General features: G+C 64.0%; 56 protein-coding genes and 1 tRNA gene (2 of these 57 cut by a window edge). 25 read left to right on the top strand and 32 right to left on the bottom strand.

From position 1 onward, the window contains the following. From FOY53_RS09365 to FOY53_RS09355, 3 genes are all read left to right on the top strand, one after another. A protein-coding gene (locus FOY53_RS09365) for a ferritin-like domain-containing protein (RefSeq protein WP_146588064.1) crosses the window boundary here: on the top strand, nt 1-735 show its 3' portion. 99 nt of this gene lie to the left of the window's left edge; 735 of the gene's 834 nt are visible here — the last part of the coding sequence; its start codon lies beyond the left edge, outside the window; its stop codon occupies nt 733-735. A gap of 266 nt (nt 736-1001) precedes the next feature. After that, the gene (locus FOY53_RS09360; RefSeq protein WP_146588062.1) at nt 1002-2309 is read left to right on the top strand and encodes a M23 family metallopeptidase; all 1308 of its coding nucleotides are present in this window, start codon (nt 1002-1004) and stop codon (nt 2307-2309) included. After that, nucleotides 2299-2808 (top strand): bactofilin family protein, encoded by a 510-nt coding sequence (locus tag FOY53_RS09355; protein WP_146588060.1) that lies wholly within the window; start codon nt 2299-2301, stop codon nt 2806-2808. The genes FOY53_RS09360 and FOY53_RS09355 overlap by 11 nt, the downstream gene beginning before the upstream one ends. Before the next feature lie 262 nt (nt 2809-3070). On the opposite strand, the gene FOY53_RS09350 is transcribed toward FOY53_RS09355, so the two are convergent. Then, nucleotides 3071-3655, bottom strand: coding sequence for an HNH endonuclease (locus FOY53_RS09350; protein WP_146588058.1), 585 nt, complete (start codon nt 3653-3655; stop codon nt 3071-3073). A 705-nt stretch (nt 3656-4360) separates the two neighbouring features. Between FOY53_RS09350 and FOY53_RS09345 the strand changes: the two genes are divergently transcribed. Further along, nucleotides 4361-6313: a calcium-binding protein gene (locus FOY53_RS09345; protein ID WP_222435235.1), complete on the top strand. Its 1953-nt coding sequence runs from the start codon at nt 4361-4363 to the stop codon at nt 6311-6313. Between the two features lie 56 nt (nt 6314-6369). Here the strand turns inward: FOY53_RS09345 and FOY53_RS09340 are convergent, their stop codons facing one another. Genes FOY53_RS09340 through FOY53_RS09330 form a run of 3 tightly spaced genes read right to left on the bottom strand, consistent with a single transcriptional unit; the run spans nt 6370 to nt 8425 of the window. After that, a complete protein-coding gene (locus FOY53_RS09340) occupies nt 6370-7035 on the bottom strand; it encodes an alpha/beta hydrolase (RefSeq protein WP_146588054.1) in 666 nt (221 codons plus the stop codon). Continuing rightward, entirely contained in the window at nt 7032-7679 is a 648-nt protein-coding gene (locus FOY53_RS09335) for a DNA-3-methyladenine glycosylase family protein (protein WP_146588052.1), read from the bottom strand. Before FOY53_RS09335 ends, FOY53_RS09340 begins: the two co-directional genes overlap by 4 nt. Continuing rightward, nucleotides 7646-8425 (bottom strand): precorrin-6A/cobalt-precorrin-6A reductase, encoded by a 780-nt coding sequence (locus FOY53_RS09330; RefSeq protein ID WP_146588050.1) that lies wholly within the window; start codon nt 8423-8425, stop codon nt 7646-7648. Before FOY53_RS09330 ends, FOY53_RS09335 begins: the two co-directional genes overlap by 34 nt. Nucleotides 8426-8579: 154 nt before the next feature. Between FOY53_RS09330 and FOY53_RS09325 the strand changes: the two genes are divergently transcribed. Beyond that, the gene (locus FOY53_RS09325) at nt 8580-9791 is read left to right on the top strand and encodes an MFS transporter (RefSeq protein WP_146588048.1); all 1212 of its coding nucleotides are present in this window, start codon (nt 8580-8582) and stop codon (nt 9789-9791) included. A 45-nt stretch (nt 9792-9836) separates the two neighbouring features. Here the strand turns inward: FOY53_RS09325 and FOY53_RS09320 are convergent, their stop codons facing one another. The 4 genes from FOY53_RS09320 to FOY53_RS09305 all read right to left on the bottom strand — a co-directional run bounded on the left by FOY53_RS09320 (nt 9837) and on the right by FOY53_RS09305 (nt 14418). Next, nucleotides 9837-10604 carry a squalene/phytoene synthase family protein gene (locus tag FOY53_RS09320; RefSeq protein WP_146588047.1) on the bottom strand — a complete coding sequence of 256 codons (768 nt, stop codon included), beginning with the start codon at nt 10602-10604 and terminating at the stop codon, nt 9837-9839. A gap of 108 nt (nt 10605-10712) precedes the next feature. Beyond that, complete coding sequence (cimA, locus tag FOY53_RS09315; RefSeq protein WP_146588045.1) at nt 10713-12356, bottom strand: citramalate synthase; 1644 nt, start codon at nt 12354-12356, stop codon at nt 10713-10715. A 115-nt stretch (nt 12357-12471) separates the two neighbouring features. After that, a complete protein-coding gene (gene cysS / locus FOY53_RS09310; RefSeq protein ID WP_146588043.1) occupies nt 12472-13842 on the bottom strand; it encodes a cysteine--tRNA ligase in 1371 nt (456 codons plus the stop codon). A 195-nt stretch (nt 13843-14037) separates the two neighbouring features. Continuing rightward, entirely contained in the window at nt 14038-14418 is a 381-nt protein-coding gene (locus tag FOY53_RS09305) for a VOC family protein (RefSeq protein WP_146588041.1), read from the bottom strand. A gap of 184 nt (nt 14419-14602) precedes the next feature. On the opposite strand from FOY53_RS09305, the gene FOY53_RS09300 reads away from it, so the two are divergent. The 4 genes from FOY53_RS09300 to FOY53_RS09285 all read left to right on the top strand — a co-directional run bounded on the left by FOY53_RS09300 (nt 14603) and on the right by FOY53_RS09285 (nt 16833). Next, nucleotides 14603-15790 (top strand): pyridoxal phosphate-dependent aminotransferase, encoded by a 1188-nt coding sequence (locus FOY53_RS09300; protein WP_146588039.1) that lies wholly within the window; start codon nt 14603-14605, stop codon nt 15788-15790. A gap of 81 nt (nt 15791-15871) precedes the next feature. Further along, on the top strand, nt 15872-16219 hold the full coding sequence (locus tag FOY53_RS09295) for a TfoX/Sxy family protein (RefSeq protein WP_146588037.1): 348 nt from the start codon (nt 15872-15874) through the stop codon (nt 16217-16219). A 66-nt stretch (nt 16220-16285) separates the two neighbouring features. Next, nucleotides 16286-16459 carry a YqaE/Pmp3 family membrane protein gene (locus FOY53_RS09290; RefSeq protein ID WP_146588035.1) on the top strand — a complete coding sequence of 58 codons (174 nt, stop codon included), beginning with the start codon at nt 16286-16288 and terminating at the stop codon, nt 16457-16459. Next, nucleotides 16456-16833 carry a DUF4112 domain-containing protein gene (locus tag FOY53_RS09285; RefSeq protein WP_146588033.1) on the top strand — a complete coding sequence of 126 codons (378 nt, stop codon included), beginning with the start codon at nt 16456-16458 and terminating at the stop codon, nt 16831-16833. The genes FOY53_RS09290 and FOY53_RS09285 overlap by 4 nt, the downstream gene beginning before the upstream one ends. A gap of 80 nt (nt 16834-16913) precedes the next feature. Here FOY53_RS09285 and ndk read toward each other — a convergent pair whose 3' ends face one another. Further along, entirely contained in the window at nt 16914-17336 is a 423-nt protein-coding gene (ndk, locus tag FOY53_RS09280) for a nucleoside-diphosphate kinase (protein ID WP_146588031.1), read from the bottom strand. A 288-nt stretch (nt 17337-17624) separates the two neighbouring features. Here ndk and FOY53_RS09275 point away from each other — a divergent pair, with 288 nt between their 5' ends. The 3 genes from FOY53_RS09275 to FOY53_RS09265 all read left to right on the top strand — a co-directional run bounded on the left by FOY53_RS09275 (nt 17625) and on the right by FOY53_RS09265 (nt 20956). Continuing rightward, complete coding sequence (locus FOY53_RS09275; RefSeq protein ID WP_146588029.1) at nt 17625-19478, top strand: ABC-F family ATP-binding cassette domain-containing protein; 1854 nt, start codon at nt 17625-17627, stop codon at nt 19476-19478. 213 nt (nt 19479-19691) lie between these two features. Then, nucleotides 19692-20312 carry a MarC family protein gene (locus FOY53_RS09270; protein ID WP_146588027.1) on the top strand — a complete coding sequence of 207 codons (621 nt, stop codon included), beginning with the start codon at nt 19692-19694 and terminating at the stop codon, nt 20310-20312. Between the two features lie 62 nt (nt 20313-20374). Next, entirely contained in the window at nt 20375-20956 is a 582-nt protein-coding gene (locus FOY53_RS09265; protein ID WP_146588025.1) for a retropepsin-like aspartic protease family protein, read from the top strand. Between the two features lie 17 nt (nt 20957-20973). On the opposite strand, the gene FOY53_RS09260 is transcribed toward FOY53_RS09265, so the two are convergent. Together FOY53_RS09260 and FOY53_RS09255 are read right to left on the bottom strand one after the other, a co-directional pair. Beyond that, a complete protein-coding gene (locus FOY53_RS09260) occupies nt 20974-21432 on the bottom strand; it encodes a DNA polymerase III subunit chi (RefSeq protein WP_146588023.1) in 459 nt (152 codons plus the stop codon). 1 nt (nt 21433) lies between these two features. After that, entirely contained in the window at nt 21434-22906 is a 1473-nt protein-coding gene (locus FOY53_RS09255; protein ID WP_146588021.1) for a leucyl aminopeptidase, read from the bottom strand. A 125-nt stretch (nt 22907-23031) separates the two neighbouring features. Between FOY53_RS09255 and lptF the strand changes: the two genes are divergently transcribed. From lptF to rsmA, 6 genes are read left to right on the top strand one after another with little or no spacing between them, the layout of a single operon-like run. After that, entirely contained in the window at nt 23032-24171 is a 1140-nt protein-coding gene (lptF, locus tag FOY53_RS09250) for an LPS export ABC transporter permease LptF (protein ID WP_146588019.1), read from the top strand. After that, nucleotides 24168-25262, top strand: a complete 1095-nt coding sequence (gene lptG, locus FOY53_RS09245; protein WP_146588017.1) for an LPS export ABC transporter permease LptG — start codon at nt 24168-24170, stop codon at nt 25260-25262. Before lptF ends, lptG begins: the two co-directional genes overlap by 4 nt. After that, nucleotides 25262-27415: an LPS-assembly protein LptD gene (locus FOY53_RS09240; RefSeq protein WP_146588015.1), complete on the top strand. Its 2154-nt coding sequence runs from the start codon at nt 25262-25264 to the stop codon at nt 27413-27415. The genes lptG and FOY53_RS09240 overlap by 1 nt, the downstream gene beginning before the upstream one ends. Next, complete coding sequence (locus tag FOY53_RS09235; protein ID WP_146588013.1) at nt 27406-28656, top strand: peptidylprolyl isomerase; 1251 nt, start codon at nt 27406-27408, stop codon at nt 28654-28656. Before FOY53_RS09240 ends, FOY53_RS09235 begins: the two co-directional genes overlap by 10 nt. Next, nucleotides 28653-29627, top strand: a complete 975-nt coding sequence (gene pdxA / locus FOY53_RS09230) for a 4-hydroxythreonine-4-phosphate dehydrogenase PdxA (RefSeq protein WP_146588011.1) — start codon at nt 28653-28655, stop codon at nt 29625-29627. Before FOY53_RS09235 ends, pdxA begins: the two co-directional genes overlap by 4 nt. Continuing rightward, nucleotides 29624-30472, top strand: coding sequence for a 16S rRNA (adenine(1518)-N(6)/adenine(1519)-N(6))-dimethyltransferase RsmA (gene rsmA, locus FOY53_RS09225; RefSeq protein WP_146588009.1), 849 nt, complete (start codon nt 29624-29626; stop codon nt 30470-30472). Before pdxA ends, rsmA begins: the two co-directional genes overlap by 4 nt. A gap of 155 nt (nt 30473-30627) precedes the next feature. Here rsmA and FOY53_RS09220 read toward each other — a convergent pair whose 3' ends face one another. From FOY53_RS09220 to FOY53_RS09190, 7 genes are all read right to left on the bottom strand, one after another. Then, nucleotides 30628-31518, bottom strand: a complete 891-nt coding sequence (locus FOY53_RS09220) for a DUF4167 domain-containing protein (protein ID WP_146588007.1) — start codon at nt 31516-31518, stop codon at nt 30628-30630. 210 nt (nt 31519-31728) lie between these two features. Next, nucleotides 31729-32574 carry a peptide chain release factor N(5)-glutamine methyltransferase gene (gene prmC / locus FOY53_RS09215; protein WP_146588005.1) on the bottom strand — a complete coding sequence of 282 codons (846 nt, stop codon included), beginning with the start codon at nt 32572-32574 and terminating at the stop codon, nt 31729-31731. Then, nucleotides 32571-33620: a peptide chain release factor 1 gene (prfA, locus tag FOY53_RS09210; RefSeq protein ID WP_146588003.1), complete on the bottom strand. Its 1050-nt coding sequence runs from the start codon at nt 33618-33620 to the stop codon at nt 32571-32573. The genes prmC and prfA overlap by 4 nt, the downstream gene beginning before the upstream one ends. A gap of 91 nt (nt 33621-33711) precedes the next feature. Further along, nucleotides 33712-34122, bottom strand: coding sequence for a DUF1499 domain-containing protein (locus FOY53_RS09205; RefSeq protein WP_146588001.1), 411 nt, complete (start codon nt 34120-34122; stop codon nt 33712-33714). 89 nt (nt 34123-34211) lie between these two features. Further along, nucleotides 34212-35174 (bottom strand): agmatinase, encoded by a 963-nt coding sequence (gene speB, locus FOY53_RS09200; protein ID WP_146587999.1) that lies wholly within the window; start codon nt 35172-35174, stop codon nt 34212-34214. Between the two features lie 74 nt (nt 35175-35248). Beyond that, nucleotides 35249-36409, bottom strand: a complete 1161-nt coding sequence (locus FOY53_RS09195) for a M20 aminoacylase family protein (protein WP_146587997.1) — start codon at nt 36407-36409, stop codon at nt 35249-35251. Nucleotides 36410-36497: 88 nt separating this feature from the next. Further along, on the bottom strand, nt 36498-37655 hold the full coding sequence (locus FOY53_RS09190; RefSeq protein WP_146587995.1) for a M20 aminoacylase family protein: 1158 nt from the start codon (nt 37653-37655) through the stop codon (nt 36498-36500). Nucleotides 37656-37717: 62 nt separating this feature from the next. On the opposite strand from FOY53_RS09190, the gene mazG reads away from it, so the two are divergent. Both mazG and FOY53_RS09180 read left to right on the top strand, forming a co-directional pair. Beyond that, nucleotides 37718-38524: a nucleoside triphosphate pyrophosphohydrolase gene (gene mazG / locus FOY53_RS09185; RefSeq protein ID WP_146587994.1), complete on the top strand. Its 807-nt coding sequence runs from the start codon at nt 37718-37720 to the stop codon at nt 38522-38524. A 151-nt stretch (nt 38525-38675) separates the two neighbouring features. Beyond that, a complete protein-coding gene (locus FOY53_RS09180) occupies nt 38676-39677 on the top strand; it encodes a Fe(3+) ABC transporter substrate-binding protein (RefSeq protein WP_146587992.1) in 1002 nt (333 codons plus the stop codon). A gap of 188 nt (nt 39678-39865) precedes the next feature. Here FOY53_RS09180 and FOY53_RS09175 read toward each other — a convergent pair whose 3' ends face one another. The 3 genes from FOY53_RS09175 to fabD all read right to left on the bottom strand — a co-directional run bounded on the left by FOY53_RS09175 (nt 39866) and on the right by fabD (nt 42086). Next, nucleotides 39866-40099, bottom strand: a complete 234-nt coding sequence (locus FOY53_RS09175) for an acyl carrier protein (RefSeq protein WP_146587990.1) — start codon at nt 40097-40099, stop codon at nt 39866-39868. 212 nt (nt 40100-40311) lie between these two features. Further along, the gene (fabG, locus tag FOY53_RS09170; protein WP_146587989.1) at nt 40312-41049 is read right to left on the bottom strand and encodes a 3-oxoacyl-ACP reductase FabG; all 738 of its coding nucleotides are present in this window, start codon (nt 41047-41049) and stop codon (nt 40312-40314) included. 98 nt (nt 41050-41147) lie between these two features. Beyond that, nucleotides 41148-42086, bottom strand: a complete 939-nt coding sequence (fabD, locus tag FOY53_RS09165; RefSeq protein WP_146587987.1) for an ACP S-malonyltransferase — start codon at nt 42084-42086, stop codon at nt 41148-41150. Nucleotides 42087-42268: 182 nt separating this feature from the next. Here fabD and FOY53_RS09160 point away from each other — a divergent pair, with 182 nt between their 5' ends. Then, nucleotides 42269-43474 carry a cytochrome b/b6 domain-containing protein gene (locus tag FOY53_RS09160; protein WP_146587985.1) on the top strand — a complete coding sequence of 402 codons (1206 nt, stop codon included), beginning with the start codon at nt 42269-42271 and terminating at the stop codon, nt 43472-43474. An 84-nt stretch (nt 43475-43558) separates the two neighbouring features. Here FOY53_RS09160 and FOY53_RS09155 read toward each other — a convergent pair whose 3' ends face one another. The 3 genes from FOY53_RS09155 to FOY53_RS09145 all read right to left on the bottom strand — a co-directional run bounded on the left by FOY53_RS09155 (nt 43559) and on the right by FOY53_RS09145 (nt 45314). Continuing rightward, nucleotides 43559-44119 (bottom strand): VPLPA-CTERM sorting domain-containing protein, encoded by a 561-nt coding sequence (locus FOY53_RS09155; protein WP_146587983.1) that lies wholly within the window; start codon nt 44117-44119, stop codon nt 43559-43561. A gap of 253 nt (nt 44120-44372) precedes the next feature. Beyond that, nucleotides 44373-44945 (bottom strand): YceI family protein, encoded by a 573-nt coding sequence (locus FOY53_RS09150; RefSeq protein ID WP_146587981.1) that lies wholly within the window; start codon nt 44943-44945, stop codon nt 44373-44375. A 123-nt stretch (nt 44946-45068) separates the two neighbouring features. After that, nucleotides 45069-45314 (bottom strand): hypothetical protein, encoded by a 246-nt coding sequence (locus FOY53_RS09145; RefSeq protein ID WP_146587979.1) that lies wholly within the window; start codon nt 45312-45314, stop codon nt 45069-45071. Between the two features lie 233 nt (nt 45315-45547). On the opposite strand from FOY53_RS09145, the gene rpsF reads away from it, so the two are divergent. Genes rpsF through rplI form a run of 3 tightly spaced genes read left to right on the top strand, consistent with a single transcriptional unit; the run spans nt 45548 to nt 46870 of the window. Then, nucleotides 45548-45982: a 30S ribosomal protein S6 gene (gene rpsF, locus FOY53_RS09140; RefSeq protein ID WP_146588162.1), complete on the top strand. Its 435-nt coding sequence runs from the start codon at nt 45548-45550 to the stop codon at nt 45980-45982. A gap of 21 nt (nt 45983-46003) precedes the next feature. Next, nucleotides 46004-46231: a 30S ribosomal protein S18 gene (rpsR, locus tag FOY53_RS09135; RefSeq protein ID WP_073249614.1), complete on the top strand. Its 228-nt coding sequence runs from the start codon at nt 46004-46006 to the stop codon at nt 46229-46231. A 12-nt stretch (nt 46232-46243) separates the two neighbouring features. Next, nucleotides 46244-46870, top strand: coding sequence for a 50S ribosomal protein L9 (gene rplI, locus FOY53_RS09130; protein WP_146587977.1), 627 nt, complete (start codon nt 46244-46246; stop codon nt 46868-46870). 159 nt (nt 46871-47029) lie between these two features. Here rplI and FOY53_RS09125 read toward each other — a convergent pair whose 3' ends face one another. From FOY53_RS09125 to FOY53_RS09115, 3 genes are all read right to left on the bottom strand, one after another. Beyond that, nucleotides 47030-47785 carry a lysozyme family protein gene (locus FOY53_RS09125; RefSeq protein WP_146587975.1) on the bottom strand — a complete coding sequence of 252 codons (756 nt, stop codon included), beginning with the start codon at nt 47783-47785 and terminating at the stop codon, nt 47030-47032. A 152-nt stretch (nt 47786-47937) separates the two neighbouring features. After that, complete coding sequence (tig, locus tag FOY53_RS09120; RefSeq protein WP_146587973.1) at nt 47938-49272, bottom strand: trigger factor; 1335 nt, start codon at nt 49270-49272, stop codon at nt 47938-47940. A 566-nt stretch (nt 49273-49838) separates the two neighbouring features. Further along, a complete protein-coding gene (locus tag FOY53_RS09115; RefSeq protein ID WP_146587972.1) occupies nt 49839-50336 on the bottom strand; it encodes a Hint domain-containing protein in 498 nt (165 codons plus the stop codon). Nucleotides 50337-50489: 153 nt separating this feature from the next. Here FOY53_RS09115 and FOY53_RS09110 point away from each other — a divergent pair. Continuing rightward, nucleotides 50490-50573, top strand: a tRNA-Leu gene (locus tag FOY53_RS09110). A 690-nt stretch (nt 50574-51263) separates the two neighbouring features. Here FOY53_RS09110 and FOY53_RS09105 read toward each other — a convergent pair. The 5 genes from FOY53_RS09105 to FOY53_RS09085 all read right to left on the bottom strand — a co-directional run. Next, entirely contained in the window at nt 51264-51773 is a 510-nt protein-coding gene (locus tag FOY53_RS09105; RefSeq protein ID WP_146587970.1) for a CarD family transcriptional regulator, read from the bottom strand. 283 nt (nt 51774-52056) lie between these two features. Further along, nucleotides 52057-52395 carry a ferredoxin FdxA gene (gene fdxA, locus FOY53_RS09100; protein ID WP_146587968.1) on the bottom strand — a complete coding sequence of 113 codons (339 nt, stop codon included), beginning with the start codon at nt 52393-52395 and terminating at the stop codon, nt 52057-52059. A gap of 51 nt (nt 52396-52446) precedes the next feature. Beyond that, nucleotides 52447-52836 carry an RNA-binding S4 domain-containing protein gene (locus tag FOY53_RS09095; RefSeq protein WP_146587967.1) on the bottom strand — a complete coding sequence of 130 codons (390 nt, stop codon included), beginning with the start codon at nt 52834-52836 and terminating at the stop codon, nt 52447-52449. Further along, on the bottom strand, nt 52837-55851 hold the full coding sequence (locus FOY53_RS09090) for a helicase-related protein (RefSeq protein ID WP_146587965.1): 3015 nt from the start codon (nt 55849-55851) through the stop codon (nt 52837-52839). Nucleotides 55852-55883: 32 nt separating this feature from the next. After that, nucleotides 55884-56100: the final stretch of a tetratricopeptide repeat protein gene (locus FOY53_RS09085; RefSeq protein ID WP_246107339.1), read on the bottom strand. Its footprint extends 338 nt past the window's final position; only the last 217 of its 555 coding nucleotides appear in the window; the start codon falls outside the window, past its right edge; it ends in the stop codon at nt 55884-55886.

Below are 56100 nucleotides of genomic sequence, written 5' to 3'. Positions count from 1 at the left end.
GCGGCGGAGTGGTTTGCCGCCCGTGCCGACGGAACCCTGCCCGCCGTGGGCCACGGCGCGCCGCCTCTGCGCCCGGCGCGTCCGGATGCGCCGGAACTGCTTGATCCGCGCGCGATGCCCAAACGCAAACCCGGCAGTCCACAGGGGCGCATCGCGCTTTTGCACGCCGTGGCGCATATCGAACTGAACGCCGTCGATCTGCACTGGGACCTCATCGCCCGGTTTTCCCACGTCCCGATGCCGGCCGGTTTCTATGACGACTGGGTCAAGGCGGCGGACGACGAATCCAAGCATTTCCAACTGATGTGTGACTGCCTTGAAGAGGAAGGCAGCTTTTACGGTGCCTTGCCCGCCCATGCCGGGATGTGGCGCGCCGCCGAAGACACCGCCGAGGACCTGCTGGCCCGACTGGCCGTGGTGCCGATGGTGCTCGAGGCCCGGGGGCTGGATGTGACACCCGGCATGATCGCGCTGTTCCGCAAGGTGGGCGCGACCCGGGCTGTTGCCGCGCTCGAGACCATTTACGGCGAAGAGGTCGCGCATGTCGCCTATGGCTCCAAATGGTTTCATTTTCTGTGCGGCCGCGACAACACCGACCCCAAGCCAGTTTTTCACGCCCTGGTGCGCAAGCATTTCCACGGCCTGCTCAAGCCGCCCTTCAACGAGGAAAAGCGCGCCGACGCCGGTCTGCCGCCGGATTTCTACTGGCCGCTGACAGAGGACGTTGCTGACTGAACGCCGCGTGATTGTGCCGCATATTTAATCACTCCGAAGTTCGTGCCGCACTCTCGCTACACGTGCTGAACTCTGCCCAGCCTGCATGTTTTGCGGAAGCCATTGGAATAGGCGGATTTTTGCCGCTTTGGCGCTTTTGTGCCTGTCAGGCCGAATCATCCGGCCAAAAATGTTGCGAAAAAGTGAATGGACCGGTAAGCCCGACCGCAAGGCGCCGGACGGGGAACCGAGCGCTGGAGTTGGGACGGAATAAGGAACTGGACTGGATGAGAACGCGTCTCGCGATCAAGACACATGCGCTATTGCAGCGGTACTTTCCAGAACGGCGGCTTTTTCTGCGGTCAGATACCGACACCAGATTCATCCGTTTGAAATCCGAAACGCAGGCCATCGCCTTTGTGGGTGGCTCGCTGGTCGTCTCCTGGACGATCATCGCCACGGCGATCCTGCTGATGGACAGCATCGGCGCCGGGAACTTCCGCGAACAGGCCAAGCGGGATCAGCAGACCTATCAGCAACGCCTCAACGCGCTCAGCCGCGAACGCGACGAACGCTCGTCCGAGGCGCTGGCGGCTCAGGAACGTTTCAACACCGCGCTGGCTCAGGTTTCGATCATGCAGTCGCAACTGCTCGATTCCGAAACCCGCCGGAGCGAAATGGAAACCGGCATCGAAGTGGTGCAGGCGACCCTGCGCGAGACGATGAAGAAACGTGCGGAACTGACTGAAAAGATGGCCGCGCTTCAGGCCGGCGGCGCCAATGATCTGGCAAGCGCCGGACTGGCCCAGGCCGACAGCACGATGGATTTCCTGTCCGACGCACTGGCCCGCACCGCGGCGGAGCGCGATCAGGTTGTGGCCGACGCACAGGACGCCCTGATCCGCGCCGACGAGATGGCCGCCGAAATCCGCCAGATGGAAATTCAGAACGACACCATCTTCCGTCAACTGGAAGATGCCATGACCGTGTCGGTCAAGCCGCTGGACAAGATGTTCACCGCCGCCGGCATGGACCCCGACCGCATCATCGACAAGGTGCGCAGCGGGTATTCCGGCCAGGGCGGCCCGCTGATGCCGTTGTCGCTGTCCACCCGGGGTCAAGACCCGCGCGGCGACACCCAGCGGGCCAATCGTATTCTGGGTGAGATGGACCGCTTGAACCTGTACCGCATCGCTGCACAGAAAGCCCCCTTTGCTTCGCCGCTGAAGGATGCATTCCGCTTCACCTCGGGGTATGGGTATCGCTGGGGCCGCCTGCACGCAGGCACCGATTTCGCCGCCCCGCATGGCACGGCGATCTATGCCACCGCCGATGGTGTCGTGACACACGCGGGCTGGCAGTCGGGTTACGGGCGACTTGTCAAAATCCAGCACGAATTCGGAATCGAGACGCGGTACGCCCACCAGTCGAAAATCCGCGTGAAGGTCGGCCAAAGGGTCTCGCGCGGGGATCGTATCGGTGATATGGGAAACACAGGACGCTCCACCGGCACGCATTTGCACTATGAGGTGCGCGTCGGCGGTGAAGCCGTCAATCCCATGATCTATATCAAGGCTGCAAACGATGTTTTCTAAAAGCAAAATCAACGAGCCCGGCCACAAGGCCGATGAGAACGCCAAACCGGCAGCCCCCGAGATGCCCCGCCCCTCGCCCAACGAGTTCAAGGCTTCTGCGCCCAAGGCCAAGCCGCCGGCGTCGGTTTTGTCCAGCGACCTGCACATCACCGGCAATCTCAAGACCACCGGAGACATCCAGGTCGAGGGCACAGTCGAAGGTGACATTCGTGCCCATTTGCTGACCGTGGGCGAAACCGCGACGATCAAAGGCGAAGTGACCGCGGATGATGTTGTGGTCAATGGCCGCATCGTTGGTCGGGTGCGTGGCCTCAAGGTGCGTCTGACAGCCACAGCGCGGGTCGAGGGTGACATCATCCACAAGACCATCGCGATTGAATCCGGCGCGCATTTCGAGGGCTCGGTTCAGCGTCAGGACGATCCGCTGTCGGGCAAGGGTCGTGGCCCGGTACCGTCCGGCCAGCCGCAGCCCGCGGCGAAGGCCCAGCAGGACGGCTGAGGTTTCTCAGCCCCGGCAAGACCAAAGGCCGCCTTCGGGCGGCTTTTTTGTGCGCGCTGACATCGAGGCGGGCCTTGTGTGTCTCCGCCCGTCCGGCATTCGTCAGAACATTCCCGTGTCGTTGGCCGCGCCCTCGGTCACGACCGGAGCTTCGTTCTGGCACGGCACAATTGGCCCGCATTCGTCGAATCGGGAAATGTCGTAGCCGACCCGATCACCGCTGCCCGGCCGGCTCTGATGGCTCCGCACCTGTCTTGTCAGCTCACGCCTCCAGCTCGGCATCCCAGTAGAGAAAATCCATCCAGCTGTCGTGCAGGTGGTTGGGGGGAAACCGACGCCCCATGTTGCGCAGTTCTTCCGAGCGCGGCTGTCGCGGCGGCTTGCGCAGGCTCAGCCCGGCCTGACGCAGGCTCTTGGAACCCTTGCGCAGATTGCAGGGCGCACAGGCGGCAACGACGTTTTCCCAGCTGGTGATGCCGCCGCTGGCACGGGGCACCACGTGGTCAAAGGTCAGATCCCCCTTGCCGCCACAATACTGGCAGCGAAATTCGTCCCGCAGAAAAAGATTAAAGCGCGTGAAGGCCACGCGCTTTTGAGGTTTTACATAATCTTTCAGGACCACGACGCTGGGGATCCGCAGCGTCATCGAGGGGCTTCTGACCACCTCGTCATATTCGGCCACGATGTCGACCCGGTCGAGAAACGCCGCCTTGACCGCCTCCTGCCAGGGCCAGAGGCTGAGCGGATAGTATGACAACGGCCGGTAATCCGCGTTCAGCACGAGCGCCGGATTCTGCCTGAGAGCCCCCGGCTCCCGTACAAAAGCTGTTCTGAAATCGCCATCCATGGGGGACTCGTCTCCTGCACTGCCTGCCCGTTTCCGCGACACCAGAGCAGGACACCCCGCCCTAGCCTCAGATCACTATATATCGCGGAAGCCTTCTGGCAAGTCCCGCCATATGGAGTGTCCGCCCCAGGATACGGCAGGATCGGTAACGCCGGAATGACAGGCACATCCGCTGACGCGATCCAATCCAACCACCCGCCGACTCAGTTTTCGGACCCTGCTTTCAGACTGCCGAACAATGGCTTCCGCGGCCAGAACGGATCGTGTCACGACTGCGATACCTGGCGTGATCGGATGCACAGACGCCCGTTAAGGTCAGAGATCTATCCGGCTGGATATGCGTCTATTCGGCGTCGCAATTCGTTACCCGCCTGCCGGTCTATCGAATAATTCGGCAAAATCTCAATGTCTCTCTACGCCAATTGTGGAAATAGAGAGTACAAAATGCCCCGTCTTCGTTTATTCAGCCAGTCAGGTGAACGGGCGACCGATGCCCTATTTGGTGGCAATATACTTGCGCCGCGCGGTTATACGGAAGGAGAGGGTTCATATACCGAATTGGTCACCGATCTGGGTGTCACGTCATTGCGATATCCCGGCGGCTCACTGACAGAAGAGTATTTCGATATATCCAATCCGGACTCCCCGACTGTTACCGGCAATGAAAATGGCGTCACTCAGGATTTCATTCCCCTGTCCGATTTCATGTCCATGGCCGCGGACGTTGGCGCAACAGTGACCATCGTCGTGCCGACCCGCACCATGCTGTCCGAGGATGTGGATGCCAACGGCGACCGCGTGCCGGGGTTCGACGAAGTTGTCCTGCGCGAGTTTGTCCATGACGTGGTTACCGGTGTCTATGGCGACGCACCGATTGCGGCCTTCGAGATCGGCAACGAATACTGGGGATCGGGGCGCATGAACTCGATGGAGTATGGCCGTCTGTCTGCCGGGATGTCGCGGGTGATAGATGACGAACTGCGCCTGGTCGCCGAGGTATATGACACCGCCACCGGCGCGATTGATGTTGTTGTCCAGATGGGCACCGACTTTGGCTACGCATCGCTCAACCAACAGTATGAAAACTGGGACGCACAGGATGTGCTGGACGATCTGAATGGGCAATATGATCTGGATCTCGGCGATGACGTCATTCGCGGATCCGGGCGGCCGAACTGGACAGAAATCGCGAATGAAATCGTGATGAGCAATTTCGATGAATCCACCATCGAACAGGTCGATGGAATTGTGGCACATGTCTATTCCAAGGAACCTGCCATTCCGGATCAGCGCGGATATATGCTGGACGTGATAAACGGCACATGGGGCCAAGAATTCGAGGATCTGGATATATACCTGACCGAATGGAACCAGTCGGCATCGACATCCGCCTTTGAACGGCACGATGACTATGGTTTGTTTCAGGCGCATGAGATGCTCAATATGGTCGAGCAAATGTTGGAAAGTGGCGTTGATGCCGCTTATGCTTGGCCGCTCCTGCAGAATTCGGACAACGCCTTCAGCATGGGCCACAGCCACACTGCGTTGACCCCTTCCGGAGTGATGTTCCGCCTGATGAGCGACACGATCCCGGGAAAGACCGTGATCGACCTGGCGTCACACCCCGACCAGACCGAGGCCGCGTTGAACGCGCTGGACGTACATGCGTTTTACGGCGACGGCGAGTTGGTGTTCTTCCTGGCGTCGACGACTGACAGCACTGCGGAAACCGAGATCGACATTTCCGGCCTGATCACCGGATTTGAATCCCTGTCGGCACAGGTTCTTGGCGTTGCCGGTTCGGATGCGGTCGGAAGCAATGTGTCGACCGCCGAGTTGCGCGACCTGGACCCTGCCGAGGTGCATGAAGACGGCTTCCTGACCGTGCGGCTGGACGAGGGCGAGATCATGCAACTGCGTCTCACCGGCATCGACCCGACAGAGGCCTTTCGCACCTATGCCAACCTGCCCGACCCGCTGCCCGAGGCGGCCGCATCTGTCGATGCCCAGAGCAATGATAATGATCCTGTCGAACACTCTGCCGAAGGGCTGCATTCGCACGACTATCTGACCCTTCAGCACGGCCAGAACCTTCTCAAGGGGTATACCGGCAACGACACGCTGATCGGCGGACGCGGCGCGGACACGCTGAACGGCGGGCGCGACGAGGATTCGATCGTGGGGCGGGCCGGAGAGGATGTGCTCAGGGGGCGCGAGGGTGATGACTACCTCACCGGCGGCGCGGGTGATGACTGGATCACCGGCGAAAGCGGCGCGGACCTTCTGAAAGGCGGCAGAGGCGCGGATACGCTCAAGAGCGGCGGCGGCGACGACACCCTTTCGGGCGGCCCGAACAGCGACTGGCTCAACGCCGGCGCGGGCATCAACGAGGTGTCCGGCGGCTATGGCCGGGACACGTTCCATTTCGCGACGTCAAAACCGTTCGAGACGACCATCACCGATTTCACCCCCGGGCGGGACTTGATCACCCTTGACGGGCGTCACGATGCATCGCTCTCGGACATCACCGTCCGGCAGTCCGGCACGGGCGAGGATCTGATGACCACGCTGATGCTGAGCGACCACCGGATGATCCATTTGCAGGGCGACCTTGGCGAAGATGATGCTCAGCTCGACGACTGGGTCACGATTCTCTGACGCCGGGAGAGTACCCTGGCGCCCGGCCCTGATCCCGGATCAGACCCGGCCCCCGGTCACAACCCGCACTTGTCGCGCATGAAGGCCAGCGCCACCGAAAGCCCGTCCGGCGCGATGCCATGGCCGGTGCCCTTCATCACATGCGCAAAGACCTCTTTCCATCCCGCTTCCTGCAGCGCTTCGGCCGCCTGTGGCAGCGCTTGCGGCGGCACCACCTCGTCGGCATCCCCATGCACCAGCAGCACCGGCGGGCGGCATTGCGCCTCATCCGCCAACAACTCCGGCTGCAGCAACCGGCCGGAAAAGGCGACGATTCCCGCCACCGGATCTTCGCGGCGCGGCGCCACGTGCAGCGACATCATCGTGCCCTGGGAAAATCCGAACAGCACGACCTGCTCGGGCAGCAGATCCTCGTCCACCATAAGCGCATCCAGAAAGGCATTCAGATCCGCGGCGGCGGTGACCAGACCGGCCTCGGCCTCTTCTTCGCTGGAATTGTCGATCCAGGGAATGGGAAACCACTGAAACCCGAAGGGCGCCCCGGCACAGGCTTCGGGCGCATCGGGCGCCACGAAAAGCGTATCCGGCAGATGCTCGCCCAGCGGATCGGCAAGACCCAGCAGATCCGCGCCGTTGGCCCCATAGCCATGCAGGAAAACCACGCACGACCGCGTCTCTCCCGAAACCGGCTCGCGCCGTTCTGCCTGCAACACCCGCGTCATCGGATCCCCTCTCGCTGTTTGACCACATGGTAGTAGGCCCAGAGCGTGCGGGCCGCAACCGATCTCCACGGGCTCCAGGCCTCGGCCATCTGCCGCAGGGCACGGTCCGTGGGCCGCGCGGGCAGATCGAACAGCAAGCGCGCCCCTTCCTGCAACGCCAGATCCCCCGGCGCAAAGACATCCGCCCGGCCCAGGCTGAACATCGCATAGATTTCCGCCGTCCAGACACCGATGCCCTTCACCGCCGTCAGCGCCCGGATCACCTCTGCGGTCGGCGCCTGCCGCAAAGCGGCAAAGTCGAGCCGCGCCGCCGCCAGCGCATGGGCATAACACGCCTTCTGCCGACTGAGGCCAAGGCCGCGCAACTCTTCCTCGCTGAGCGACAGAACCGCCGTCTCCGTCACCATGCCCGCGGCCTCCAGCCTGCGCCACAGCGCGCGGGCACTGGCGACGCTGACCTGCTGGCTGACAATCGCCGACAGCAGTTGCGCGAATCCGTCCGCACGCAGCCGCAGCGGCAGCGGTCCGGTTTGCGCCAACGCCGCCGCAAAGCGCGGCTCGGCTTCGGCAAGCCAGGCCGCGCCCTCGGCGACACAGGCCTGCGAATGAATCACCCGTCCAACAGATGTCGGTGCGTCAACCACGCCAGCGCCTCCTCCACAGTCTGCACCCGGGGTCCGCCGGGCCGACGCGGCCGCGCCAGCATCGCCACCCGCAATCCCAACTGCCGCGCCGCCGCGAGTTTTGGCCAGCCGCCCGGCCCGCCCGCGTTGCGCAGCACCAACCAGTCAATCCGCAACCGGCGCAGCAGGGCCATTTCCCCGGCCACGGAAAACGGCCCCGCGCCCCGCACAAACCCGCCCCGCCGCAACGGAAACGCCTGCTCCCCGCGGTCGGTGCCGTCTCCGGTCACCCGGGACAGCACCACCCCCCGCACCGCCTTCAGGTCGGGCAAGGCGCCGCGCCCTATGGTGGCGAACAGCCGCGCCCCGGGCGGCACGACGGCGACCACCTGCCTCGCGTGTTGCAGCATCACCCAGCGATCCCGCGCCGTGGCGCGCCACGATGGCCGCACCAGCTGCAGATGTGCGATCCCTGCGCCCCGCGCCGCACGGGCCACGGTTTCGGCGATCGCCGCATCGCAGGGGTGCGCCGCCTCGATCACCGCCGCAATTCCTGCGCGCTGCAATCCCACGGGATCCAGGTCCACGCCCGCGCGGCCCGGTAACCAACCCTGCGCCACAACCCCGGCCTGCGGCAGCAGCATCAGCGCCGCCGGAAGGCGCGCCGCCAGTGCCCGCGCCTGCGCGGACCCGCCTACAATCAAGACTTTGCCCTGTATCCGATCCTTCATCCGTCCCTGATAGCCACCCCGCCAGACCGCGGCCACAGCTATCTCATCGGTGCATCTTCTTCTCTTTGCAAATACTCCGGGGGTGCGGGGGCTGGCCCCCGCGCCGGGCGCCGCAAACCGCGCAGGGTCCGGCGCCGGTCACCGCCTTATCCGGCTTGCGGCGCCCCGGCTTCCCGCCTACCCATACGCCATGAGCACGCAAGACCCCCGCACCCGCCGCAATGTGACCGTTCTGGTCATGGCGCAGGCCCTCCTCGGCTCGCAGATGCCGATGATCTTCACCATTGGCGGGCTCGCCGGTCAGTCGCTGGCCACAAACATCTGCTTCGCGACGCTGCCGATCTCGCTGATCGTGCTGGGGTCGATGCTCACCGCAACCCCGATCTCATGGTTCATGCAGCGATACGGACGCAGGGCCGGCTTCATGCTCGGCACCCTGGGCGGCGCGGTCGGAGGCGGGATCGGCGCGCTCGGTCTCTACCTTGCATCCTTCCCGGTCTTCCTGCTCGGCAGCCTGTTCACCGGCATCTACATGTCGGCACAGGGCTTTTACCGTTTCGCCGCCGCCGACACCGCCTCAGAGGACTTCCGCCCCAAGGCGATCTCCTATGTCCTGGCCGGTGGCCTGGTCTCGGCGATCATCGGCCCGCAGCTGGTCAAGCTCACGGCGGACGCCTATGTGATCCCGTTTTTCGGCACCTATCTCGCGGTGATCGCCGTCAACCTCGCAGGCTCGCTGCTGTTCCTGAGGCTGGACATTCCGAAACCGCCCCTGCCCGCGGTGGACGCACCCCGCGGCCGCAGCCACTGGCAACTGCTCACCACCCCCCGGATCGCCGTGGCGGTGATCTGCGCCATGGTGTCCTACGCGATGATGAATCTGGTGATGACGTCGACGCCACTGGCGGTCGTCGGTTGCGGTTTCGACAAATCGGATGCCGCGGACGTGGTGACCGGCCATGTGCTGGCGATGTTCGCCCCGTCCTTTTTCACCGGCCACCTGATCGCCCGTTTCGGGGTCGAACGCATCCTCGCCACCGGACTTCTGATTCTGGGGGTCGCGGGTGTGGTGGCGCTCAATGGCGTGCAGCTCGAAAACTTTTTCGTCGCCCTCGTGCTGCTTGGACTGGGCTGGAACTTCGGATTCATCGGCGCGACAACCATGCTGGCCAGCGCCCATGCCCCGCACGAGCGCGGCCGGATTCAGGGCTTGAACGACCTGCTGGTGTTCGGCGGCGTGACCCTGGCTTCGCTGGCGTCGGGGGGGTTGATGAACTGCTCGGGCGGTACGGCACAAGAGGGCTGGACCGCGGTGAACCTCGCCATCGCACCGGCGCTGACGCTGGCAGGGGGCGCGCTGCTGTGGCTCTGGCTCCGCCCGCGTGAACAACCCGCCGAATAGCGATCACAGTCGCCACGCCCCCGATCACCGCTCGGTGGGGGCGGTCTACCAACGTCCGCTGGCCGCCTGCCAGATCAGCCGCAACCGCTGCCGCAACAGTGGCAGATGCAACTGCCCTGCCGCAACACGGCCGGGCTGCGCGACGGCCAGCCGCAACAACGGCCCGGCCTGCCAGGCCGCCAGCGCCGCCGCCGTCGGAACATCTGCGCGCTGCGCGCGGGCCCGCGCCAGCCGCGCCAGCCCCCCCCGCGCCAGAGCCGCCACCGCTTCGGGGCGGCCATCCACCAGCGGTACGCGTCCCCGCGATTCCAGTTCGGGAACCGCACGCAGAAACGCCGCAAGGCCGGCAGCATAGCCGAGATCCAGCGCCGCAGCCCGCTGCCGCGCGCCCAGCAGACGGGCCGCCACCAGCATCAGATGCCCGCCGGTCTGTTCGATATAACGCTCAAGATGCGCCTGATCCTCGAAGGGATCACGATAGATGTCCCAGCGCCGCGCCTCCAGGGATTGCACCAGCAGCGCCGCACCTTCGGCATCCAGAACTCCGGCCAGGGGGGACACCACCTCGTGGCGGCGCGCCGGTCTGCCGCTGCCAATCTCTTCCAGGGCGTCGCGCCACCACTGAAGGCGCATCTCTGCGATCATGCTCTCCTGCGTGACCCAGGGCGCGCGCGCCGCTTCGACATTGAAGGCATACAGCGGAAACAACCGGGCACGGGCCGCCAGAGGCGCCGCCATGACCGCGGCAAACCGCTCCGGGTCCGCGCGTTCGACCGTTTTCGCGCAGGCGATGACATCGTCGTCAAATTCCATGCCGTCCCCTAGCGTGACCGCGCCGGCAGGGCAACCGGCCGGAGCACCGCCAGTCGGGTCACAGCGGGGACCACGCACATTGCAGCCCCGGAAGCGCCACCCGGGCCATCAGGCCCCGTCTCCGCAATCGCGGATCAGTTTCCAGCGCACCGCGTCCAGCAACGCCTCGAACGAGGCATCGACAATGTTGGCCGACACACCGACGGTGGACCAGCGTCGCCCCTGCCCGTCTTCGGAATCGATGATCACACGGGTCACGGCCTCGGTGCCCCCCTGGGTGATGCGGACCTTGAAATCGACCAGCCGCAGATCCTCGATCACCGCCTGATACCGTCCCAGATCCTTGGCCAGCGCCTTGGACAGCGCGTTGACCGGCCCGCGATCGCCGCCGGTCTCGTCCATCGATTCACTGACCGAAAGCTTCTTTTCGCCGTCGACCTTGACCACCACCACGGCCTCGGACAGGGACACCATCCGGTTGCGCTTGTTCTTGCGCCGCTCGACCGTGACCCGGTAACGCTTGACCTCAAAGAACTCGGGCAGCCGACCCAGTTCGGCCCGCGCCAGCAGTTCGAACGACGCTTCGGCCGTGTCATAGGAATAGCCGTCGGCTTCGCGCGCCTTCACGGTCTCGAGAATGCGTCCCAGCGCAGGCTCTCCCGGCGCGACCTCGAGCCCGGCCTCGGCCAGCCTGCGGCGCAGGTTCGACTGCCCGGCCTGGTTCGACATCGGCACTAAGCGGCGGTTGCCGACCAGGCCGGGGTCGACGTGCTCGTAGGTTGCCGGATCCTTCAGGATCGCGCTGGCATGCAGCCCCGCCTTATGGGCAAATGCCGAGCCTCCGACATATGGCAGTTGTTTCAGTGGCACCCGGTTGAGGATTTCATCCAGCATCCGGCTGAGCCGCGTCAACCCTTCCAGCGCCTCTGCCGTGACGCCGATTTCAAAGCGTTCGGCATAGGGCGACTTGAGCAGCAGCGTCGGGATCAGCGACACAAGATTGGCGTTGCCGCAGCGCTCGCCCAGGCCGTTCAGCGTGCCCTGGACCTGGCGCGCCCCCGCGTCGATTGCCGCCAGCGTGCAGCCTACGGCATTCTCGGTGTCGTTGTGGGTGTGAATGCCCAGACGCTCTCCGGGGACCCCGGCGGCGATCACCTGCGCCACGATCCGCCCGACCTCTGACGGCAGGGTGCCGCCGTTGGTGTCGCACAGCACGACCCAGCGCGCCCCGGCCTCCAGCGCCACCTGCAGGCACTCCATCGCATAGGCCGGGTTGGAGCGGTAGCCGTCAAAGAAATGCTCGGCGTCCAGCAGCGTCTCGCGTCCCCGGGCGACGCAATGGGCGACACTGGCGCGGATGTTGTCCACGTTCTCGGCAAGGGTGATGCCCAGGGCGGTGAGGACATGGAATTCATGTGTCTTGCCGACCAGACAGACCGCCGGTGTCCCGGCATCCAGCACCGCCGCCAGCACATCGTCGTTCTCTGCCGAGCGCCCGGCCCGCTTTGTCATGCCAAAGGCGGTCATCCGCGCCCGGGTCTGGCCCACTTCGTCGAAAAACCCCGAATCCGTCGGATTGGCCCCCGGCCAGCCACCCTCGATGTAATCCACCCCCAGAACGTCCAGCGCCCGGGCGATCCGCAGCTTTTCGGCCACCGAAAACTGCACGCCCTGCGTCTGCTGCCCGTCGCGCAGCGTGGTATCATAAAGGTACAGCCGCTCTTTCGCAGCCGGAACGTTCGCCACATCCATCACCACCCCCCCCGCGTCTCTGGGGTTGAAATATCCCGGTGGTGTGGGGGCTGACCCCCACTCCGGCCAGGCCGCGCGGGGCAAACCCTGTCAGCCCTGCCCTTTACACCGCCGCTCATGCCCCTGTCTCCAGCCGGGCGGCGTCGAATCCGGACCCCGGCACCAGGTCGACGCCCGCCTTGCTCATCCGCACCTCGACTCCGGCGCCGGTCAGAAGCGCTTTCAGCCGGTCGACTTCGGAAAAATCCTTGCTCTGCAACGCGCTCTGCCGGGCTGCGGACAGGCGCGCAACCCAGTCCGACAGATCGACCTGCGGCGCGAGGGCCCAGTCCGGCACCGTCTCGCCCATCAATCCGAGAAACTGCAACGAGGCCCGCAGTGCCGCCGCCTGCCCTGTCAGGGACAGCTGGTGCAGACCCGCAATCGCTCCGGCAGTGTTGAGATCGTCGGCAAGACATCCGACGACGCCGGGGTCGGGGTCAGCGGCCGCCGCCGGGCCGGAGCCGACCTGTGTGTACCACTTCTGCAATGTCGCCATGGCCTCGTCGCGCTTCTTTTCGGTCCAGTCCATCGGCTTGCGGTAATGGGTGCTCAGCATCACGAAGCGGATCACCTCGCCCGGCACACCCTGATCCAGCAGATCGCGCACGGTAAAGAAGTTGCCCAGCGACTTGGACATCTTCTTGCCCTCGACCTGCAACATCTCGTTGTGCAGCCAGACCTGGGCAAACCCGCCGCCCGGATGGGCACAGCAGGACTGCGCAATCTCGTTCTCGTGGTGCGGAAACATCAAATCGTTGCCGCCGCCGTGGATGTCGAAGGATTCGCCCAGCAGTTCATGCGCCATCGCCGAACATTCGATGTGCCAGCCCGGGCGTCCGCGCCCCCAGGGGCTGTCCCAGCCGGGCTGCGCGGCATCCGAAGGTTTCCAGAGGACAAAATCCATCGGGTCTTCCTTGAACGGGGCGACTTCGACCCGGGCGCCGGCGATCATGTCATCGACCGACCGTCCGGACAGCTTGCCGTAATCCTGGTACGAGCGGACCCGGAACAGCACGTGACCGTCCTTGGCGTAGGCATGCCCCTTGTCGATCAGGTCGCTGATCATCGCCACCATCTGCGGGATATACTGGGTGGCACGGGGCATGTGGTCGGGTTCCATCGCGCCGACCGCGCCCATGTCGTCCAGAAACCACTGCGTCGTCTCTGCCGTTATCGCGCCGATCGACCGGCCGGAGTCGGCGGCCCGGGCATTGATCTTGTCATCCACATCGGTGAAATTGCGCACATAAGTCACGTGATCGGCGCCGTAGATGTGCCGCAGCAACCGGTAGAGCACGTCAAACACGATCACCGGGCGGGCATTGCCCAGATGCGCGCGGTCATAGACCGTGGGTCCGCAGACATACATCCGCACGTCGGCAGCCTTCAGCGGTGTGAACAGCTCTTTCCGGCGTGTGGCGGTGTTGGTGAGAAAGAGTTCCATAAGTCCGTCCTCGCGAGGGGTCGCGGCGGGCTTAGCAACTTAACCTGGATTTGGAAACAGAAGACCGGCCCGCCGAAAGGTTCAGCCGGTAATGCAGCAAAGAATGGGCGCGCCATGTTTCATGCTGCCTGCCCTAACATGGGTCAACGTGGCGAACAAGCGGCCGCACCACATGCCAGGCCCGGCGGCAACGGCTCAGTTGTAGGCGACCACCTCGTATTCGACCCCGTCCGGGCCGTCAAAATAGAACCGCCGACCCGGTTCGTAATCGGCGTGGCTGTGCACGGCAAACCCTTCGGCCCGGACTGCGGCTTCCATCGCGGCCAGATTCGACACCACAACCGCGATGTGGTTGAGCCCACCCCAGGTGCGGTACTTCTGCGCCTCGCCGCGGATTTCATGCCCGGGGCAATAGAGCGCGACATATCCCGCATCGTTGCCCACGTGCACCGACGTCCCCTTGTCCGGCGTTGCGCCCTGCCAGCGGATGCGCCAGTCAAACAACCGCGCCAGCACCCTGGCCGTCGCCTCGGGATCCTTGACGCAGATGTTCACATGTTCCAACCGTGTCGCCATCGTTCTGCTCCTGATATCTACCACGGACGACCCACGGTAATTCCTCAAGTCAACTTGAGGTCAAGTCCTTATCCCTTGCATCACCCCAAGGGCTCCCGGCAGACCCGATACCGCCCCCTTGCCCCGGCCGGGTCCGCTTGGCACAACGTGGCGCAGGTGCTTCCGCAAACCCGAAAGGTCCCCGATGGCTCAGCTCTCCTCGCGCATCACGTCGATCAACGGTGACGGGTCCGACGGCTGGGGGGTGTTCTACCGTGCCCGCGCCATGACCGCGGCGGGGGAGGATGTGACCGAACTGACCATCGGCGAACACGACATCGGCACCGACCCCGCCATCCTGGAGGCGATGCACGCCGCCGCGCTTGGCGGTCACACCGGGTATGCCATGGTTCCGGGCATCCCGTCGCTGCGCGATGCCGTGGCGGCGCGGGTCACACAGGGCACCGGCATCCCGACGGGGCGTGACAATGTGCTGATCACACCCGGGGGTCAGGCGGCGCTTTTCGCTGCGCATGTGGCCTGCTGCAACCCGGGCGAGACCGCGTTGTATATTGACCCCTACTATGCGACCTACCCCGGCACCATCCGCGCGGCGGGGGCCGTGCCACAGGCGATCGCCACCCGGGCCGCAGATAATTTCCTGCCGCACTTCAGCGTCCTCGACGCCGCTGCTGCCAGGCATGGCGCCGCTTCGCTGCTGATCAACTCGCCCAACAACCCGACCGGCGTGGTCTACGACCGGCAGACCCTCGAGGACATCGCCCGCGTCGCGCGGGAACGCGACCTCTGGGTGATCTCGGACGAGGTCTATGACACGCAGATATGGGAGGGCACACACCTGTCGCCCCGCGCCCTGCCGGACATGCAGGAGCGCACCCTGGTCATCGGTTCGATGTCGAAAAGTCACGCCATGACCGGCAGCCGCATCGGCTGGATTGTCGCGCCCGAAGCGGTGATCGCGACACTGATCGATCTGGCCACCAATACCACCTACGGCGTGCCCGGATATATCCAGGACGCCGCGGTCTTTGCCCTTGCTCAGGGTGCGCCGCTGGAGGAGGGCGTGATGGCCCCGTTCCGCCGTCGCCGCGCACTGGCGATGGAGATTCTGGCGGCGCAAAGCCATGTCAGCCACATCCCCTGTCAGGGTGCCATGTATCTGATGCTCGACATTCGGGGCACCGGCCTGACCGGAGAAGGATTTGCCGACGCCCTGCTTGACACCCACCGCATTGCCGTGATGCCCGGCGAAAGCTTTGGCAGCTCAACGGCGGGGCACATCCGCGTTGCCATGACGGTTGACGATGAAAGTTTTGCCACCGCGCTGCGGACTCTGTGCGCCTTTGCGCAGAGGCTGGCCGCCGCTGCCTGAGGGAAATTCCGCGCACCGGGCACCGGTCGGGCCACCGGGACGTGCGCTGCACCAACAAAACGTAGTCCGAACGGATGTCAGATGCACAAAACCCCGGTCTCCAGCCTGCGCAACCTCGGCCCCGCGGTCGAATCTGCCTGTACCCGGGCAGGCATCGACAGCGCGGAAATGCTGCGGGACCTCGGCGCACACGAGGCGTACCGCCGCCTGCTGGCCACCGGCACGCGGCCCCATTTCATCAGCTATTACGTGTTGCACATGGCGCTGCAAGGGCGTCCCTGGAACGATTGCAAAGGCGCTGAAAAAGACGCGTTGCGCAGGAAGTTCGACAGTCTGAAGGCAGAGCGCGCGGCTGATCCAGAGGCCCCGTCCGAAGACCTGGAAAGGTTCCTGCGCGACATCGGACTGCGCCCGCGCGGAAACAAATGATCCGGAACCTTTGCCGCGGGATGTCGTTGTCCCGGCAAGCGACACCATTCGAAAGAGGCACATTCCATGGATCTGATCCGCATCATCTTTGCCATTCTGCTGCCGCCGCTTGGGGTTTTTCTCCAGGTCGGACTGGGCAAACACTTCTGGCTCAACATCCTTCTCACCCTGCTCGGCTATATTCCCGGCATCGTGCATGCCGTCTGGATCATCGCCCGCACCGGCCCGGCCCGCGCATGAGCGCCGAATCCGACTTTCGCGCCCTGGCCCGCGCCGAGTCCCTCGCCCGGCGCATGGACACCGCGTTCCGGATCCCGTTTACCGGCATCCGGGTGGGCTGGGACAGCCTGCTTGGCCTGATCCCCGGGGTGGGCGACACCGTCACGCTGCTGCCGCTTGCATATCATCTGCACACCGCGCACCGGTTGGGTCTGCCGCGCGCGGGAATGGCGCGGATGGCACTGAACTCGGGCGCGGACTGGCTGATCGGCCTCGTGCCCCTGGTGGGCGACCTATTCGACGTCGGCTTCAAGTCGAACCTGCGCAACGCGGCTCTGCTGCGCGCGCACGTCGAGACGCGCCATACCGGCGAAACCGCGATCCGCGCCGCGTAACGGTTCCCGAGATCGGCCCCCACATCAAAAAAGGGCACCCCGGGGTGCCCTTTTCGTCACATCACGCGTGATGCAGTACCTTAGCCGACCAGCTCAAGACCCGAGAAGAAATAAGAAATTTCTTCTGCGGCGGTCTCGGGGGCATCAGAACCGTGCACCGAGTTCTCGCCAACCGATTCGGCAAATTCGGCACGGATCGTACCCGCCGCGGCATCTGCCGGGTTGGTTGCGCCCATGACTTCACGGTTCTTAGAGATTGCTGCTTCGCCTTCCAGAACCTGCGCGACGACCGGCTCGGAGGCCATGAACTCGCACAGCTCGTCGTAAAACGGGCGCTCCTTGTGCACGGCATAGAAGGTTCCGGCCTGTGCCTTGGTCAGATGGATGCGCTTCTGCGCGATGATGCGCAGACCCGCTTCTTCAAACTTTGCGTTGATCTTGCCGGTCAGGTTGCGCTTGGTGGCATCAGGTTTGATGATGCTCAGGGTGCGTTCGATGGCCATTTTCAGTCACTCCATAATCAAAGGTCGGGCTGTCTGCCCGACCGAAATCCAGATGGCCGGTCGGATACCATGCGAAAATTGCATTGGGAAGGGCAGAAGCCTCCGGCCCTGACACCGAACCACCGCGGCCACGCCGGGTCACGCACCCACCGCCGATCCGCGCCCGAACCGGCCCGCAGTCGGCCGCAGTTGCTCTCATTTGCGGCATTCCGGCGCGCCACCGCCGTGTCGGCGCCCCGATGCCGAAGCTCTCTGGCGCCCGCCCCGGACCTCTGCTATGGCGCGCCCATGCTCAAGATTCAGGACATATCCTATTCCGTCGAAGGCCGCCCGCTCATGGTCGAAGCCTCTGCGACGATCCCCGAAGGCCACAAGGTGGGCCTCGTCGGAGCCAACGGCGCGGGCAAGACCACGCTTTTCAAGCTGATCCGCGGCGAACTCACGCTCGACACCGGCACCATCTCGCTTCCCAGCCGCGCCAAGATCGGTGGCGTCGCCCAGGAGGTGCCCGCTTCGGAGACCTCGCTGCTCGACACGGTGCTGGCGGCGGACACCGAACGCGCCAGCCTCATGGCCGAATCCCACTCCGCGACCGATGCGCACCGCATTGCCGATATCCAGACCCGGCTCGCGGATATCGACGCCTGGTCCGCCGAGGCGCGCGCCGCCTCGATCCTCAAGGGACTGGGGTTTGACGACGAAGAACAGCTTCAGCCCTGTTCGGCCTTTTCCGGCGGCTGGCGGATGCGGGTGGCGCTGGCGGGAGTGCTGTTTGCCCAGCCCGACCTGCTGCTGCTGGACGAACCGACCAACTACCTCGACCTCGAAGGCGCCCTGTGGCTGGAAAATTACCTGGCGAAATATCCGCATACGGTGATCATCATCAGCCACGACCGCGGACTGCTGAACCGGGCGGTGGGCGGCATCCTGCACCTTGAGGAAAAGAAGCTCACCTACTGGAGCGGTCCCTACGACCAGTTTGCGCGCCAACGTGCCGAACAGCGTGCCGTGCTGACCTCGATGGCCAAGAAACAGCAGGCCCGCAAGGACCACCTGCAAAAGTTCGTCGACCGGTTCAAGGCCAAGGCCTCGAAGGCGAAACAGGCCCAGGCCCGGGTCAAGATGATCGAAAAGATGGACACGATCACGCCGCCGGAAGAGGCCGCAAAGCGGGTCTTCACCTTCCCGCAGCCGGACGAGCTGTCACCACCGATCATCCATATCGAGGGCGGCTCTACCGGTTATGGCCAGACCAAGGTGCTGGGCCGTCTCGACCTGCGCATCGACCAGGACGACCGCATCGCGCTTCTGGGCAAGAACGGCCAGGGCAAATCGACCCTGTCGAAACTGCTCTCGGACCGCCTGCCGCTGATGGACGGCAAGATGACCCGCTCAAACAAGCTGCGGATCGGCTATTTTGCCCAGCATCAGGTGGACGAGCTGCACATCGACGAATCGCCGCTGTCGCACTTGCAGCGGCTGCGCCCCGACACGATGCAGTCCAAGCTGCGCGCCCAGCTTGCCGGCTTTGGCCTTGGCGCCGATCAGGCCGATACCGAAGTCGGCCGGCTGTCCGGGGGTCAGAAAGCACGCCTGTCGCTGTTGCTGGCCACAATCGACGCGCCGCACCTGCTGATCCTCGACGAGCCGACCAACCACCTCGACATCGAAAGCCGCGAGGCGCTGGTCGAGGCACTCACGGCCTATTCCGGCGCAGTGATCCTGGTCAGCCACGACATGCACCTTCTGGGCATGGTTGCCGACCGGCTGTGGCTGGTCAAGGACGGCACCGTCGCCCCCTATGACGACGACCTCGAAGCCTACCGCAAACTTCTGCTCGCCTCGGACAAGCCGTCCAAGGCCGCCAAGCCGGCAGCGGAAAAACCCAGACGCCCGACGCGCGACGCAGTCCTCGCGATGCGCTCCGAAGCCCGCAAGGGCGAAGACCGGGTGAACAAACTCAACGAAATGCGCGACAAGCTGGCAAAGAAACTGGCCGACCCTGCGCTTTATGAGGATGGCCGCGCGGGCGAGCTGGCGACCTGGAACAAGAAGTACGCCGAAGTGATGGAAGCGCTGGGCCGTGCGGAATCGCTCTGGATGGCGGCGCTGGAAAAGCTCGATCAGGCCGAAACGGTCTGACCCCACGGACCGGTCCGGTCCAAGGCGGCCAGCCGCTTGCGGGCCCGCCTGTAAACGCCGCACTGTTTTGCGGATCAGGACCTGCCCCCACCTTCTCCGGGCGTCAAATAGCCCGGCGAATGTGAGGGGCTGGTCCCGCACTAGGACCATTGCAGTCCGGACCGTTGTCGCGCCACCTTGTCAGAGCGCGCCATGCACCCTAAGGCAGGGAACATGGACAGTGCTTTTCTCATCACCGCTTTTGTCACCCTTCTTGTGGTGATTGACCCGATCGGGCTGACACCGATCTTCATCGCTCTGACCTCGGGCGCCGACAGCCGCCACCGTCGCACCGTGGCATTGCGCGCCTGTGCCGTCGGCGCCGCCGTGCTGTTCCTGTTCGCCTTTCTCGGGGAATCAGTGCTGAACTTCATCGGCATCTCGATGGCGGCATTCCGCATTTCCGGCGGCATCCTGCTTTTCATAACCGCGCTCGACATGCTGTTCGAGCGGCGCACCAAGCGGCGCGAGGACACCGCCGAACAGGACGCGGATTTCCCCGACCCGTCGGTGTTTCCCATTGCCATCCCGCTCATCGCCGGACCGGGGGCCATTGCCTCGGTGATCCTGCTGACGGGTCAGACCAGTGACGCGCTTGGCATGGCCTCGGTTCTTGCGGTGCTGGTCGGGGTGCTGCTGATCGTGCTGGTGTTCTTTTTCAGCGCCGGGCTGGTCGAGCGGGCATTGGGCAAGACCGGCATCACCGTGGTCACGCGGCTTCTGGGCATGTTGCTGGCGGCACTGTCCGTGCAGTTTGTTCTGGACGGGCTGCGTGCCGTTGGCGTCACCGGCTGACCGGGACTAACAACCGACCCTTTGCCTCCCTACATCCTCTTCAGGAACAAAGGACGTGCCACATGACTTCCCTCGACCTCGGACACCTCGCGTATCTCCTGCTGCTGGGCGCTGTTCTGGTGTTCTGGGTCTTTGTGCAGAACCGCGACTCCCTGGGCAAAAAGGCACAGGCCGCTGCGGCCTGGGGCCTGATCTTTCTGGGCACGGTTGCTGCTGTCGGACTATGGGACGACATCCGCCGGACCGTGCTGCCGCAGCAGGCAGTGATTGCGGAGGATGGCCGGATCGAACTGCCGCGCGCACCGGACGGACACTATTACGTGACCCTCGAACTCAACGGTGCGCCGGTCCGCTTTGTGGTCGACACCGGTGCCAGCGGCATCGTGCTGACCCGCAGCGATGCCGCCGCCGCGGGCATAGACCTGCAGGGGCTGGCGTTCTTTGCGCAGGCGATGACCGCCAACGGACCGGTGCAGACCGCCCCGGTCAGGATCGACCGCATGTCCCTCGGGCCGTTTACGGACCGGGCGGTGCGCGCCTATGTGAACGGCGGCGAGATGGAGCAATCGCTGCTCGGCATGAGCTACCTGCAACGCTTTGACCGGTTGGAGATTTCCGGCGGCACGCTGGTTCTCGAACGGTAACCGCCGCCCCGATCCTCTCACTTCTCCGCCTTTTTCTCCCAGCGGCCGGACTCCTCCGACCAGTACTGCGCCGGACAGCCGGCGTCGGTCAGGGCTTTCCACTGCACCCGCGCCGTCTGGACCGCACCGGGGTCGTTGCCGTCAAACAGCACGCAGACGCGCTGCATCGCCTGCACCTCGGCCGCCGAAACCTCGGCCCCGTCCACCGACATCAGGCATACGGCGTCGTTGCGCAGCTCGGTTCCGGTCGTCAGAAGCACCGGCTGCGCGCTGTCCTGCGGCCCACCGTCCAGCGCATGTGGCAGGAACCCGTCCTCGGGCACCAGCCAGAGCTTTTCGTCGAGCCAGGTCATGTGCCCGGCCTCGCGCCCGCGCACCGCCACGCGCCAGCCCTGGGCCAGCGCCCGCTCCAGCAGCTGCGGCAGAACCACCTCGAGCGGGCGCTGTGTCAGGTGATAGAAATAGGCGGCTCCCATATCATTCGGTCTCGTACTGCTCCGCGATCAGCCGGTTCAGTGTCAGAACCCCCCAGCCCGTCGCCCCCTTGGGCGACAGGGTCAGGTCACGCGGCACATGCGCCACCCCGGCGATATCGAGATGGATCCAGGGCATGTCGGCCTGCACAAAGCGTTTCAGGAATTCGGTCGCGGTGATCGAACCGGCCGGCCGGCCGCCGGAATTCTTGAGATCGGCAATCGGCGATTTCAGCAGGTCCGCATAGGGTTGCCCCATCGGCATCCGCCAGGCACCTTCCTGTTCGTCCGCCGCAGCCTTGAGAAACTGGCCGCAAAGCGCGTCGTCATTGGAATAGACGGCGGCATTGTCATGCCCCAGCGCGACGATGCAGGCGCCGGTCAGGGTGGCAAGGTCGATCATCGCGCTCGGCTTGATATGCTGCTGCGCGTACCACATCACATCACAGAGCACCAAGCGCCCCTCGGCATCGGTGTTGTTGATCTCGATCGTGTCGCCCTTCATCGAAGTCACGACATCTCCGGGGCGCATCGCCTTGGAGTCGGGCATGTTCTCGACGATGCCGACCAGACCGACCACATTGGCCTTTGCCTTGCGCCGCGCCAGCGCCCGCATGACCCCGGCCACAACCCCGGCACCGCCCATGTCCATGGTCATGGTTTCCATGCCGGCCGAAGGTTTGAGCGAGATCCCGCCGGTATCGAACACGACACCTTTGCCGATCAGCGCCAGCGGGGCCGTGCCCTCGGCACCACCGTTCCAGCGCATGATCACCAACTTCGACGGGTTGTCGGACCCCTGCCCGACAGCCAGCAGCGCGCCCATGCCGAGCTCCTGCATCTGGGCCTCGTCCAGCACCTCGACCTCGACGCCCAGTGCCGTCAACGCCAGCAGGCGGTCGGCAAATTCCTCGGTGTTGAGCACGTTGGCCGGCTCGTTCACCAGATCTCGGGTAAAGACCACCCCTTCCGCCACCGCCAGCAGCGGTTCGGCAGCAGAGGCGACCTCATCCGCCTTGGCACACATGAACACGGCGGCGCCCAGCGGCTCGGGCTGCTCTGACTTGCGGGCCTCGAAGCCGTAGCCGCGCAACACCAGTCCCAGCGCCATTTCCTCGGCGCCGCGCTGGCTCTCGGCCAGCACGGTCAGCAGGGATTTTCCCGCACACCGGGCCAGCGCCGCCCCCGCCTTGCGTGCCAGCGCCGCATCGGCGCGCCGCTCCAGCCGCACGAGATCCACCGCCTCGGCCACCAGCCCCGTCGGGTAGGCAAGGCTGAGAACATCGCCGTCCTTCATCTTTTCCCAACGTTCAGATTCGGTCGCCCGTGCCAGTGCACCCTTGGTCAGCCGGTTCAGGCGGCGTGCGCCCGGGCTCATCTTGCCGTCGGCGGTCACACAGACGGCGATCCGCCCTTCCAGGGTGGCCAGCGCCTCAAGATCGACGGGCACAAAGGTGATCTCTCTCAACTCGGTCATCAGCAGGGTCCTCTCTGTTTGCCCAAGAGGTAAAGCGCCGACGCCCCATTGACCAGAGCCACCTTTTCCCGCAGATCAGGCGCGTGTAGGGTCACATCCGACGCAACAGGTTCTGGAGGACCGCCTTGGCCAGATTCGACAGATACGTACTGTCGCAACTCATGGTGCTGTTCGGCTTTTTCGCTCTGGTGCTGGTGTCAGTCTACTGGGTGAACCGGGCGGTGATCCTGTTCGACCGGCTGATCGCGGACGGCCATTCTGCGGGTGTGTTCCTCGAATTCACGGCGCTGAGCCTGCCGAACGTGATCCGTATGGTGCTGCCGATGGCGGCTTTTGCCGCTGCGGTCTATGTCACCAACCGGCTCAGCTCGGAATCCGAACTGACCGTGGTCCAGGCCACCGGCTTTTCACCCTGGCGGCTGGCCCGTCCCGTGCTGATCTTCGGGCTGATCGTGGCGGCGATGATGTCGGTGCTCACACATTTCCTGGTGCCGAAAAGCCTGGAACAGCTGCGTCTGCGCGAGGCCGAGATTTCGGGTTCCGTCAGCGCCCGACTGCTGCGCGAGGGCGCCTTCCTGCACCCGACATCCGGTGTCACCTTCTACATTCGCGACATCACCACCGATGGCGAACTGCGCGACGTGTTTCTGTCGGACCGCCGACAAGAGGATCGCGTGGTGACCTATACCGCGGAACAGGCTTATCTGCTGCGCGACACCGTCGGGCCAAAACTTGTGATGCAGAGCGGGCTGGCCCAGACGCTGAACGTTTCCAAGGAAACCCTGTCGACCACGAACTTCACCGATCTGACCTATGACATCAGCGGGCTGATCACCGCCGACAGCCTGCCGCGCCGCAAGATCCAGTTTGTACCGACACTCGAACTGCTGACCGACACCGAGGCCGTGGCCGAGGCCGCGCGTGAGTCGCCGGGCGAAACCCTGGAAGAGGCACACACCCGGTTCCAGCAGCCGCTGCTGGCGGTGGTGGCTGCGCTGATCGGCTATTCGGCGCTGATGATCGGCGGCTACAGCCGCTTCGGGGTGGGTCGGCAGATCGTGTTTGCCATCTTCCTGCTCGTCGTGATCAAACTCGCCGAAAGTGCCGTGACCGATCCGGTGCGCGACAATGCCGCGCTGTGGCCGCTGATCTACCTGCCGTCGCTGATAGGGCTGGTGATCTGCGGCCTGCTGCTGCGTCGCGCGGCGGGGCCGTTCAAGCCGGGCAAACCCCTGCCCGGCCCTGCGGTCGAGGGCACCGCATGATCCTGCACTACTATTTTGCGCGCCGCTTCCTGAAGGTGTTCCTCGGGATGCTGATGATCTTCTTTCTGTTCGTGTCGCTGCTGGATCTGGTCGATCAGCTGCGCCGGTTCGATGCCTCGGTGACTTTCGGTCAGGTGCTGACCCTGACCCTGCTGAACACGCCGCAGGCCCTGTATCAGATGTTGCCGCTGGTGATGATCCTCGCCTCGATTGCGCTGTTCCTGTCGCTCGCCCGCTCCTCCGAACTGGTGGTCAGCCGCGCTTCGGGTCGGTCGGGACTGGCGTCGTTGATCGCGCCGGCAATGGTGGCAGCCGTGATCGGGGCGGTTTCCGTCGGGATGGGCAATCCCATTGTTGCCGCCACCTCGAAACGGTTTTCGGATCTGGCCGAACGTTATGACAACGGCGGCAACAACGTGCTGTCGATCGGGGCCGACGGGCTGTGGCTGCGTCAGGGCGATGACACCGGCCAGACGGTGATCCGCGCCGCCCGCACCAACCCCGAAGCGACTGCGCTTAATGACGTGAGCTTTGTCGCCTATGCCCCCAACGGCGGTCCGGTGCGCCGCATCGAAGCCGCCGAAGCGCGGCTGGAACCCGGGGCCTGGATCCTGCACGACGCCAAGAGCTGGCCGCTGCATCCGGGCGTCAATCCCGAAACCGCGGCCTACCGTCTGGAAACCCTGCTGGTGCCCTCGACCCTGACCCAGGACAATATCCGCGACCGGTTCGGCAATCCCTCGGCGGTGTCGATCTGGGATCTGTCAGGCTTTATCGGTGATCTTGAGCGGGCCGGCTTTTCCGCCCGCCGCCACCAGGTCTGGTTGCAGATGGAACTGGCGCGGCCGCTGTTCCTTGTCGCGCTGGTGCTGGTCGGCGCCGGCTTTACCATGCGCCACAGCCGGCTTGGTCGCACCGGCATTTCCGTGCTGGCTGCCATCATGCTGGGCTTTGGGCTTTACTACATCCGGAACTTCGCCCAGATCATGGGCGAAAACGGTCAGATCTCGCCCTATCTCGCCGCCTGGGCGCCCCCGGTGGCGGCGCTGCTACTGGCGCTGGGGCTGATCCTGCACATGGAGGACGGCTGATGCGTCTGCTGCGCGCCCTCGCCCCGCTGTTTCTGGGCCTCACCCTTGCCACCGCCAGCGCCGCACAGGACAGTGCTGCGGACGCTGCCCTGCTGGTGGCCGACCAGGTGTTCGTCGAGGGCCAGGACCGACTGATCGCGACCGGCAATGTCGAGGCGCTGTATGACGGAACGCGTCTGGCGGCACGGCGCATCATCTATGACCGCACAAGCGATTCGCTGACCCTCGAAGGTCCGATCCGCATCACCGATCAGCAAGGCAACATTCTGGTGGCGGACTCGGGCGAAATCGACTCCGCCATCGAAAATGGCCTGCTGCGCGGCGCGCGCGTCGTGCTCGACCAGCAATTGCAGCTTGCCGCGGTCGAGGCGCGGCGGGTCGAAGGCCGATTTACCCAGCTGAGCCGCGTCGCGGTGACATCTTGCCAGGTCTGCGGCGACACTTCCGCCCCGCTCTGGTCCATCCGCGCCAGCCGCGTGGTGCACGACCAGCAGGAACGCCAGCTCTATTTTGAAAATGCCCAGCTGCGGGTGCTGGATGTCCCGATCTTCTATGTCCCCTACCTGCGCCTGCCGGACCCGTCGCTGGAGCGGGCCCGCGGCTTTCTGATCCCGACCTTCCGATCCACCACGCTGCTGGGATTCGGCATCAAGACGCCGTATTTCATTCCGATCGGTGACCACCGCGACCTCACCCTGACCCCCTATCTGTCAACCGTCACCCGCACGCTCGAGGCGCGTTACCGGCAGGCTTTTCGTCATGGCGATATCGAACTGAACGGGGCGATCACGCAGGATTCGCTGATCAGTGACGGCGCGCGGGGCTATCTGTTTGCCAAGGGCGCCTTCAGCCTGCCGCGCGACTTTCGTCTCAGCTTCAACATCGAGGCCACCACCGACAATGCCTATCTGAACGATTACGACTATGCCTCGGCGGACAGGCTGGAAAGCGATCTCACCGTCTCGCGGTTCCGGCGCGACGGGTTGGCATCTGCCTCGCTGCGACACTACGAATCCCTGCGGGACGGCGACAGCAATGCCACCCAGCCCTCGATCGTCGGCACCGCGGAATACGAACGCCGGTACTTTCCGCGCGCCGGCGGCGAGTTCCGGGTGAGCAGCGAACTGCACAACCACTTTCGCTATTCGACGCTGGACGTGGACAGTGCCGATGCCGACACCCTTGTCGACGGGCGCGACGTGACCCGGCTCAACACCGATCTCAGCTGGCGCAATCGCTGGACCCTGTCGGGGGGCGTGCGCGCCGCCGCACTGGGCGAGCTCTGGATCGACCGGTTCTGGGTCAGCCAGGATTCAACCCGGCCCGCCGATGTCAGCCAGGTCACCCCATCGGCGGCGGTCGAATTGCGCTGGCCCTGGGCACGGGCAGGTGTGAACGGTGCGCGCTGGCTGGTCGAACCGGTGGCGCAGGCCGGCTGGATCGGCGGAGACCGGGTGCAGGTCACCAATGACGAAAGCACCCGCCCCGAATTTGACGAAGGCAATCTGTTGTCACTGTCGCGTTTTCCGGCCGCCGACCGGCGCGAGCGCGGCTACACCGGCGCGCTGGGTCTGCGGATGCTGCGCGACAATCCGGCAGGGTTGACGACGGGTCTGACACTGGGCCGGGTCTGGCGCGAAGAGGACGATGCCGATTTCACCCGTTCTTCGGGGCTGTCGACGGCGGCGTCAGACTGGTTGCTGGCCGGGCACATCGACACTTCCGATGGTCTGGTCCTGTCTGCGCGCGGCCTGTTCAACGTCGCCGACATGAGCGTATCCAAGGCAGAGGCCCGCGCGATCTGGACCCGGGATCGCATGAATCTGGGCGCTTCGTATGTCCTGCTTGTCACGGATTCGGATGAAAACCGCGACCAGGCCCAATCGGAATGGAGCTTTGACGGCAAATATCAGTTCACGACCAATTGGGCGGCCTCGACGGATATGCGATACGACCTTGTCGACCGGCGCTTTGCCAAGGCCGGGATCGACCTCGAATACCAGAACGAATGCGCGGTTGTGAACTTTTCGGTCTCGCGCCGCTATGCCTCTTCCGATAGTCTTGAACCATCGACAGATTTTGGCCTGACCGTCGCGCTGAAGGGATTCAGCACAGGTGGCAGCGCCGGGGAGTACCGCCGATCATGCCGCTAAGAATATCCCGCCTTTTCCGTGCCATGGCTCTGGCCGCCCCGCTCGTCTGGGGAGCCGCCGCTGTTGTGTCCACTGCACCGGTTGCGCAGGCGCAGGGGCTGTTTTCGCCTGCCATTCTGGTCAATGAAAAGGCCATCACCGGATACGAGATCCAGCAGCGTGAGCGCATGCTGCAGGTGCTGAACGCCCCGGGAGATGTCCGCAAGCTCGCCCGGGAACAGCTGATCGACGACCGGCTGCGGATTCAGGCGTCCCAGGATGCCGGTATCCGCCCGACCACCGAAGAGGTGCTGGAGGGCATGGACGAATTCGCCGGGCGCGCCAATCTGACCCGGGACGAATTTGTGCGCGCGCTCGAGGGTTCGGGCGTGGCCGAACAGACCTTCCGCGACTTTGTGCTGGCGGGATTGTCGTGGCGCCAGCTGGTACAGGCGCGATTTGCCGGCCAGAGCGCCGTCAGCGACGCCGAAGTCGACCGCGCCCTGTCCTCTGGGGGCAACGGCGTCGGAAACGTCCGCGTCCTGCTGTCCGAGATCATTATGCCGGCCCCCCCGCCCGAGGCCGAGGCCGTGCGCGCCCGTGCGGAACGCATCTCGCAACTGACGTCCGAGAGTGCCTTTTCGGCCGAAGCGCGCAGGTATTCCGCCACCGCCAGCCGTGACGCGGGCGGCCGCCTGCCCTGGCAGAACATCACGGATCTGCCGCCGGTGCTGCGCCCGCTGGTGCTGGCACTGTCGCCGGGTCAGGTGACAGATCCGATTCCGATCCCCAATGCCGTTGCCCTGTTCCAGTTGCGCGCCATCGAGGAATCCGGTTTCACCCCGCCCGAAGTCACTGCGGTCGAATATGCCGCCTACTACATGCCCGGCGGCCGCAGTGCCGAAACCCTGGCCCGTGCCCGGGTGCTGGCCTCCAGGGTCGACCGCTGCGATGATCTCTATGGTGTGGCCAAGGGCCAGCCGGCCACGGTGCTGGACCGGGGCAGCCTGCCGCCCGCGGATATTCCGACCGATATCGCCATGGAGCTGTCAAAACTCGATCCCGGAGAAGTGTCCACGGCCCTCACCCGGTCAGACGGTCAGACGCTGGTTTTCCTGATGCTCTGCGGTCGCACCAACAAGATTTCCGAAGATGCGTCGCGCGATGACCTGGTTCTTGGCCTGCGCAACCAGCGGCTTGCCGGGCTTGCCGATGGCTATCTGGCACAGTTGCGCGCCGACGCCCGCATCTCCGAGCAATGAGCCCTGCGCCCGTTGCGCTGACCTGCGGTGAACCTGCCGGCATCGGCCCCGAACTTGCAGTGGCCGTCTGGGAAATCCTGCGGCAGGATGTGCCGTTCTTCTGGATCGGAGACCCGGCACATCTGCCCGCCGGGTCCGAACACCGTCTGATTGACCGCCCCGATGCGGTGCATGACACGACAGAGGGCGGGTTGCCGGTGCTCGCCCATGCCTTTGACGGGGCCCGTGTGCCCGGTATGCCGCAACCGGCGCAGGCCCAGGGCGTGATCGACGTGATTGCCCGGGCAGTTGCCCTTGCCCAGAGCGGCGCCGCCTCAGCCATCTGCACGCTGCCGATCCACAAGCAGGCGCTGCAGGAAGGCGCTGGCTTTGCCTGGCCGGGTCACACCGAGTACCTTGCCCATCTCGCCGGTGCGGACGAGGTGGTGATGATGCTGGCCTCGCCGCAATTGCGGGTTGTCCCCGCCACCATCCATATACCGCTGAGCAAAGTGCCGACGGCCCTGACAGCCGACCTTCTGGCGCAGCGCATCCGCATTACCCACGATTCGCTGCGCCGCCAGTTCGGCGTCGTGTCCCCGCGCATCGCCGTGGCCGGGTTGAATCCGCATGCAGGCGAAGGCGGACGGATGGGGCGCGAAGAGATTGATCTGATCATTCCGGTTCTCGACGCCCTGCGCGCAGAGGGTCTGGACCTGCGCGGCCCGATGTCGGCTGACACGATGTTCCACGCCGCCGCCCGGGCGCAGTATGACGCGGCGATCTGCATGTATCACGATCAGGCGCTCATCCCGATCAAGACGCTGGACTTTGATCAGGGGGTGAACGTGACGCTGGGCCTTCCCTTCATCCGCACCTCTCCCGACCATGGCACGGCTTTCGATATTGCCGGCACGGGCCTGACCAACCCCTCCTCGACGGTCGCCGCGCTGCGCATGGCCTGGAACATGGCAAAAGGGAGATCCGCATGAGCGGTATCGATGATCTGCCGCCCCTCAGCCGCGTGATCGCCAGCCACGGGCTTACCGCGCGCAAGTCGCTGGGCCAGAATTTTCTGCTCGACCTCAACCTGACGGCCAAGATCGCCCGTCAGGCCGGGGACCTGAGCAATATGGATGTGCTGGAAATCGGTCCCGGGCCGGGTGGTCTGACCCGCGGCCTTCTGGCCGAGGGCGCGCGCCGTGTTCTGGCGATCGAAAAGGATTCCCGCTGCCTGCCTGCGCTGGCAGAGATAGCCGCCGCCTATCCCGGACGCCTGTCCGTCATCGAAGGCGATGCCCTGCGCATCGACCCGCTTGAACATCTCACCCCGCCCATCGCGATCGCCGCCAACCTGCCCTACAATGTCGGGACCGAATTGCTGGTGCGCTGGCTCACGCCGAAGGAATGGCCACCTTTCTGGCAAAGTCTGACGCTGATGTTCCAGCGCGAGGTGGCGGAACGGATTGTTGCGCTGCCGGGCTCCAAGGCCTATGGACGGCTTGCCCTGCTGGCGCAGTGGCGCGCGAACGCCCGCATCGTCCTGTCGCTGCCGCCCGAAGCCTTTACCCCGGCCCCCAAGGTGTCGTCGGCGGTTGTGCATCTGACCGCTCTGCCAGAGCCGCGTTTTCCCGCCGACGCCAAGGTGCTCGAGACCGTCGTCGCCGCCGCCTTCAACCAGCGCCGCAAGATGCTGCGCGCCGCGCTGAAGGGCCAGCATCCGGACATCGAGTCCATTCTGCAAAGCGCCGGGATCGCCCCAACCGAACGGGCCGAACAGGTCTCGCTCGAGGCGTTCTGTGCCCTGGCCCGTGCGTTGGCGGCCGCACGTCAGTAGACCAGCGCCGCCCGCAAACAAGTGTCCTGATTCATCCGGCATAAAAAAGCCCCTCTGTTCATCGAACAAAGGGGCTTTGGGGTGGGTTGCACCCAATCAGTTCCGTCGGCTGTCCGGTCTGCCCGGAAATGTACTCCGGTCAGTCAGCGGTCGGGTTACTCGGCCGCGTCCGCCGAGCCTTCGCCCGAAGGTTCCGAGCCCGCCGACGTGTCTTCGGCGGCTTTCGGCTCGGGCTTCTTGCGCGGTTTCCGCTTCGGCTTTGGCTTGGGAGCCTGCTCTGCCGCAGGCTGCTCTGCCGTCCCATCCATCGCAGGCGCCTCGGCCTGTGCCGGCCTTTCGGCGGCGGGTTTGGGTGCGCGGCGGCTTGGCGCACGTCGCGCAGGTGCGTTTTGCTCGGATACCGACGGTGACTGAACCTGTGTTGCCTGAACCGGGGCCGACTGGGCCGCATTCTCGGGCGTGTCCACCAGACCACTGTCGCTGTCAGCGTCTTCAGACAGGTCGAGCACGTCCTGGGCTACATAACGCGGCTGATCGTTCTGCTCGCGACGCGGCGGGCGCGGGTCGGCACCGCCACTCTGCGGCGCATTGCCGTGGCCGGTGTTGTTGCCGTGCCCCTGGACACCAGTGTTCTGGTTGCCGTTATTCTGGTTACCACTGTTCTGGTTGCCATTGTTCTGCCCGCCGTTGCCATTGCCGCCGTGGCCCGAGTAGTTCTGTGCATTGTCGGAACGGTCGCGCTGCGCCTGACGGTCGCGGTTTTCCTGTTCCTGCTGTTCGCGACGCTGGTCCTGTTCGCGCTGCGCTTCGCTCAGCATCCGCAGATAGTGTTCCGCGTGCTGTTGAAAGTTCTCTGCTGCAACACGGTCGTTGGACAGTTGAGCGTCACGTGCGAGCTGGTTGTATTTGTCGATGATCTGCTGCGGCGTACCGCGCACCTTGCCGTCGGGGCCAGAGCTGTCAAAGACGCGATTGACAACATTGCCAACGGACGACGAACGGTTGCGGTTGTTCTTGGACCGCGAGCGGGATTTTGATGATCTCATATTCGAGCTTCAGCCCTATCTGTGACTGTCCTGTGATCGTCTCGGGCGCTTCATGCACCGCGTGCCTACCAGATCACTTCCATGTGTGGCTTAGCGTCAAGCGGGACCGCCAAAGGCATCCTCCGTCTCGACCCCTTTGAATAACCACGTCCCGACACGCCACACAAGCAAAAAACACAAAATATGCGCAGTTTTGCCGGGTCAGACGCGTCATTCCACGGGTTTCACGCCCAGAACCACCCTGTCGCGGCCATCAAGGTCCTGCAAAACCGCGACATCGCTCAGCCCGGCGGCGTCCATCATCGCGCCGACGGCTGCCCCCTGCGTCGGTCCGATCTCGACCATCAGCCGTCCGCCCGGGGCAAGATGGGCGTCGGCCCCGGCAGTGATCGCCCGGTAGGCCGCCAGACCGTCGCCTTCGTCGGTAAGGGCCATCCGGGGTTCATGCCACTGCACTTCGGGTGCCAGATCAGCCATTTCCTGCAATGCGATGTAGGGGGGGTTTGACACGATCAGGTCGAAGGTGGCGCCCTGGTCTGCCAGGGGCGCGAACCAGTTGCCCTGTTTCAGCGCGACCCGGTGATCGAGCCCCAGGGACGCGCGGTTCTGTGCCGCGATGGCCAGCGCCTCGCCGGACAGGTCGACTCCGATCCCCCGGGCGTCGGCGCATTCCGCAACCAGCGTCAGCACGATGCAGCCCGATCCGGTGCCAAGATCCAGCACATGGGTGAAGGGCCGGGCAAGCGCGGCTGCGATCAGGGTCTCTGTCTCGGGGCGCGGGTCCAGCACCTCGGGTGTGACCCGGAAATCGCGCCCGTAGAACATGCGCCGCCCGGTCAGATGCGACACCGGCACCCGGTCCCGGCGCCGGGCGATCAGATCCTCGAACTGCGCGGCTTGCGCGGTGCTCACCGGATCCGGCAGCAGCAAGGTCAGCCGCCCGGCGGGCACCTGCAACACATGTGCCATCAGGCGGCGCGCGTCCCGCCCGGCCTCCGGCACGCCGGCCGCAACCAGCGCACGTGTCCCCTGGACCAGCAGTTCGCTTCCTGTCACGCCCCCATCTCGGCGAGCAGCGTGGCCTGGGCATCAGCCGTCAGCGCGTCGATGATCTCGTCCAGATCACCCTGCATCACCTGATCCAGCTTGTAGAGCGTGAGGTTGATGCGGTGATCGCTCAGCCGCCCCTGAGGGAAATTGTACGTGCGGATGCGTTCCGATCGGTCACCCGATCCGACCTGCGCCTTGCGGCTGGCCGACCGTTCGCCGTCAATTTTCTGCCGCTCGAGATCGAACAGCTTGGTGCGCAGCACCTGCATCGCGATCTCGCGGTTGCGGTGCTGGGACTTCTCGGAACTGGTGACCACGATCCCGCTGGGCATATGGGTGATGCGAACCGCGGAATCGGTGGTGTTCACATGCTGGCCGCCCGCACCGGAACTGCGCATCGTATCAATGCGGATGTCGTTGGCGTCGATCTTCACATCGACCTCTTCCGCTTCGGGCAACACCGCAACTGTCGCCGCAGAGGTGTGGATCCGGCCACCGCTTTCGGTAGTCGGCACCCGCTGCACGCGGTGCACGCCCGATTCGTACTTCAGCCGGGCAAACACGTCCTGTCCGGTGATATGGGCCACCACTTCCTTGATGCCGCCCAGCTCGGTTGCCTGCTCTTCGATGATCTCGACCCGCCAACCGCGATTCTCGGCATAGCGCTGGTACATCCGCAACAGATCGCCGGCGAACAGCGCCGCCTCCTCGCCCCCGGTTCCGGGACGGATTTCCAGCATCGCAGGCCGCGCATCCGCCGCGTCCTTTGGCAGAAGCGCCAGTTGCAGCGCCTCTTCGGCTGCCGGAACCGCGCCGCGCAAAGCGTACAGCTCGTCCTCGGCCAGGGCTTTCATCTCGGGGTCGCGCAACATCGCCTCGGCCTCGGCGATGCCCGATTGCAAGGTCTCCCAGGCGTCGATCTGCGCCATCACCGGCTTGAGTTCGGCATACTCGCGCCCCAGAGCGGCAAGATCGCCCCCGCCGGCAGCAAGCTGCGCCTCGATAAATTCGAAACGCTGGCGGATCTGGATGAGTCTGTCTGAGGGAACCATGCGCCCGTCTGTCCCCTATTGCGCCGCAACGGTCAAGTCTTCGCAGGTGTCCGCACGACGGGCACCACCGCACCCGGATGCGAGGCCTGCCTCAGGTTCCGTCCCTGGCGGCAAGCGCCGCCAGCCAGCCATCGACCCGGGCCCTGTTGACCCCGACATCCCCCTGACCAAAGCGCAAACGGCCAAATACCTCGATCTGGACACCGTCCAGCTGCACCGTGGTGTAATCGGGAAACCGCATCCACTGCGACCGGGTGACGTAGGTCATCCGGCCTTCGTCAATGCTACCTGCCAGCAGCTCTGTTCGGGGCGTCGCCAGGATGATCCGGTCCAGAGCTTCGAAAGCGTCCAGCCCGCCTGTCACCCGCCGCCGCACTCCGGTCGCCAGATCCTGATCCGCCGTCACCATCGGGTCGACATGCCAGACGGCCGGGTCCGACGGTGCCAGACGAATCCAGGCAACCGCACCGACGATGCCCAGCACAATGATCCAGAATATCATTCGCACGCTGCCACTTTCCCTGTCATTGCGCGCTGGTCAGGCGCGGCTGACAGAAGGCCGGACCGCGACCCCGCCAACTGACACGATTTTCACTTTCGCCGGGTCCAGGCCCAGAGACAGAGAATCTCCATCGCCACATGCGCCCCAGCCACGGCCGTCGCGCCGGTTGTATCGTACGGAGGCGAGACCTCAACCACATCGCCGCCCAGAAGGTTCAGACCGGCGATTTCCCGCAGGATCACCGCGGCCTGCGCTGTGCTCAACCCGCCCCAGACCGGTGTGCCTGTGCCCGGAGCATAGGCGGGGTCCAGACCGTCGATGTCGAACGTCAGGTAGCAGGGGGTGTCGCCGATGATCTCGCGCACTTTCCCGGCCACCGCCGACGGGCCGATCCGGTGCACTTCGGGTGCGTCGATGATGTGCACCCCCAGTGTGTCCGGATTGACGGTGCGGATCCCCACGGCAACGGATTTTTCCGGAAGGATCAGACCCTCCTGCACTGCCTTGTACACAAAGGTTCCGTGGTCGATCCGCTCGGCATCGTCATCGACCCAGGAATCCGAATGGGCATCGAACTGCAACAGCGCGACAGGTCCGTACTTCTCGGCATAGGCCCGCAGAATCGGCAGGGTGATGAAGTGGTCCCCCCCCAGCGTCAGGCTCGCCGCTCCCGCGTTCAGGATCTGGCGGACATGTGCTGTCACGGCGGCGGGAAAGGCGCTGATCTTGGCATAGTCAAACGCCATGTCGCCATAATCCACCACGCTGAAATCGCCCAGCGGATCGAAACCCCAGCCATAGGGGGGGTCATAGGGCTGCAGCGTGCTCGCCTCGCGAATGGCGCGCGGGCCGAATCGGCAGCCCGGCCGGTTGGTGACAGACTGGTCAAACGGAATGCCGGTCACCGCCACATCCACCCCTGCCAGATCCTTGGTGTAGCGGCGGCGCAGAAACGATGGCGCACCGCCAAATGCGTTTTCGAAACTGGTCCCACGCAAAGTTTCGCGCGTAAAGGCCTGATCAACCTGATTTTTTGCGTCTTCAAGCGCCATGTGCAGATGCCCTTTCCGGCGTCGGGGTGGGCGGGTGGGCGACGCCGGAAAGGGCATCTGCCAACGCCCCAGATTTACAGCGGCAGCGCCTTTTCGACCAGCCGCACAAAAAAGGACGCCCCCACAGGGGCAATCTCGTCGACAAAATCATAGGCCGGATGGTGACAGGTTGCGGTCTCGCCCTGACCGAGAAACAGATAGGCCCCCGGCCGCGCGTTCAGCATGTAGGCAAAATCCTCGGCCGCCATGATGGGGTCGCAGGCCGCGTTCACCCGTTCCGAGCCCACAATCTCGCGCGCCACTTCGGCGGCAAAGGCCGCCTCGTCAGGGTCATTCACCGTCGCCGGATAGCCGCGCTCGTAGACAAGCTCGGCGCTCATCCCGAAACTGGCGGCCTGATGTCGCACGATCTCCTCCATCCGCGTCATCACCAGCGTCTGGACCTCGGGCTTGAAACTGCGCACCGTGCCGACAATCTGCGCCGTGTCGGGAATAATGTTAGTGCCTGACCCGGCATGGATTTGCGTCACCGTCAGCACCAGTTGATCCAGTGCATCGACATTCCGGCTCGTGATGGTCTGCAGCGCCTGGACAATCGCCACCGCCGTGATCACCGGATCCCGGGTCTGCCAGGGCATCGCCCCATGCCCGCCCACCCCCTGTATGTCGATCCAGAAGGTGTCCACCGCCGCCATCAGTGGCCCCGGAGCGGTCAGAAAATGCCCGACCGGATCGCCGGGCGAATTATGGATGCCAAAGACCCGCGAGATGTCGAACCGCTCCATGATGCCCTCTTCCACCATCACCCGCCCGCCCCCCTCACCCTCTTCGGCGGGCTGAAAGATCAGGGCGACACGGCCGGCAAAATTCCGCGTCTCGGCCAGATACTGCGCCGCACCCAGCAGCATCGTGGTGTGTCCGTCATGGCCGCAGGCGTGCATCCGTCCGGGCACCGTCGAGGCATGGGCTACGCCGCTTTTCTCGACCATCAGCAAGGCATCCATATCGGCACGCAGGCCGATGGTCGGGCCGGGCGCCCGTCCCTCGATCAGCGCCACAAGTCCGCTGGTGGCTATGGCCTCGTGAATGTCCGTTATTCCGAATTCCCGAAGTTTGTCCGCGACGAACCGCGCGGTCGCAAAGCATTCAAACCCCAGCTCCGGGTGCTGGTGCAGGTATTGTCGCCAGCCCGCCAACTCTTCCGAGCGCGCCGAAATGCTGTTGATCACGGGCATGATCGTCCCCCTGTCCCTGCGTCGCCAGCCAGTTTTGCCGGGCTTGTTTTGCAGCACTCAAGCACCATCGCGGCAAGGGTGCAAGCCATCAGCCCAGGGGCTGCCGCGTCTCGATCAACCGGGCAAAGAACGACGCGCCATAGGGGGCGGCGGCGTCATTGAAATCGAATTTCGGGTTGTGCACCGAAGGCCCCGGTCCCTGCCCCAGAAACAGAAAGGCACCCGGGCGCGCATTGAGCATGTAGGAAAAATCCTCGGCCCCCATCTCGGGCGCCAGATCCGACACCACCGAGGTTCCGACCTCAGCTGCCACGCGCACCGCAAAATCGGTCTGATCGGCATGGTTGACGGTTGGCGGGTAACTGCGGTGATAATTGACCCGCGCCGAAACGCCGTAGCTCTGCGCCTGCCCCTCGACGATGGCCCGCAGGCGCCTCTCGGCCAGATCACGCAACCCGGGGTCAAAACTGCGCACCGTACCGGCCAGTTGTACCTCTTCCGGAATGATGTTCATCGCGGATCCGCCGTGCACCTGCGTCAGCGACACCACCAGGCTGTGCAACGGATCCGCATTGCGCGAAACGATGGTCTGCAGCGCCTGACCGATTCCCAGGGCGCAGGGCATCGGATCACGGCAGTCGTGCGGATAGGCGGCATGGCCTCCCTTGCCGGTCACAAGGATCTCGAAATCATCCACCGCCGCCATGATCGGTCCGGGTCTGGTACGGAACTCCCCAAGCGCCCCGAACGGATCGGTGTGCAGCGCAAAGACCTCGGTGATGCCAAAACGCTCCATCATGCCCTCTTCGACCATGAGTCGCCCGCCACCAACGGTCTCTTCGGCGGGCTGGAAGATCAGGGCGACAGATCCGGAAAACCTGCGCGTTTCCGCGAGATATCGCGCCGCCCCCAGCAACATCGTCGTGTGCCCGTCATGACCACAGGCATGCATCCGCCCCGGGATTTCAGAGGCCCATTCGGCCCCGGTCTCCTCGGTCATCGGCAGGGCATCCATGTCAGCCCGCAGTCCCGTGACCGGCCCCTGCCCCTGTCCGCGGATGATGCCGACGACTCCGCTGGTGGCCAACCCCTCGTGCACTTCGTCGACATCAAACGCCCGCAACTGCGCCGCGACAAAGGCCGCGGTGGCGTGACATTCCAACCCAAGCTCGGGCTGGCGATGCAGCTGGCGGCGCCAGATCGCCATTTCATCGGCAAACGCGGCAATGCGGTTCACGACCGGCATGGCTGGACACTCCTTGTTTCATGTCGCATCCCTGTACCTGACCCAAATCGAAAGGCCCCGCAATGTCCGACGATCTGATCCACGACCCAAACGGCGGGATGCCGCGTCTGCTGGCAATCATGGCCCGGCTGCGCGACCCCGAAACCGGTTGCCCCTGGGACATCGAGCAAGACTTCGCGTCCATTGCACCCTACACCATCGAAGAGGCCTACGAAGTCGCAGACGCCATCGAACGGCAAGCTTGGGACGACCTGAAAGGCGAACTGGGAGATCTGTTGCTGCAGTCCGTCTATCACACCCAGATCGCATCCGAATCCGGGCTGTTCACCTTCGAGGATGTCGCCAGAACGATTTCGGACAAGATGGTCGCGCGGCATCCACATGTCTTTGGCGATGAGACACGCGACAAGACGGCGCAACAGCAGACCGCGGACTGGGAACGGATCAAGGCCGAAGAACGCGCGAAAAACCGGGACTCCGGAGTGCTGGACGGCGTGGCTCACGGCCTTCCTGCATTGATGCGTGCCGTCAAACTGCAAAAGCGCGCCGCCAGGGTCGGGTTCGACTGGCCCAGCACCGACGAGGTGATCGACAAGATCGTCGAAGAAGCCCAGGAGTTGCGCGAAGCGACGGATGCGGCGCACGCCCGGGAAGAATTTGGCGATCTTCTTTTTGTCATGGCCAATCTCGCACGTCACCTGGACATTGACCCCGAAGAGGCCCTGCGCGGCGCGAACGCCAAATTCACGCGCCGATTTCGGTTCATCGAAGCCAGGCTGGCAGCGCGCGGACGCGCACCCACCGACAGCGACCTCGCCGAAATGGATGCACTGTGGGACGCCGCCAAAGCGGCGGAACGCAGCCGCTAGGCCTCAAAACTTTTGAAAAAGTTTTGCCAAGGCTTTTGAAAAGCCTTGGTTGCACACCGGCGGATATTACCCGAGTCATTTCTTCGGGTATTGACCTGACTAAAAACGTCAGATTTAAGGGCATCACCATCCAAATCCTGACGGAGACAACATGACCTTGCGCCTCACAACCACCTTCACTGCCCTTCTCGCCGCGAGTCCGGCGCTGGCCGAGGTGAACATCTATTCTCAACGGCAACCCGAACTGATCGCCCCGATCACCGAGGCGTTCACCGCCAAGACCGGTATCGAGACCAATGTCGTCTACCTTGATCAGGGCCTGACAGAACGATTGAGTGCCGAAGGCAGCCGCAGCCCTGCAGATGTTCTGATGACCGTGGACATCGCGCGGCTGGCGCAGGCCGTCGAAGCAGGTGTCACACAGCCCGTCGACAGCTCTGTCCTGCAGGACAACATCCCCGCACAGTTCCGCGATCCCGGCAATCAGTGGTTCGGTGTCACGTCGCGCGCCCGCATCGTCTATGCCAGCAAGGATCGCGTCGCGGATGGCGAAGTCACGACCTACGAAGATCTGGTGGATCCCAAGTGGCAGGGCCGCATCTGCACCCGCTCCGGCACACATCCGTACAACCTTGCCCTGCTGTCGGCGATGATCGAGCACCACGGGTATGACGCCGCCAAGGACTGGGCCCTCGGACTCAAGGCCAATCTGGCCCGCAAGCCCCAGGGCAACGACCGCGCGCAGGTCAAGGCGATCTGGGCCGGCGAGTGTGACATCTCACTCGGCAACACCTACTACATGGGCGAAATGCTGGAAGACCCCGAACAGACGGAATGGGCCAATTCGGTGCGCATCATTTTCCCGACCTTCGAGAATGGCGGCACGCACATGAATGTCTCGGGCGTGGCCATGACCTCTGCGGCGCCGCACCGCGAGGATGGCCTGAAATTCATGGAATTCCTCGCCTCGCCGGAAGCGCAGGAAATCTATGCCCAAGCCAACCACGAGTTCCCGGTCAAGCCGGGTGTTCCCCGTGCCGATCTGGTCGCATCCTGGGGCGACTTCACCGCCGATGCGGTCAACCTGATGGATCTCGCAGCCCTTCGCGGCGATGCGCTGCGCCTGATGGAAGAGATCGACTTTGACGGCTGAGCGGATGTAGGCCGCGCCAGAGTTCCAGGCTGCACCACTGTTGCGGGCGCTCCTTTTCAGGGGCGCCCGCAATGTCGTCTCAAGCCCCGGTCCAGTGGCAGGCACTTCGCTCTGAAAGCCATCCTCAACAGAAAACGGCGCGCCCCGAGGGACGCGCCGTTTTGCAATTCAATTCTGTCCCGACGGGATCAGGACGCTTCGCTGATGAACTTCACCGCATCGCCGAAAGTCTGGATGTTTTCAGCTGCGTCATCCGGGATCTCGATACCGAATTCCTCTTCGAAAGCCATCACGAGTTCGACCGTATCAAGGCTGTCCGCGCCCAGATCGTCGATGAACGAGGCGTTGTCCGTGACTTTTGACTCTTCCACACTCAGATGCTCAACCACAATCTTTTTCACGCGGTCTGCGACGTCGCTCATTCTGTTATCCTCATTCAACTGTCGGGTGCTCGGACCCGGATTTGCCCTCGCCCCGGCGGGGTGGCTTCTGTCGTGCCCTTCCGGGCGGTTCGTTTGCCCGCTGCGCGGGATCGGAAGCGGGCCGCATCAAACGGCACGAACCGGAACTGACGCGCCTATAGCACATGGAAAGGGGTTGGCAAACGCTTTCCCATGACACCGGCGGCGCTGAGTCAGAGCATGGCCATACCGCCGTTCACATGCAAGGTGGTGCCTGTCACATATGCCGCCTCGGGGCTGGAAAGATAGAGAACGGCGGCAGCAATCTCTTCCGGCTCGCCCATGCGGCCTGCAGGCACCTGTGTCAGGATTGCGGCTTTCTGGTCGTCGCTCAGCTTGTCGGTCATGGCCGTTGTGATGAAACCGGGCGCCACGGCGTTGACGGTAATTCCGCGGCTGGCCACCTCGTAGGCAAGCGATTTCGACATGCCCACCATACCCGCCTTGGCCGCTGCATAATTCCCCTGCCCTGGGTTTCCAGTGGCTCCGACCACAGAGGAGATATTCACGATCCGGCCCCAGCGCGCCTTCATCATGCCGCGCAGCACACCTTTGCACAGCTTGAAAGTGGACGTGAGGTTCACGTCGATCACGGACTGCCATTCGTCATCCGACATGCGCATGAAAAGATTGTCGCGGGTGATGCCGGCGTTGTTCACGAGGATGTCGACAGCCCCCATGGCCTTGGCCGCGTCTTTCGGCAGGGCCTCAACCGCTGCAAAGTCACCGAGATTGCAGGGAAGGACAAACGTCCGCTCGCCAAGCTCGGCCGCAAGCGCCTCAAGCGGTTCGGTGCGGGTGCCGCTCAGACCGACGGTTGCGCCTGCCGCATGCAAGCTGCGGGCGATCTCGCCACCAATGCCGCCGGAAGCGCCGGTGATCAACGCGCATTTCCCAGTCAGATCAAACATATTCATTCCTTTTTTCAACTTCTGTCACGGGCGACCAAGAGTTTTCAGAAAACTCTTGGCAAAACTTTTCGGAAAAGTTTTGCACCGGCCCCATGGTTTCAAGCCAGGCTGTCCACGGCGGCGCGCACATCCGATGGCGTCAGGATCGACCGGGTCGCCACATCCCGGGCAATGCGACGCACCATGCCGGAAAGCGCCTTGCCCGCACCGATTTCCCAAATATCGTCCACGCCTTCGCTTGCCATCCAGCTCACAGATTCGCGCCAGCGCACGACTCCTGTCACCTGCGTCACCAGAAGCGATCGGATGGCATCCGGTTCGCTGACGGCACTGGCGGTCACATTGGCAACCAGCGGCACCTGAGGCGGGTTGATCGAAACCGACTCGAGCGCCTCTGCCATGGCCCGGGCGGCGGGTTCCATCAGCAGACAGTGAAACGGCGCGCTGACCGGCAGGATCACGGCCCGCTTGGCGCCTTTTGCCTTGGCCAGATCCACCGCGCGTTCGACAGCCCCGAGATGACCAGAGACGACGACCTGTGCCGGGTCATTGTCATTGGCTGCGGCGCAGATCTCGTCGCCGGCGGCTTCGTCGGCAATCTGCGCGACAGTGGCAAAATCCAATCCCAGCAGCGCCGCCATGGCGCCGACACCCACCGGCACCGCTGTCTGCATCGCCTGGCCGCGCGCACGCAGCAGACGGGCCGCATCGCTCACGCTCAGGGCCCCCGCGGCGGTCAGCGCGGAATACTCCCCCAGGCTGTGCCCGGCAACAAATGCGGCCGAGGTTACCGCCACACCCTCGGCTTCCAGCGCGCGCATCACCGCAAGCGATGTGGCCATCAGCGCCGGCTGCGCATTCGCGGTCAGTTGCAGCACTTCGGGATCACCTTCCCAGATGAGCGCGCTGAGCTTTTCGCCAAGCGCCTCGTCCACTTCCTCGAACACTGCGCGCGCAGCAGGATAAGCCTCCGCCAGGTCGCGGCCCATGCCAATGGTCTGGGCGCCTTGCCCGGGAAATACGAATGCGCGGGCCATCTGGGACCTCCCCTGCCTCAGTTTCTTTGCCGCCCCGGCTTACCCGGCCTTGGCGCGCCGCGCAACGGACCAGTCACCCGGGCCGTTCTGCGAACCGGCGCAGGCCATCTGTGCGCCACAGCCGATTGCCGCTGGCGGCAGAATCCCTAAATTGTCGCGGACACCAGAACCGGAGACCCAGCATGCCCCTCACCAACACCGCGACGCGTTACGGCGGCGTGACCAAGACTTTGCACTGGCTCACGGCTCTGGGCATCCTGCTGGCGATCCCGCTGGGCATCCTGGCCAACGACGCGCCCTTTGCAACCAGTGACGAACTGGCCGGCAAAGCCTGGTTGTTCTCGATGCACAAGACGCTGGGTGTCGCGATCTTCTTTCTGGCGCTGGTCCGCATCCTTTGGGCCCTGAGCCAACCCAAGCCCGCGCCGCTGCACCCCGAACGCCGCATCGAAAGCTGGCTGGCCGAAACCGTGCACTGGCTGCTCTACGGCTCTCTGGTGCTGGTGCCGCTCAGCGGTTGGATCCACCACGCGGCCACGACGGGATTTGCTCCGATCTGGTGGCCGTTCGGTCAGTCCCTGCCGTTTGTGCCGAAATCCGGCGCATTGGCCGAAACCGCTGCCGCCCTGCACATCGTGTTCGAGCGGGTGTTGCTGGTCTCGGTGCTTCTGCACATCGCCGGTGCGCTCAAGCATCACTTCATCGACGGTGATACCACCCTGCGGCGCATGCTTCCCGGCGGGGTAACGGCAGGCAATCCGCTCCATGGCCATGCCAGGCTGGGACCGGCCATCGGCGCCGTCGTCATCTGGGGTGTCGCGCTGGGGGTTGGTGCCACACTGGGATTGTTCGACCATCAGGCCAGCGCTGCACAGATCGCGGCCCTGAACCAAGTCGACAGCGACTGGCAGGTCCAGGACGGCACGCTGTCGATCAGCGTCCAGCAGCTTGGCTCGGAGGTCACGGGCAGCTTTGCCGACTGGACTGCGGATATCCGCTTTGAAGAGCGCGACGGCCCCGGCCGGGCGGGTGACGTTCTCGTCGAGGTGGCAGTGGGTTCGCTGACCCTTGGTTCGGTGACCAGCCAGGCACTGGGCGCGGATTTTCTGGCTGCGGACCAATTCGCCACCGCCCGTTTTGCCGCCGACATCTTCAAGGTCTCCGATGGATACGAGGCGCGGGGAACGCTGAGCCTGCGCGACGCGCAGGTGCCGGTCACCCTGCCCTTTGCGCTGACCCTGGTCGACGATACCGCGCAGATGCAGGGACGGATGATCCTCGACCGTCGCAGTTACGGCATCGGCGCCAATATGAGCGATGACGGCCAGCTTGGGTTTGCGGTGCAGGTTCTTGTGAGCCTGACGGCGATCCGGAAGGCCGACTCGTGACACCAAAGCAAAGACGGCTCGCCAGTCACACTGCGAGCCGTCTGCACGTCATTTCGTATTCGTCCAAGCCGTGACCGGTCGATGTCAGGCCTTCGGCGCGGCTGTCCGGCGGCGGCGCACGATGCTCAGACCGCCCAGGGCGCCGATCAGAAGCAGCCCCCCCGCAGGCAGCGGAATCGGCGCGACCCCGTCTGCAAATACGTTGAAGGTCACTTCGTTGCCGGAAGGACCGGCGATGCCGTTCACGAAAAAGCGGAACACGTCGTCCTTTTCAAGAATGATGTGTTCGAGCGACGCCGACCCGGTCAGCCCGGTCTTGATGATGTCAAACAACACCGCCGGTCCGCCGTTGATCGTGTACGACACCGAAATGCTGTTCAGCAGGGTCCCGGTAGCGTTTGTCCGGTAGGGGTTCACCGTCAGCGACATCGAGGTGAACAGCCGTTCACCCGTGGTGAAGGACGCCGTTGCATTGTTGAAGTTTTCCAAGGCCGTTGCCTTCACGCTGCCCTGGATGAAGTCATCGACCCCATTGAACAGCAGTGGTGGCGGCGGTGTTTGGAAAAAGCCGGACACGGTTGTGGCCATCGCGCTTGCCGGGGCCAGCGCACACAGAACAGCCAATGCGATTCCACGTATACTCATTAAGAATTGTCCTTTTTTCTTCTTCCGTTTCACGGCAGTTCACACTCTTAGATACCCCAAAAATGGTTTGCTCGTGTCCGAAATGCGGCAATTTACGGGCGGGCAGGTCTTCGGGCAACAATTGGCATCAAAAGGTTCCGTTTGATCCGCAGAAGCACCCATGCCCGCGCAAGCACAAACCCCGGCAGCCTGAGCCACCGGGGTTGCAAAACCAACAGACCTGTCAAATTCGATGCGGGTCCGACGGACCCGATCAGTCGGCTTTCATCGCTTCGACCGAAATGTGCAGCGCGACCTCGTCGCTGACGAAGGGGGCGAATGCGCCAACGTTGTAGTCACTGCGCAGAAGTGTCGTGGTGGCGTCGAAACCCGCCCAGGCCTTGTTCTCCATCGGATGCATGCCCGCCTGGTTCAGCGTTGCCGCCAGAACCACCGATTTGGTCACGCCGTTCAGCGTCAGATCACCTGTGATGCTGGCAGTGTTCTCGCCGGTCACGTCGATGGACGTCGAGGCAAACGTCACCATCTCGTCGTCGCTTGCGTCAAAGAAATCGGGCGACATGAAATGGCCGAAACGCGCCTCCCAGCCTGTGATCATCGAGCGGACGGGCATCGACACGGTGACCGAGGAATTCGCGGGATCTTCCTGGTCAAACTGGATGTCACCGGTAAAACCCGAGAACATGCCGGTGCCGGTCGAATACCCGAGATGGTTGTAGGTGAACACGATCTGGCTGTGGCTGCTGTCGAGCGTATATTGCTCGGGCGCGGCGACAGCGGCCAGCGGCAGGGTGGCAAGGGTGGCGGCGAACATCAGGGACTTCATTACGCATCTCTCCATATTGGGCGTGATGCGGTGTAGATGTCGCGGTGGGTCTGTTGTTACAAGGCTTTGAAATCCCACAGACCCTGTTCGGAAATGAACACTCGGCGGTTCAGATCCGAAGAGTCAGGCGATGCGGGGGCGCGTGGAGGAGATGCAGCACAACCCGCCAATCAGCATGAAGACCGACAGGCCCAGCTTGATCAGGGACAGTTCGGGAATGCCGCTGGTGCCCGGGACCAGCCAAAGCGCGAAGGAGGACGACATCAGAGCCGCGCCCAGCATGGCCAGCACAAATCGGGAAATGGCTGAGGGGCGCGCTGTTTCGTAGGCGTCCGCATCGGTTTCGACTTCAAAAGACAATGTGGTCATGGACCTACTCTCCCTAAGCTGAATATATAGGCAGGTTGCGAGTACAAAGCGTCAGGATTGCGGCGCCGTTTAGGAAACACATGGGCAGCCGCCCTGCCCTTGCGCAGCAGGGGAAACCGTGTATATGGGGCGTTCCCTTCGCAGGATTATGAACCGCGCAGTCTCTCGTGGGCAGGCGCGAAGGGATGCAAAGCCTGCTCGTTGAAATGCGCCACATTGGAATCGGAGACCACATGCCGCTTTATGAGCATGTCTTTATCTCGCGCCAGGACCTGTCGAATGCACAGGCCGAGGGCCTTGTCGAACACTTCACATCGGTACTCACGGACAACGGCGGCAAGCTGGTCGAAAGTGAATACTGGGGCGTGAAGACCATGGCCTACAAGATCAACAAGAACCGCAAGGGCCACTATGCCTATCTGCGCACCGACGCGCCCGCCGCGGCCGTGCAGGAGATGGAGCGCCTGATGCGCCTGCATGATGACGTGATGCGCGTGCTGACCATCAAGGTCGATGCCCACGAAGAGGGCCCTTCGGCCCAGATGCAGAAACGCGACGAGCGTGGTGATCGCGGCGACCGCGGTGATCGCGGCGACCGCGGTGATCGTGGCGACCGCGGTGATCGTGGCGACCGTGGCGGCGAACGCCGCGAACGCCGCGCCAGCTAACGTCAGAAAAGGAGTTATACCATGGCCGCAAAACCGTTTTTCCGCCGCCGCAAGGTCTGCCCCTTCTCGGGCGACAATGCACCTGCGATCGACTACAAGGACACGAAACTGCTGCAGCGCTATATTTCCGAGCGTGGCAAGATCGTGCCGTCCCGCATCACCGCCGTCTCGGCCAAGAAGCAGCGTGAGCTGGCCCGTGCAATCAAGCGCGCCCGCTTCCTCGCCCTTCTGCCCTATGCCGTGAAATAAGGAGAGACTGACATGCAAGTTATCCTTCTGGAACGTGTGGCGAAACTGGGTCAGATGGGCGATGTCGTCGACGTCAAGCCCGGCTTTGCCCGCAACTACCTGCTGCTGCAGGGCAAGGCGCTGACCGCGTCGGAGGCCAATATCAAGTCCTTCGAAGGCCAGAAAGCCCAGCTCGAAGCCCGCAACCTCGAAACCCGCAACGAAGCGCAGGCTCTGGGCGACAAGCTCAACGGTCAGCAGTTCGTGGTGATTCGTTCGGCATCCGATGGCGGCAACCTCTATGGCTCGGTCACCACGCGTGACGCCGCCGAGGCTGCCACCGAGGAAGGCTTCTCGATCGACCGCAAGCAGGTCATCATCCGCAAGCCGATCAAGGAGCTGGGCATTCACGAAGTGCACGTGAACCTGCACCCCGAGGTCGAAGTGGTGATCGAACTGAACGTCGCCCGTTCGCCGGAAGAGGCCGAACTGCAGGCGTCCGGCAAGTCGATCCAGGAACTGGCTGCCGAAGAAGAGGCCGCCGCAGAGTTCGAGATTTCCGAGCTGTTCGACGATATCGGCGCCGCCGGTATGGACGAATACGGTGACGACAACGAACGTCCCCGCAGCGACGACGCCGAAGGCGACGACGACAAGTGAGGCTCTGAGCCTCCGAGCGCCCCCCAGGGAGCGCTCCAGCCGCGCGGGCCCACCCCGCGCGGCTTTTTTGTGTCTGCTGCGGTGATCTGACCTGTTGGACGCTGCGCCATGCGCAGGGTTTACCCTCCGCCGGTGCGTTTGCCGAAGGCCTTGGTGCCGTCAGCCCCGGAAGATCCGTGCCATCTCCAGATCGAACTGCTCCCAGGTCATCGTCGCGCGGTTTCCCGCAAAACCGTGATATCGGGATTTCCCGGAGGCTGTCGGCAGGCCGGCCCAGATCCCGGCCAGGTTTTCCATAAAGCGGTGACGCCCGATGCCGCCGCGGCGAAACAGGTCAAATCCGGCCTCCTCCAACAGAACATCCGCCAAACGATCCTGCAGACGGGGAGAGAACGCCGCGCCCAGGTCTGTTCCGGTCTTCTTGACCAACCGTTTCAGCGTCACCGGGATAAACTGGTATCGACCGATGGCATGCGGCTGGCCCGGAGTGTCGGCGATCCAGCCATAGATTTCGCCAAGGGTCATCTCGGTCGGGGACCGTGCAGGGAGTTGTCTGGCACCAAAATTGATTGCGTCATATCCGTCGCGCCGCGATTCCGCATAACTGATCAAGTGCCGCAGACGTTCAGCCGCCGAGCCACCCGGCCCAAACAACAGCGGTAGCTCAGGGGTCAGCGCAGGGGTCGGTGCGTGGGTCGGTGCGGGGGCAAACAGCCCCCCCGCGCTCTGACCGACAAACAGGCTGGCATGCTGACGAGGCGCCTCCCGGGTGGTGACAGGTGTCGCGATCAGCGCACGCCGGTCCCGCAGAAAATCATTGCCCTGAGAGAAGGTGCCCGCCTCGGCCATCACGGCGCGCGCGGGCAAGCACATCAGCAAAACGAACCAGGCCAGAGCGAAATATTTGGCGGTCATCGGCACCTCTTTCGGGACAGCGTATTCCGACACTGTCAGTCCCCGGTTGAGATTTGGTTTCGCTCTGCCGACTTTTCCCACCGCTCGCGATGCCGGACAGCAAAAGGGCCGCCCCAAGGGACGGCCCGTTCAGAGACTTGACTGGTCTGGACTTACGCTTCGTCTTCCAGCTCTTCGACGGCTTTCTGCAGCTCGTCCTTCGAGATTTCCTTTTCGGTCACCTGGGCCTGCTCGACAATGTAGTCGATGACCTTGTCTTCGAAGATCGGCGCGCGCAGCTGCTGTTGCATCTGCTGGTTCTGGCGCACGAAATCAAAGAACTGGCGTTCCTGACCCGGGTACTGGCGGGCCTGGTTCATGATCGCCTGCGTCATCTCGGCATCGGACACTTCGACCTTGGCTTGCTGGCCCAGTTCGGCCAGCAACAGGCCCAGCCGCACCCGGCGCACGGCCAGGGACTTGTGCTCGTCGGTCGGAACGATGTCGCCGTGATCGTGGCCGTGATCGTCGGGATTCTCTTCATGGTAAAGCTGGTGCGCGATCTGCTTTGCCTCGGCATCGACCAGGCTCGGGGGCAGGTCAAAGCTGACGAGACCGTCGAGCGAATCAAGCAGCGAGCGTTTCATCACCTGGCGCGCGGCACCGGCGTATTCGGCTTCCAGACGCTCGGCGATCTGCGCCTTGAGACCGGCCAGATCCTCGGCACCGAACTTCTTGGCCAGTTCGTCGTCGATTTCGGCCGCAACCGGTTCTTTCACGGCCTTGATCTTGCATTCAAAGGTCGCGGCCTTGCCTGCGAGGTTCGGGGCGCCGTATTCCTCGGGGAAGCTGACTTCCACAGTCTTCTCGTCGCCTTCCTTCACGCCCACCAGCTGCTCTTCAAAGCCGGGGATGAAAGAGCCGGAGCCCAGCACCAGAGGATAATCTTCGGCCGCACCGCCATCAAAGGCTTCGCCATCGACCTTGCCGAGGAAATCAAAAGTGACCTGGTCGCCGTCCTTGGCCTTGGTGCCCTTCTTGCGATCCTTGAAGTCCTGGGCCGTCTCGGCGAGATTGGCCAGCGCTTCGTCGACAGAGGCGTCATCCGCCTTGGCGACCAGCTTTTCCACCGTAACGGTGCTCAGATCCAGCTCGGGGATCGCAGGCAGCGCCTCGTAGGACATCTCGACCTTGACGTCGTCGCCCTCTTTCCAGTCGTCGTTGGTCATCTTGACCTCGGGCTGCATCGCGGGGCGGTCGCCGGAAGCCTCGAAATGCTCTGACATGGCGCCGTCGATGCTTTCCTGCATCGCTTCACCCAGCAGGCGCTGTCCGAACTGCTTGCGCAGCAGCGGCATCGGCACCTTGCCCTTGCGGAAACCCTTCATTTCGATGTCCGGCTGCGCCTCGGCAAGCTTTTCCACAACCTTCGCGTCCAGCTCTGCGGCTGTCACGGTGATCGCGTAACCGCGCTTCAGTCCGTCGTTCAGCGTCTCGGTGACTTGCATGCAATACCCCATAGTTCAGCGCGGGGCCCCTGCCCCGTCATGTTCCGAATTCGGGGTCTTCTATGCGCCGAAGTCCAAGCGCGCAAGGCGAATTCGTCGCCGTCGGCTGCGCGCCGCCCGTGGTCGGCATCGTCTGCGCCCGGTTTCAAATGCGTGGCCGCCGCCCGGTGGTCCTGTTGGACAGCGACTCCGCCCCGGCGATCCGGATCTGGCCATGACGGGCGGAGGCGGCAAACGGACCCGCTCGGGGCGCCGGGCGGCTCTGACGCGCCGAGCGGTTGTCCGGAAAATCGACGGCCCATGATCCGGCGCGGCACCGGATCGCCGTCGAAACTGTGCTTCGGGACTGTGAGCAGACATGCCAGACGCAATGGGGCACCGGCATGACCGATAAACCGAATGTGCATCAAGAACCTGGTCGCCACCGCAGACACTGGACGCGTTCGGGACGCGCATGCGGCGGTTTGCGGATCAATCGCTTCGCCCGGCACCCTGCAATTCGCGGACAATGACGCCGCAGATCGACGCAGAAACCCGCAAGCGACGTTCGACGCGGCAGTGTGGTGTCAGACCCCCACCGTGACCGGCTGGCAGGATGCCAGTTCCAGCCCGTCCGCATAAAGGATATGCGGTGTGTCAAAGATCAGTTCGACCAACATCAGTTCGACCTCGCCCAGATCTCGGATAAATTCGCCATCCACCAATCGTCGTGCTGGCACCAGCGCACAGCTTCGCCCGAAAAGTGCCTGTGCGCGCCAGTCTCGTATCAACATTTCCTGGCTGGCGGGCAGGACGGCGTCCCGGTCCGGTCGGGTGTTGCCCAGGGTGCCCGCAAGGACCGACACCGCGGGGCAGCGTAGTTTTCGTTGGCGCACATCGGCGAGCACCGCCATGCCTGCGTCACGGGTGATCACCCGGTCGCCGGGAGAGAGGTATTCGGCGGGAAGCGCGCCATCAAGCGTGAGTACGGTGGTCCCTGCGACCAGGGCGTTCCCAATTCTGGGATCGAGCATGCGCACGCCCACGGCATTGCCGTCTGTGCGCCCGGCCGTTTTCGGCTCCATTGGCGTCGTCCTGTTTCTGCTGCCTCAGTTTTTCGCCAGCCTAGATCAACATGTCGTTAATGTCGCGCCTTTTCTTGCAGGAAATTCCCCTCGCATCCGACCGGAACCTTTGCTAAAGAGCGCCGAACCCGCGCCCAAAGCTCGGGATTGCGTGCGGGTGTGGCGGAATTGGTAGACGCACCAGATTTAGGTTCTGGCGCCTATGGCGTGGGGGTTCGAGTCCCTTCACCCGCACCACTTCAGATTTCATCGGGAATTTCAGGCTGCATTTTGCTGCATTTATTTCGGTGAAGTCATATTTCGCAGAGTCTCGCCACCGTCCGTTCCGGACTATCCGTTTGTCTTCGCCAGTGCCCGCGTCGATACCTGCCCGCAGACCGCGCGGCGCCCGGTACTTTCTGACCGTCTGCTTCGTTTTACGGCCTGAGATGATCCCCCAACGCGAAGCAGCACAGCAGGCGTGCAGCGCCAGCCGTGGGGGCCCAAGCGGTCAGGCCATCTCTGGGTGCCGGGGTCGACGCAAACGGCCTCTGCGGCTTATGCGCGGCCCGCTTGCCCACATGTCCGCTCAGGTTCCTGGCAAGGATGTGCCGCTTGTCACGCCCGCCGCGCAGGTCTGACGGTGGGTCCGTCGTCTACCATGAGGGTTGTGGTGCGCAAACTGGGTGATGCCCCGGCGCCCCCTGTGCCCGGGGCGATTTGACCTGCCGATTTTCGGGTGGGGCAGTTCATGCAGGCCAATGCGGATTGCGGGTGCGGCAGCAAACCAGATCGGGTCCAGATGATTTGCGCGTGTGTCCCGATGGCGCGCACGGTGGCGCGCCTGGGCAGGCCGCAGACCGTGCCCGCGACCGGCACTGACAGGCACCGCACAAAACAAAACCGCGCCACTTGGGCGCGGTTCTCTTGACGTCACAGAGGCTGGTCTCAGGCAGCGCGGCCCACCAGCACCTCGTCTACCTGCTTGGCAGCCGCAACTTCATCACCACCGGCAACGGCAGCCACTTCGCGGGTCAGACGCTCGAGCGCGGCTTCGTACAGCTGCCGCTCGGAATAGCTCTGCTCGCGCTGGTCGTCGGCGCGGTGCAGGTCACGCACCACTTCGGCGATCGCGATGAGATCTCCCGAATTGATCTTCTGTTCGTATTCCTGAGCCCGGCGCGACCACATGGCCCGCTTGACCTTGGCCTTGCCCTTCAGGGTCTTCATCGCCTGGCTCACCACATCGGGCGAGCTGAGCGACCGCATGCCAATTTCCGTCGCCTTGTGTGTCGGCACCCGCAGGGTCATCTTGTCCTTTTCAAAGGAGATGACGAACAGTTCCAGCGAAATACCCGCAATGTCCTGCTCTTCGATCGAAACGATCTGACCCACGCCATGGGCCGGGTAGACTACGTAATCGTTCGGGCGGAATTCGGATTTCTTCGACTTTGTCATTCAGTGCTTCCTTACAAGCTCACCCGCGCACAGGCGACAAGAAAAGTGACCGGAGGAGGCCCTCCGCCCACTTGGCTCGAAATCTTGGGTTTATCCCCCGGGTTGCAGTTTGCCCGGGTCGTATGCGCGTGATGTCATCATTTGTGTTACCACAATAACACAAAATATGATCACTTCCTAGCGCAGCGCAGAAACCACAGTTTTCTCAGCGGCATCAAATACTTGCACCGCAGTCTTCATGAATATGCCCTGCGCTTTGCGGCGCAGGTCCCGAATCAAGCCTTCAGCCGCCTTCGCCCGGCGCTTCGGAAAAGTATTTCTCGAGCTTGCCGGCTTCCCCGTCGCGCGCTTCCGCATCGGGCAGCGGGTCTTTCTTGGTGATGATCACCGGCCAGAGTTCGGAATACTTGCGGTTGAACTCAACCCACTTTTCGGCATCCGGCTCGGTGTCGGGGCGAATGGCGTCCGCCGGGCACTCCGGTTCGCAAACGCCGCAGTCGATGCATTCGTCGGGATGGATCACCAGCATGTTCTCACCCTCGTAGAAGCAGTCTACGGGGCAGACTTCGACACAATCGGTGTATTTGCAGGCAATGCAGGCGTCGTTGACGATATAGGTCATTATGGTTCGGTCCGTGTTCTTGTCCCGGCCTTGCTAGATCACTCGCCCGGATCAATCAAGCGCCTCGCCCCGGGATTGGTCCATCCGGCGTCGATCCCGCTTGGTCGGGCGGCCGCCGCCGTCGTATCGCGGCACATGTGGCGCCGGATCGGTTGCGGCGCGCGGCGCAGGCGGGGACAGATCCTCGTACAGCGCCCGCGCTTCGGGGGCCGGACCACGCCGGTCGCCCAGGCCGACGATCCGTATGACCCGGACATCGTCGGCCTGGGGAAAGGTCAGCACATCCGCCTGCCCCACCAGCGTCGCCGGTTTCGCCACGCGCTGGCCGTTCACGCGCACCGACCCGCCCGCCACCAGCTTGGCTGACAGGCTGCGGGTCTTGAAGAACCGCGCCTGCCAGAGCCATTTGTCCAGCCGGATCCTGCCGAGCGTGTCCGCCACTTACGACTTGTCCTTGAACCCCATCAGCGCTGCGGCAAAGGGATTGTCGGGGTCGATGGGCTTTTCCCGGCGCGGCGGCCGTGCCTCGAACGTCTTGCCGCCCTTGCTGCCGCCCCGGTCTTCGCGCTCGGGCCGCTTGCCGCCGGGTTTGCCGCCCGGCTTGCCCTTGCCCTTGCCGCGTGGCCGATCGGCGGCCTGGCCTTCGGGACGACGACCCCGGTTGCCCTGACCACCCTCGCGGCCACCGGCCTCGCGGCGCGGACCACGGTCGCGGTTGCCGCGATTGCCCCCCCAGGTGAAGGTATAGAACGTTTCCAGCTCGGCCCCTGCCACAGCGGCATCGGGTGCCGTGCCGACCGGCACCTCGCCTGCGGCCACCTCGGCCACTGGATCTTCGGCGGCCGGTTCAACCGGCGTTTCCGAGATCGGCGCCGCGCCGGCATCGGGGATCGCCGCAATGGATTCGGGAACCTCGGGCGTCGCGTCGGTGGCTTCGGGTTGTTCGGTGATCGCCCCGGCCGCTGCGCTCTGGCCCGCATCGAACACCGGCGTGTCGGCATCGGCCTCACCCGCAGGGTCCTCAAGCGGGCGCGCCGCTTCGGCCTCGGCATCCTTGGGCACCACCGCATCCACGGCCTTGACCTTGGTCCGCTCTGCCTTTTCCGCCTTGTAACCCATGCCGGCCATGAGATCGGCGAACTGTTCCAGCGTCATCCCGGTGATCGATAGCATGTCCGGCTTGGCTTCAAAGCCGGAGCGGCTGTCCTCGGCACGCAGCAGGTCCGCCAGCCGTTCCAGCATATCGATCCGAATCGCCCGGCTGCCCGACTTGCGGTAGCCGGCAATCGTGTAATGTTCCGCCGGAATGTCGGCGATATTGGGCACCGTCACCAGACCGGCGGGCGGCGCTTCGGGGAATTCGTCGAGCCCCTGCTTGAGGCTCCAGAGCACGAGACGCAGGCGTGTCGGAGCCGGCTTGAGAAGCAGCGGCATGAAGATCGTGTACTGCCCGAACCGGATGCCGTGCTTGCGCAGGGCCGAGCGCGCTTCCTGATCCAGGGCCTTCACGTCGTCGGCAATCTCGACGCGCGGGATGATTCCCATCGCCTCGACCATGCGAAATCCGAACCCCCGGGCCAGCCCGGTCAGCGTCTCGTCGTGCTGGATGTTCAGCAGCGGCTCGAACAGCGCCGCGACCTTGCGGTCGATGAAATGCTGCAACCGGCGCTGCACCTTCTGCAGCACATCGGGCCCCGCCTCGTCATCGACGAAAGCAACCACCCGCGGCTTGAGCGCATCATCACCCGGCGCGAGCTTGCCCACCGCCTGGCTGCCCCACATGAGACCACCCTGTTCGGTGAAATCAATCTCGGTGTCCGGAGCGTTGTAGAACCTGTCCGCCCGCAGATGGAAATGCGGGGCCAGAGCCTGCAACGACGCGGTCTTCAGCGTTTTGGCCTCTTGTCCTGTTGCGTCCTTGTCGTGACGGAACCGGAACCCTTCGAGCTTTCCGACGAATTCTCCTTCGACGGTCACCTCACCCTTGTCATTCACTTCGGCCAAGAGGGCCTCCTTTTGCTTCAACCGCCGCAACAAGACACTTGTCCGCCGATCAACAAATCTTTGCGTCAGCCGCTCGTGCAAAGCGTCAGACACCCGATCTTCTACAGCGCGGGTCGTGTCGCGCCAATGCATTTCGTCACGCACCCAACCTTTGCGCTGAGCCACATACGTCCATGTGCGGATAAACGCCAATCGTTTCGACAAGGTGTCGATGTCGCCATCCGTCCTGTCGATCCGCTTGACCTGCCGCGCCATGAAATCATCCGGCACACCACCGCGCTGGTGCAGGTGACAAAAGATAACTTCCAACAGCCCCGCATGTTCCGCATGACTTATACCACGGAAATCCGGGATCCGGCAGACGTCCCAAAGCAGGCGCACCGACGCCGGATCCGACGCCCGCGCCGCGACCTCTGCCACTTGCCCCAGCGACTTCAGCGCCATCAGGTCATCGGCATCGCGCGCCTTGAGCAGCCGTTCGTCGGCGGGCGGCAATTCCAGCGATTGCACCAGCCTATCGATGCTGCCAAATCTCAAATCGGCGTTGCGCCAGTTGAGTTTGCGCAGCGGCGTGAATTGATGGGCGCAGATCGCTTCGGCCCATTCGTCGGGAATCGGGCTTGCTTCGCCGGTCACCCCGAAAGAGCCGTTCGACATGCCGCGCCCGGCCCGGCCGGCGATCTGCGCCAGTTCGTTCGGCTGCAATTCGCGCATCCGGCGACCGTCGAATTTGGTGAGTGAGGAAAAGGCGACATGGTCGATGTCCAGATTGAGCCCCATGCCGATCGCATCCGTCGCCACAAGAAAGTCGACGTCGCCGTTCTGGTACAGGTCGACCTGCGCGTTGCGGGTGCGCGGGCTGAGGGCGCCCATGACCACCGCCGCACCACCCTTTTGACGGCGCAGCAGTTCGGCAATGGCATAGACGTTGTCCACCGAGAACCCGACAATGGCAGTGCGGGCGGCCAGTCGCGAAATCTTTTTCGAACCGGTGTAGGTCAGCTGGCTCATTCGTTCCCGGCGCACAAACTCGACCCCGGGCACCAGCGCCGCGATCGGGCCGCGCATGGTGTCCGAGCCCATGAACAGCGTTTCGTGCTGGCCCCGCATCCGCAGCAGCCGGTCGGTAAAGACATGGCCGCGTTCGGGATCGGCACAAAGCTGGATCTCATCGACGCCGACAAAATCGCAGCCCATCCCCTCGGGCATCGCCTCGACCGTGCAGACCCAGTAGGCGGCGCGCGGCGGCACGATGCGTTCCTCACCCGTGACCAGCGCCACCACGCCGGGACCGCGCACCGCAACGATCCTGTCATAGACTTCGCGCGCCAGCAGCCGCAGCGGCAAGCCGATCATGCCGGTGCGATGGCCCAGCATCCGTTCGATGGCATAGTGGGTCTTGCCAGTGTTGGTCGGGCCAAGAATGGCCGCGATCCGTGCGCGTTCGGCCATGCGCCGCCCTTTTTCATTATTTTTGCTGCTGACTAAAGCTCGGTGCCCCGCACCTGGGTTTCAAGCCGTTTCATTGCCGCTTCCACGTCCGGATCATGCGGACGGATCTCAAGTACCCGGGAATAGGCGTCATAGGCAAGAGCAGGCTTTCCCAGCTGGTCGAACAAAGCGCCAAGTCCGCGCAATGCACCAAAGTGCTGCGGGTTGAGCGCCAGCGTGTGTTCCAGCGCATCCGCCGTCAGACCCAGC

The organism is Puniceibacterium confluentis, from assembly GCF_007923445.1.
GTDB lineage: Bacteria > Pseudomonadota > Alphaproteobacteria > Rhodobacterales > Rhodobacteraceae > Puniceibacterium > Puniceibacterium confluentis.
The sequence above is the reverse complement of the archived record's forward strand: the minus strand, read 5'-3'. Positions and strand labels throughout refer to the sequence as shown.

Bases quoted from the DNA above. Each gene is read 5' to 3' on its own strand.
- speB (WP_146587999.1), bottom strand. From the start codon at position 35,174: ATGGCGCTTGAAGACGCAAAAAATCAGGTTGATCAGGCCTTTACGCGC.
- FOY53_RS09235 (WP_146588013.1), top strand. From the start codon at position 27,406: ATGCCGCTAAGAATATCCCGCCTTTTCCGTGCCATGGCTCTGGCCGCC.
- FOY53_RS09150 (WP_146587981.1), bottom strand. From the start codon at position 44,945: ATGAAGTCCCTGATGTTCGCCGCCACCCTTGCCACCCTGCCGCTGGCC.
- cysS (WP_146588043.1), bottom strand. From the start codon at position 13,842: ATGGAACTCTTTCTCACCAACACCGCCACACGCCGGAAAGAGCTGTTC.
- FOY53_RS09175 (WP_146587990.1), bottom strand. From the start codon at position 40,099: ATGAGCGACGTCGCAGACCGCGTGAAAAAGATTGTGGTTGAGCATCTG.
- fdxA (WP_146587968.1), bottom strand. From the start codon at position 52,395: ATGACCTATATCGTCAACGACGCCTGCATTGCCTGCAAATACACCGAT.
- FOY53_RS09285 (WP_146588033.1), top strand. From the start codon at position 16,456: ATGAGCGCCGAATCCGACTTTCGCGCCCTGGCCCGCGCCGAGTCCCTC.
- FOY53_RS09270 (WP_146588027.1), top strand. From the start codon at position 19,692: ATGGACAGTGCTTTTCTCATCACCGCTTTTGTCACCCTTCTTGTGGTG.
- FOY53_RS09255 (WP_146588021.1), bottom strand. From the start codon at position 22,906: ATGACCGAGTTGAGAGAGATCACCTTTGTGCCCGTCGATCTTGAGGCG.
- FOY53_RS09345 (WP_222435235.1), top strand. From the start codon at position 4,361: ATGTCCATGGCCGCGGACGTTGGCGCAACAGTGACCATCGTCGTGCCG.
- FOY53_RS09275 (WP_146588029.1), top strand. From the start codon at position 17,625: ATGCTCAAGATTCAGGACATATCCTATTCCGTCGAAGGCCGCCCGCTC.
- rsmA (WP_146588009.1), top strand. From the start codon at position 29,624: ATGAGCGGTATCGATGATCTGCCGCCCCTCAGCCGCGTGATCGCCAGC.
- FOY53_RS09155 (WP_146587983.1), bottom strand. From the start codon at position 44,119: ATGAGTATACGTGGAATCGCATTGGCTGTTCTGTGTGCGCTGGCCCCG.
- FOY53_RS09320 (WP_146588047.1), bottom strand. From the start codon at position 10,604: ATGGAATTTGACGACGATGTCATCGCCTGCGCGAAAACGGTCGAACGC.
- prfA (WP_146588003.1), bottom strand. From the start codon at position 33,620: ATGGTTCCCTCAGACAGACTCATCCAGATCCGCCAGCGTTTCGAATTT.
- FOY53_RS09115 (WP_146587972.1), bottom strand. From the start codon at position 50,336: ATGGAGCCGAAAACGGCCGGGCGCACAGACGGCAATGCCGTGGGCGTG.
- FOY53_RS09180 (WP_146587992.1), top strand. From the start codon at position 38,676: ATGACCTTGCGCCTCACAACCACCTTCACTGCCCTTCTCGCCGCGAGT.
- rplI (WP_146587977.1), top strand. From the start codon at position 46,244: ATGCAAGTTATCCTTCTGGAACGTGTGGCGAAACTGGGTCAGATGGGC.
- FOY53_RS09205 (WP_146588001.1), bottom strand. From the start codon at position 34,122: ATGATATTCTGGATCATTGTGCTGGGCATCGTCGGTGCGGTTGCCTGG.
- FOY53_RS09195 (WP_146587997.1), bottom strand. From the start codon at position 36,409: ATGCCCGTGATCAACAGCATTTCGGCGCGCTCGGAAGAGTTGGCGGGC.
- rpsF (WP_146588162.1), top strand. From the start codon at position 45,548: ATGCCGCTTTATGAGCATGTCTTTATCTCGCGCCAGGACCTGTCGAAT.
- FOY53_RS09145 (WP_146587979.1), bottom strand. From the start codon at position 45,314: ATGACCACATTGTCTTTTGAAGTCGAAACCGATGCGGACGCCTACGAA.
- FOY53_RS09265 (WP_146588025.1), top strand. From the start codon at position 20,375: ATGACTTCCCTCGACCTCGGACACCTCGCGTATCTCCTGCTGCTGGGC.
- FOY53_RS09220 (WP_146588007.1), bottom strand. From the start codon at position 31,518: ATGAGATCATCAAAATCCCGCTCGCGGTCCAAGAACAACCGCAACCGT.
- FOY53_RS09305 (WP_146588041.1), bottom strand. From the start codon at position 14,418: ATGGCGACACGGTTGGAACATGTGAACATCTGCGTCAAGGATCCCGAG.
- FOY53_RS09190 (WP_146587995.1), bottom strand. From the start codon at position 37,655: ATGCCGGTCGTGAACCGCATTGCCGCGTTTGCCGATGAAATGGCGATC.
- FOY53_RS09105 (WP_146587970.1), bottom strand. From the start codon at position 51,773: ATGACAAAGTCGAAGAAATCCGAATTCCGCCCGAACGATTACGTAGTC.
- FOY53_RS09300 (WP_146588039.1), top strand. From the start codon at position 14,603: ATGGCTCAGCTCTCCTCGCGCATCACGTCGATCAACGGTGACGGGTCC.
- cimA (WP_146588045.1), bottom strand. From the start codon at position 12,356: ATGGATGTGGCGAACGTTCCGGCTGCGAAAGAGCGGCTGTACCTTTAT.
- tig (WP_146587973.1), bottom strand. From the start codon at position 49,272: ATGCAAGTCACCGAGACGCTGAACGACGGACTGAAGCGCGGTTACGCG.
- FOY53_RS09355 (WP_146588060.1), top strand. From the start codon at position 2,299: ATGTTTTCTAAAAGCAAAATCAACGAGCCCGGCCACAAGGCCGATGAG.
- pdxA (WP_146588011.1), top strand. From the start codon at position 28,653: ATGAGCCCTGCGCCCGTTGCGCTGACCTGCGGTGAACCTGCCGGCATC.
- fabG (WP_146587989.1), bottom strand. From the start codon at position 41,049: ATGTTTGATCTGACTGGGAAATGCGCGTTGATCACCGGCGCTTCCGGC.
- fabD (WP_146587987.1), bottom strand. From the start codon at position 42,086: ATGGCCCGCGCATTCGTATTTCCCGGGCAAGGCGCCCAGACCATTGGC.
- FOY53_RS09350 (WP_146588058.1), bottom strand. From the start codon at position 3,655: ATGGATGGCGATTTCAGAACAGCTTTTGTACGGGAGCCGGGGGCTCTC.
- FOY53_RS09090 (WP_146587965.1), bottom strand. From the start codon at position 55,851: ATGGCCGAACGCGCACGGATCGCGGCCATTCTTGGCCCGACCAACACT.
- FOY53_RS09240 (WP_146588015.1), top strand. From the start codon at position 25,262: ATGCGTCTGCTGCGCGCCCTCGCCCCGCTGTTTCTGGGCCTCACCCTT.
- FOY53_RS09340 (WP_146588054.1), bottom strand. From the start codon at position 7,035: ATGACGCGGGTGTTGCAGGCAGAACGGCGCGAGCCGGTTTCGGGAGAG.
- ndk (WP_146588031.1), bottom strand. From the start codon at position 17,336: ATGGCCATCGAACGCACCCTGAGCATCATCAAACCTGATGCCACCAAG.
- lptG (WP_146588017.1), top strand. From the start codon at position 24,168: ATGATCCTGCACTACTATTTTGCGCGCCGCTTCCTGAAGGTGTTCCTC.
- FOY53_RS09360 (WP_146588062.1), top strand. From the start codon at position 1,002: ATGAGAACGCGTCTCGCGATCAAGACACATGCGCTATTGCAGCGGTAC.
- FOY53_RS09160 (WP_146587985.1), top strand. From the start codon at position 42,269: ATGCCCCTCACCAACACCGCGACGCGTTACGGCGGCGTGACCAAGACT.
- FOY53_RS09260 (WP_146588023.1), bottom strand. From the start codon at position 21,432: ATGGGAGCCGCCTATTTCTATCACCTGACACAGCGCCCGCTCGAGGTG.
- rpsR (WP_073249614.1), top strand. From the start codon at position 46,004: ATGGCCGCAAAACCGTTTTTCCGCCGCCGCAAGGTCTGCCCCTTCTCG.
- FOY53_RS09325 (WP_146588048.1), top strand. From the start codon at position 8,580: ATGAGCACGCAAGACCCCCGCACCCGCCGCAATGTGACCGTTCTGGTC.
- FOY53_RS09290 (WP_146588035.1), top strand. From the start codon at position 16,286: ATGGATCTGATCCGCATCATCTTTGCCATTCTGCTGCCGCCGCTTGGG.
- FOY53_RS09295 (WP_146588037.1), top strand. From the start codon at position 15,872: ATGCACAAAACCCCGGTCTCCAGCCTGCGCAACCTCGGCCCCGCGGTC.
- mazG (WP_146587994.1), top strand. From the start codon at position 37,718: ATGTCCGACGATCTGATCCACGACCCAAACGGCGGGATGCCGCGTCTG.
- FOY53_RS09125 (WP_146587975.1), bottom strand. From the start codon at position 47,785: ATGACCGCCAAATATTTCGCTCTGGCCTGGTTCGTTTTGCTGATGTGC.